This window comes from Citrobacter sp. CK188, assembly GCF_030333525.1.
Taxonomy (GTDB): Bacteria; Pseudomonadota; Gammaproteobacteria; order Enterobacterales; family Enterobacteriaceae; genus Citrobacter_B; species Citrobacter_B koseri.
On the sequence record NZ_JAOWFU010000035.1, the window covers coordinates 257,264 to 314,934 of the forward strand.

Genomic DNA, 57,671 nt, shown 5'->3' on the forward strand with positions numbered 1-57,671 from the left:
TCCTGCATGGTATTCAGCAGCGTACGCATATGGCGGCGGGAGCAGCTCAGCAGGTCCGCCAGCTCGTTGAGCGTGGTGTCTTGCGTTTTGCCGTCGCAGCATTGCCACAGACGGATGAACTGTTGTTGCAGACGACCTGAAGACATAAAAGGGGAACTCCTGCGCAAAACTCAGCAATTTTACTATCCCCATATTAGGTCAATAATGGATTCCGATGAAGCAATATGGAGAGGTCTTCGATGCGTCAGTTTTATTTGAAGTACTTTACCGCGACAGAAGGGTTGTCCTGGTTGGCTTGTCCGAGCGCGCCGCAGCGCTTAAAGATGCTTGAAGAACTGATGCAGTGGGAGGTGACTGCCTGACCTCGGATTTCCGAATTGCAGACATCATGTGTGACTGAGTATTGGTGTTTATCGCCGCGCCAGCAGATAATTCCTGCTGGCTTTTTTCGTTTCGGCTGCGTTTAGCCATAAAAAGGGAAAGTATGCTCTGGTTAATGACGATGGGACGGCGCCTCAACGGTGTTTATGCCGCTTTTATGCTGGTTGCCTTTATGATGGGCGTGGCGGGAGCGTTGCAGGCACCGACGCTGAGCCTGTTTTTGAGTCGTGAGGTTGGTGCGCAGCCGTTCTGGGTCGGCCTTTTTTACACGGTCAACGCGATTGCCGGGATTCTGGTCAGCCTTGCATTAGCAAAACGCTCGGACAGTAAAGGCGATCGCCGTAAGCTGATTATGTTCTGCTGCCTGATGGCGATTGGCAACGCGCTACTGTTCGCCTTCAATCGCCATTATCTCACCCTGATCACCTGCGGCGTGTTATTCGCGTCGCTGGCCAATACCGCTATGCCGCAGCTATTTGCGTTGGCGCGGGAATATGCCGATAACTCCGCGCGTGAAGTGGTGATGTTCAGCTCGGTAATGCGTGCGCAGCTTTCACTGGCATGGGTGATTGGCCCGCCGCTGGCTTTTATGCTGGCGCTGAACTATGGCTTCACGGCGATGTTTTCCATTGCCGCCGGCATATTCGCCATCAGCCTGGCGTTGATTGCTTTTATTCTGCCCTCGGTGGCGCGCGTTGAGCAGCCTGCCGATGTTCCGGTCACGGAAGCGGGCGGCTGGCAGGATAAAAACGTCCGTATGCTGTTTATCGCCTCCACGCTGATGTGGACCTGCAACACCATGTACATCATTGATATGCCGCTATGGATAAGCCTTGAGCTGGGTTTATCGGATAAACTGGCCGGAATATTGATGGGGACTGCGGCAGGTCTGGAGATCCCGGCGATGATTCTGGCTGGCTACTCGGTGAAGCGCTTCGGTAAGCGGCGGATGATGGTTATCGCCGTGGCTGCGGGGGTACTGTTTTATCTCGGCCTGATTTTCTTTCACAGCCAGACGGCGTTGCTTATCCTGCAACTGTTTAACGCGGTGTTTATCGGCATTGTGGCGGGGATTGGCATGTTGTGGTTTCAGGATTTAATGCCTGGCCGCGCTGGTTCAGCCACCACGCTGTTTACCAACAGTATCTCCACGGGAGTGATTCTGGCCGGGGTGATTCAGGGCGCGGTCGCGCAAAGCTACGGGCATTTCGCTGTTTACTGGGTGATAGCGGCGATTTCGCTGGTGGCGCTGGTGATGACCGGGCGGGTGAAGGATGTGTAAAAAATGCCGGATGACGACTTCGCCTTATCCGGCCTACACAGAGTGGCAGGCCGGATAAACGAAGTGCTATCCGGCAGGTATGCTGAGAATCAGCGCATAAACGACGGTTGTTTCTCTTCGTATGCCGCAATTGCGCTTTCGTGTTGCAACGTCAGGCCGATGCTGTCCAGACCGTTCAGCATGCAGTGGCGGCGGAAGTCGTCGATTTTAAAGCTGTAGGACTTATCGCCCGCTTTTACTACCTGCGCTTCCAGATCCACTTCAAATTTAATCCCCGGATTGGCTTTCACCAGGGCGAACAGTTCATCGACCTCTTCATCGCTCAGTTTCACCGGCAGCAGCTGGTTGTTAAAGCTGTTGCCATAGAAGATATCCGCGAAGCTCGGCGCGATGACCACTTTAAAGCCGTAATCAGTCAGCGCCCACGGCGCGTGCTCGCGCGATGAACCGCAGCCGAAGTTTTCCCGCGCCAGCAGAATCGACGCGCCTTTATATTCCGGGAAGTTCAGCACGAACTCCGGGTTCGGCTGCTGACCCTTTTCATCCAGAAAACGCCAGTCATTGAACAGATGCGCGCCAAAACCGGTGCGGGTGACTTTCTGTAAAAACTGTTTCGGTATAATCGCGTCGGTATCGACGTTAGCAGCATCCAGCGGGACGACCAGGCCGGTGTGTTGGGTAAATTTCTCTGCCATGGTGTGCTCCTTATTTGATGCTGCGAATATCGGCGAAATGACCGGTGACGGCGGCAGCGGCAGCCATCGCCGGGCTAACCAGATGCGTGCGTCCGCCGCGCCCCTGACGACCTTCAAAGTTACGGTTGCTGGTGGAGGCGCAGCGCTCGCCCGGATTCAGACGGTCGTTGTTCATCGCCAGGCACATGGAACAGCCTGGTAAGCGCCATTCAAAACCGGCTTCGATAAAGATCTTATCCAGACCTTCCGCCTCTGCCTGCGCTTTTACCGGGCCGGAGCCGGGAACCACCAGAGCCTGAACGCCCGGTGCAACTTTACGCCCTTTGGCGATTTCCGCTGCCGCGCGTAAATCTTCAATACGTGAGTTGGTGCAGGAACCGATAAACACTTTGTCGATCGCCACGTCGGTTAACGGAATGCCCGGTTTCAGCCCCATATAGGCCAGCGCTTTTTCGGCGCTTGCGCGCTCGACAGGATCGGCAAACGAGGCCGGATCGGGGATATTGTCGTTGACGGAGATAACCTGACCCGGGTTGGTTCCCCAGGTAACCTGCGGCGCAATGTCTTCCGCTTGCAGGGTCACGACGGTATCGAACGTTGCGCCGTCGTCGGTTTTCAGGGTTTTCCAGTATGCGACGGCATCGTCAAAATCGCTGCCTTTCGGGGCGTGCAGACGCCCTTTTACGTAGTTGAAGGTGGTGTCATCCGGCGCGACCAGACCGGCTTTGGCGCCCATCTCGATCGCCATGTTGCACAGGGTCATTCGACCTTCCATGCTCAGATTGCGAATTGCTTCGCCGCAGAACTCGACCACATGGCCCGTACCGCCCGCGCTGCCGGTTTTACCGATAATCGCCAGCACGATATCTTTCGCCGTAATGCCCGGCGCAGCCGTGCCTTTCACCTCAATCTTCATGGTTTTTGCGCGGCCCTGTTTCAGGGTCTGCGTCGCCAGAACGTGTTCAACTTCGGAGGTGCCGATGCCAAACGCCAGCGCGCCGAATGCGCCGTGCGTGGCGGTATGGGAATCGCCGCAAACAATGGTCATCCCCGGTAAGGTCACGCCCTGTTCCGGCCCCATTACGTGGACGATCCCCTGATACGGGTGATTCAGGTCATACAGCTCCACGCCGAACGCTTTGCAGTTTTTGATCAACTCCTGCATCTGAATCCGCGCCATCTCGCCAGAGGCGTTGATGTCTTTGGTTTGCGTAGAGACGTTATGATCCATCGTCGCGAAGGTTTTACCCGGCTGGCGAACCGGACGACCGTGGGCGCGCAGACCGTCAAACGCCTGCGGGGAGGTTACTTCATGCACCAGATGCCTGTCGATGTACAGCAGCGGGGTTTCGTTCTGCGCCTCATAGACCACATGCGCATCGAACAATTTTTCATACAACGTTTTAGCCATGATTACACCCCTTCGGCGACATAACGGGCAATGATGTCGCCCATCTCATCGGTACTGACAGCGGCAGCGCCACGGGCTAAATCACCGGTGCGAATACCTTCTTCTAATGCGCGGTTAATGGCGCTTTCAATGGCCGTTGCCGCATCGTCGGCATCCAGGCTGTAACGCAGCAGTAACGCCAGCGACAGGATCTGCGCGATCGGGTTGGCGATGTTTTTCCCGGCGATATCCGGCGCAGAACCGCCCGCCGGTTCATACAGGCCGAAACCCTGTTCGTTCAGGCTGGCGGAAGGCAACATCCCCATTGAGCCGGTGATCATCGCGCATTCGTCAGACAGAATGTCGCCAAACAGGTTGGAGCACAGCAGCACGTCAAACTGAGAGGGATCTTTAATCAACTGCATCGTGGCATTGTCGATGTACATGTGCGCCAGTTCGACATCCGGGTACGCTTTGGCGACCTCATTGACGATCTCGCGCCACAGAATAGACGTTTGCAGGACGTTGGCTTTGTCGATCGACGTAACCTTACGGCGACGTTTACGCGCCGATTCGAAGGCGATGCGCGCAATACGTTCGATTTCAAAACGGTGATACACCTCGGTATCGAAGGCTTTTTCATGTTGCCCGCTGCCTTCGCGGCCTTTCGGCTGACCAAAATAGATCCCGCCGGTTAATTCACGCACGCACAGGATGTCGAAACCGTTGGCCGCGATGTCGGCGCGCAGCGGGCAGAAGGCTTCCAGCCCCTGGTACAGCTTTGCCGGACGCAGGTTGCTGAACAATTTGAAGTGTTTACGCAGCGGCAGCAATGCGCCGCGTTCCGGTTGGCTGTCCGGCGGCAGATTTTCCCATTTCGGGCCGCCGACGGAGCCAAACAGAATGGCATCCGCCTGTTCACAGCCTTCAACGGTCGCCTTCGGCAGCGGTTGACCATGGTTGTCGATAGCGGCGCCGCCGACATCGTAATGGCTGGTGGTAATGCGCATGGCAAAACGACTGCGAACGGCTTCCAGGACTTTCAGGGCTTGCGCCATCACTTCCGGGCCAATACCGTCACCCGGCAAAACAGCAATATGGTAATTCTTCGACATCACACGGTTTCCTTATTGTTCTCTTTATTCTGAGCTTTGCGTTGCAATTCTTTTTCGACTTCGGCGGCGCGCCAGATGTTGTTCAGGACATGCACCATCGCTTTCGCGGAGGATTCGACGATATCGGTCGCCAGACCGACCCCGTGGAAGCGACGGCCGTTATAGTTGGCGACGATATCCACCTGGCCCAGCGCATCTTTGCCGTGGCCTTTCGCCGACAGGCTGTATTTCACCAGTTCGATGTTGTAATCGGTGATGCGGTTGATGGCCTGGTAAATGGCATCGACCGGGCCGTTGCCGTTCGCGGCTTCCGCTTTGATGTCGTCGCCGCAGGCCAGTTTGACGGAGGCCGTGGCGATATCGTTAGAGCCGGACTGCACGCTGAAATAGTCCAGACGGAAATGCTCTGGCTCTTCCTGTTGTTTATTGATGAAGGCCAGCGCCTCCAGGTCGTAATCGAATACCTGACCTTTTTTATCCGCCAGCTTCAGGAAAGCGTCGTACAGGTTGTCCAGATTGTATTCACTCTCTTTATAGCCCATCTCATCCATACGGTGTTTTACGGCCGCACGCCCGGAGCGAGAGGTCAGGTTCAACTGGATCTGGTTCAGGCCGATAGACTCTGGCGTCATGATTTCGTAGTTTTCACGGTTTTTCAGCACGCCGTCCTGGTGAATGCCGGAGGAGTGGGCGAATGCGCCGCTGCCGACAATCGCTTTGTTCGCCGGGATCGGCATGTTGCAGATCTGACTGACCAACTGGCTGGTGCGCCAGATCTCCTGGTGATTGATGCGGGTATGCACATTCAGAATGTCCTGGCGTACCTTGATCGCCATGATGACTTCTTCCAGCGAGCAGTTACCGGCACGTTCGCCGATACCGTTCATGGCACCTTCAACCTGACGCGCGCCCGCGTGGACGGCCGCCAGCGCGTTGCCGACGCCCAGACCTAAATCATCATGGGTATGTACGGAGATGATGGCCTTGTCGATATTCGGTACGCGCTCATACAGCCCGGAAATAATACCGCCGAACTCGAAGGGCATGGTGTAGCCCACGGTATCGGGAATGTTGATTGTTTTCGCGCCCGCATTGATCGCCGCTTCCACGACGCGAGCGAGATCGTCAATCGGGGTACGACCTGCGTCTTCGCATGAGAACTCCACGTCATCAGTGTAATTACGCGCACGCTTAACCATATAGATAGCACGCTCAATCACTTCATCCAGCGTGCTGCGCAGCTTGGTGGCGATATGCATCGGCGAGGTGGCGATAAAGGTATGGATGCGAAAAGCGTCCGCGACCTTCAGTGATTCTGCCGCGACGTCGATGTCTTTTTCCACGCAGCGGGCTAACGCGCAAACGCGGCTGTTTTTGACCTGGCGGGCGATAGTCTGTACCGACTCAAAATCGCCAGGTGAAGAGACGGGAAAACCCACTTCCATCACATCGACGCCCATACGTTCAAGGGCCAGGGCAATTTGCAGCTTTTCTTTCACACTCAGGCTAGCCTGTAACGCCTGTTCACCGTCGCGTAAAGTGGTATCGAAAATAATGACTTGCTGGCTCATGGTTTAGGTCCTTGTCTCTTTAGGGCGCCTTGCTTCGAGCATAAAAAAACCCGCGCAACGGCGCGGGTTTTTAATCTTACTGATGCTGACTTAATGCTGAATGTCGCTCACCAGTCTACCGCGCAACGAAGATGCGTTTAGTAGTAGTAGACCGTTAAAGCGAGCGATACGAATCATTAAATCAACTCCAGATGAATGCGATATGCTTTTAGTGGTACTGGATACGCTGCGCGATGTCAACCCTGTTGCAGATAAACCCTCCCATGCAGAGGGGATCTTGCGTTCTGTACTTTAGCTAATTGTGCTGAACTTTCAGGCGAATGCAAAATAAATCGACAGAAGGTGCGTACATACTTTTCACTGTTTGACATATTTGAGCATGTTTATTTGCAACTACAGCAAGCTGAAAGGGGAGTAAAGGTATTGCAAAGGTCGTACTTATCTTTTTGATTTTATTTATTTTTATATCTTTCGTGAATAAATTAATGAAACCGTTGCACACGTTATTGATAAATTATTGTTAAGAGTAAAAGCACAACTAATATAAACAATTAATTAAAACTTAATTTATTATTCACCAAAAGCATGATTGTGTATTCGCCACGCTTATGTTTATATTGCTTTTGTAATTTAAACATTATGAATCATCGTGCTGTGGCCTCTGCCGTATTGTACTGGCATGGGCTTTCGCCTTTTCCTGAACGATGCCTTTATGTTTTCCTAATTTTTATGTTTTCTCTTTTTCTTATTTTATATGCATGATAAATCATATTTCCTGAGATTATTTCTGCATTTCGTCAAGAAAAAGGGAGTTTAGTGTGACAGTGGAGTTAACTATGCCAGAGATAGAAATAGATAAACCGCATCCGATAGAAATGGTTAAGCCTCAGCTTCGTATGGTTGATCTGAATTTACTGACCGTCTTTGATGCCGTGATGCAAGAGCAGAATATCACGCGGGCGGCCCACTCCCTGGGGATGTCGCAGCCTGCCGTCAGTAATGCGGTGGCGCGTCTGAAAGTCATGTTTAATGACGAGCTGTTTGTCCGGTACGGACGCGGTATCCAGCCAACGGCGCGCGCTTATCAGCTATTTGGTTCTGTTCGCCAGGCGTTACAGTTGGTGCAAAATGAGTTGCCCGGTTCAGGTTTTGAACCCGCCAGCAGCGAGCGTGTATTCCATCTTTGCGTGTGCAGCCCGCTGGATAATATTCTGACGTCGCTTATTTATAATCGCGTTGAAAAGATTGCGCCGAATATTCATGTCGTTTTTAAATCATCGTTAAATCAAAATACGGAACATCAGCTGCGTTATCAGGAAACGGAATTTGTTATTGGGTATGAAGAGTTTCGCCGTCCTGAGTTTACCAGCGTATCGTTATTTAAAGATGAAATGGTGCTGGTCGCCAGCAGAAAACATCCGCGTATCAGCGGTCCGTTGCTGGAGAGCGATGTTTATAATGAACAACATGCGGTCGTTTCACTCGATCGTTATGCCTCGTTTAGCCAGCCGTGGTATGACACGCCAGACAGACAAAGCTGCATCGCTTATCAGGGAATGGCATTGATCAGCGTGCTTAATGTTGTCTCTCAAACGCAACTGGTGGCAGTTGCGCCGCGTTGGTTAGCCGATGAATTTGCCGAGTCATTAGCGTTACAGATATTACCGTTGCCTTTAAAACTGAATAGCCGGACCTGTTATCTTTCCTGGCATGATGCCGCGGGTCGGGATAAGGGTCATCAATGGATGGAAGAGTTATTGGTTTCTGTCTGTCAAAAGTGAATACGGGCAGAATAAATCAGAGTGAAATATCTGGTTTATTCTGCTTTTTCGTCTGCGTGTGAAATTTTATACTGAATTGTGCATCCAGGCGCTTTACGCATATCGCAAAAAATGGCGATATTGCTGTAAGTCCCCATTTTTAAGCGATTATTTATCATCACATCTGCTTATCCTGGTGTAATTCGCCGTTTCTTCTGCGCTTTCATCTCATTTATTCTTATTTATCTTCGAACGACGACATCAGCCTGAATTGCCTGCGTCATGGTGAGCAGTTAATGTGTTAGCAAAAGGTAAATCATCATAATAGTGGAGCAAGCCATGGAGATGTTGTCTGGAGCCGAGATGGTCGTCCGATCGCTCATCGATCAGGGCGTGAAGCAGGTATTCGGTTATCCCGGGGGCGCGGTCCTCGATATTTATGATGCGCTGCACACGGTCGGTGGTATCGATCATGTGCTTGTCCGTCATGAACAAGCGGCTGTGCATATGGCGGATGGTCTGGCGCGGGCAACAGGTGAAGTCGGGGTCGTTCTGGTCACTTCCGGGCCAGGCGCCACGAATGCGATCACCGGTATTGCCACGGCCTATATGGACTCCATTCCTCTGGTCATCCTTTCCGGGCAAGTGGCGACGTCGTTGATTGGCTATGACGCCTTTCAGGAATGCGACATGGTGGGGATCTCACGTCCGGTGGTGAAACACAGCTTCCTCGTTAAACAGACGGAAGACATCCCGCAGGTGCTGAAAAAAGCGTTCTGGCTGGCGGCAAGCGGGCGTCCTGGACCCGTGGTCGTGGACCTCCCGAAAGATATTCTGAATCCGGCGAAAAAGTTGCCCTACGTCTGGCCGGAGTCGGTCAGTATGCGCTCTTATAACCCGACCACGACAGGACATAAAGGGCAGATTAAGCGCGCGCTGCAAACGCTGGCGGCGGCAAAAAAACCGGTGGTCTACGTCGGCGGCGGTGCAGTGAATGCGGGTTGTCATGAACAACTGCGGCAAACCATTGAAGCGCTCAACCTGCCGGTCGTCTCGTCGCTGATGGGGCTGGGCGCATTCCCGGCTACGCATCGTCAGTCGTTAGGGATGCTGGGGATGCACGGCACCTATGAAGCCAACATGACCATGCATCATTCCGATGTGATTTTTGCCGTCGGGGTGCGTTTTGACGATCGCACGACCAATAATCTGGCGAAATACTGCCCGAATGCGACCGTGCTGCATATCGATATCGATCCGACGTCTATCTCTAAAACCGTAACGGCGGATATTCCTATTGTGGGCGATGCGCGCCTGGTTCTGGAGCAAATGCTGGAATTACTGCCGCAGGAAGTCGCGCAGCAGCCGCTGGATGATATTCGCGACTGGTGGCAACACATTGAACGCTGGCGCGCCCGTCAGTGCCTGAAATATGACACCCAAAGCGAGAGCATTAAACCGCAGGCGGTGATCGAGGCTATCTGGCGTCTGACGAAAGGCGATGCGTATGTCACTTCTGATGTCGGCCAGCACCAGATGTTCGCCGCGCTCTACTACCCCTTTGATAAGCCGCGTCGCTGGATTAACTCCGGCGGTCTCGGCACGATGGGCTTTGGCCTGCCAGCGGCTCTGGGCGTGAAGATGGCGCTGCCGGATGAAATGGTAGTGTGCGTCACGGGAGATGGCAGCATTCAGATGAACATCCAAGAGCTGTCGACGGCGCTGCAATATGAACTGCCGGTGCTGGTGCTCAACCTTAACAACCGCTATCTCGGCATGGTCAAACAGTGGCAGGACATGATCTACTCCGGGCGTCATTCGCAATCTTACATGCAGTCGCTGCCCGATTTTGTACGCCTTGCCGAGGCTTATGGGCATATCGGTATCCAGATTAATCATCCAGATGAACTGGAGAGCAAGCTGGGCGAAGCGCTGGAACATGTGCGTAACCATCGTCTGGTGTTTGTCGATGTCACCGTCGATGGCAGTGAGCATGTCTACCCGATGCAGATTCGTGGGGGCGGGATGGATGAAATGTGGTTAAGCAAAACGGAGAGGACCTGATTATGCGCCGGATATTATCAGTATTGCTGGAAAACGAGTCGGGTGCATTGTCGCGTGTGATTGGCCTCTTCGCCCAGCGTGGATACAACATTGAAAGCCTTACCGTCGCGCCGACCGACGATCCGACGTTATCGCGTATGACCATCCAGACAGTTGGCGATGAGAAAGTTCTGGAGCAAATTGAAAAGCAACTGCACAAGCTGGTGGATGTTCTGCGCGTAAGCGAACTTGGGCAGGGCGCGCACGTTGAGCGAGAAATCATGCTGGTGAAGATTCAGGCCAGCGGGTACGGAAGGGAAGAGGTGAAGCGCAACACGGAGATTTTCCGTGGGCAGATTATTGATGTCACGCCTTCTATTTATACCGTCCAGCTGGCAGGCACCAGCGATAAGCTGGACGCGTTTCTGGCGACGCTGCGTGAAGTGGCGAAAATTGTTGAAGTTGCCCGTTCCGGCGTCGTCGGGCTTTCGCGCGGCGACAAGATCATGCGTTAGTCATTGTGTTGTATTTCAATTGTAGGCCTGATAAGCGAAGCGCCATCAGGCCATTATACCCTGCCGGATGGCGCTAATGCTTATCCGGCCTACAGGTGACGTCTCAACCTCCGCCGACGCTACCCGTTGGCTTTTTTTGCGAAATCAGTGGTAACCCGGAATAAAAGCGGTTGCCGCAGTCACTATTCTGCGCTTAGATGTTAAGAAATTTAACCCATGCCGTCACAATGGTTATGGTTTGTACATTTTACGCAAGGGGCAATTGTGAAACTGGATGAAATCGCTCGGCTGGCCGGTGTATCGCGAACGACTGCAAGCTACGTTATTAACGGAAAAGCAAAGCAATACCGTGTGAGCGACAAGACCGTCGAGAAAGTCATGGCGGTGGTGCGTGAGCATAATTACCACCCGAATGCTGTGGCCGCCGGGCTGCGTGCTGGACGCACACGTTCTATCGGACTGGTCATTCCCGATCTGGAGAACACGAGTTATACCCGTATCGCAAACTACCTGGAGCGCCAGGCGCGCCAGCGCGGTTATCAACTGCTGATTGCCTGCTCAGAAGATCAGCCGGATAACGAAATGCGGTGCATCGAACATCTTCTACAACGCCAGGTGGATGCGATCATTGTATCGACCTCGTTACCGCCGGAGCATCCGTTCTACCAGCGCTGGGCCAATGGTTCATTCCCCATCGTGGCGCTGGATCGCGCGCTGGATCGCGAACATTTCACCAGCGTTGTCGGGGCGGATCAGGATGATGCGGAAATGCTGGCGGCAGAGTTACGTAAATTCCCGGCGGAAACGGTGCTTTACCTGGGCGCGTTGCCGGAGCTGTCCGTCAGTTTCCTGCGCGAGCAGGGGTTCCGTACCGCATGGAAAGACGATCCGCGCGAAGTACACTATCTGTACGCCAACAGCTACGAGCGGGAAGCGGCGGCGCAGCTGTTCGAAAAATGGCTGGAAACTCACCCGATGCCGCAGGCGCTGTTTACCACATCGTTTGCGCTCTTGCAGGGCGTGATGGATGTAACGTTACGTCGTGACGGGAAGCTGCCTTCCAACCTGGCGATCGCCACCTTTGGCGATAATGAGCTGCTCGACTTCTTGCAGTGTCCGGTTCTGGCGGTCGCACAGCGTCATCGTGATGTTGCTGAACGCGTCCTGGAGATCGTCCTGGCCAGCCTGGATGAGCCGCGTAAACCGAAGCCAGGTTTAACGCGAATCAAACGTAATTTGTACCGTCGCGGTATTCTTAGCCGCAGTTAGTCCATTTCTGTCGGCCGGATAAGGCGGTTATGCCGCCATCTGGCAAATCGCCCGGCGGCGTTGTCGCTGACCGGGCAAATATTCACCTGCCAACAATACTCACACCATAATTAAGATTATTCCTTAGAATTATCCGACTTATCTTTCAAATATGCTGATTTTAAACCTGTCGATACCGACTTCAGGTTTATTGAGACGTCGTATTGAACCCGTTTTGTATTATTTTGTTACATGCGGGCGACGAATTGCCGAATTAACAAACACTTTTTTTCGATGTGGCCTCTACGTCGCGGCTGGCTTGTCGGTGCGGGGCGTAGAGAGCGATAAACAGGTACTGTTATCTCGCTGCATATTGTCCTAAAATGCCGCTCGCGTCGCAAACTGACACTTTATATTTTTATCAGATGATATTGAGTCGTTTTAAACGGTGATGAGTTTTTGGATCTTTTTTCTTACAAATATTCATGACGTTAATTTGCTTCGCTCGTTGGACGGAATTTAATCAACGCTGATATTAGCCGTATACATTGGGTTTTTTACTCCGGTAAGCGTCCTGACTTGCTTGACAAGCTTTTCCTCCGCTCCGTAAACTCCTTTAAGTGGGAATTTGTGGGGCAAAGTGGTAATAAGGGGTGAGGCTGGCATGTTCCGGGGAGCAACGTTAGTCAATCTCGACAGTAAGGGGCGCTTATCTGTGCCCACCCGTTACCGGGATCAACTGATCGAGAACGCTACCGGTCAAATGGTTTGTACCATTGACATCCATCACCCGTGCCTGCTGCTTTACCCCCTGCCTGAATGGGAAATTATCGAGCAAAAATTATCGCGTCTGTCGAGCATGAACCCGGTTGAGCGCCGCGTGCAGCGTTTACTGTTGGGGCATGCCAGCGAATGTCAGATGGATAGCGCAGGTCGCTTATTGATCGCGCCGATTCTGCGGCAACATGCCGGGCTGACGAAAGAAGTGATGCTGGTTGGACAGTTCAATAAGTTTGAACTGTGGGATGAAACGACCTGGTATCAACAGGTCAAGGAAGATATCGACGCTGAGCAGTCAGTAACCGAAACCTTGTCGGAACGACTGCAGGACTTGTCTCTATAATGATGATGGAAAATTTTAAACACACTACGGTGCTGCTGGACGAGGCCGTAAACGGTCTGAACATTCGCCCTGACGGCATCTACATTGATGGGACATTTGGTCGCGGCGGCCACTCACGTCTGATCCTCTCCCGGCTTGGCGAAGAGGGACGTTTGCTGGCGATCGATCGCGATCCGCAGGCTATTGCCGAAGCCCAGGCCATCAATGATCCTCGCTTCTCCATCATTCATGGACCTTTCTCTGCGCTTGCTGATTATGTAAGTGAGCGCGAACTTATCGGCAAGATCGACGGGATTCTCCTTGATCTTGGCGTCTCTTCACCGCAACTCGATGATGCCGAACGTGGTTTTTCTTTTATGCGCGATGGCCCGCTGGATATGCGTATGGACCCAACGCGCGGTCAGTCTGCCGCAGAATGGCTGCAAACCGCAGAAGAAGTCGATATTGCCTGGGTGCTGAAAACCTTTGGCGAAGAGCGTTTTGCGAAACGTATTGCCCGCGCCATTGTGGAGCGCAACCGCGAACAGCCCATGACCCGCACCAAAGAACTGGCGGAAGTGGTCGCAGCGGCGACGCCGGTGAAGGACAAATTCAAACATCCCGCGACCCGTACCTTCCAGGCGGTGCGCATTTGGGTGAACAGTGAACTGGAGGAGATAGAGCAGGCGCTAAAAAGCTCGCTCAGCGTGCTGGCCCCGGGTGGGCGGCTTTCCATTATCAGTTTCCACTCGCTGGAAGACCGTATTGTGAAGCGCTTTATGCGTGAGCAAAGCCGCGGTCCACAGGTTCCAGCAGGGTTGCCGATGACGGAAGAGCAGCTCAAAAAACTGGGCGGTCGTGAGCTAAGAGCATTAGGCAAGTTGATGCCGGGCGAAGAAGAAGTGGCGGAAAATCCACGCGCCCGTAGTTCAGTTCTGCGTATTGCAGAGAGGACGAACGCATGATCAGCAGAGTGACAGAAGCCCTGAGCAAAGTGAAGGGATCGACGGGAATCACCAATCGCCATGCTTTGCCTGGCGTGATCGGTGACGATCTTTTGCGATTTGGGAAGCTGCCACTCTGCCTGTTCATTTGCATTATTTTAACGGCGGTCACCGTCGTGACAACGGCGCACCATACGCGCCTGTTAACCGCGCAGCGCGAGCAACTGGTGCTGGAGCGTGATGCGCTGGATATCGAATGGCGCAACCTGATTCTTGAAGAAAACGCGCTCGGCGATCATAGCCGGGTAGAACGGATCGCAACGGAAAAATTGCAGATGCAGCATGTCGATCCCTCACAAGAAAATATCGTAGTGCAAAAATAAGGATAAACGCGACGCATGAAAGCAGCGGCAAAGACGCTCAAACCAAAACGCCAGGAAGAACAAGCCAACTTTGTCAGTTGGCGTTTTGCGTTGCTGTGCGGCTGCATTCTGCTGGCGCTGGGGTTCCTGCTGGGGCGCGTGGCCTGGCTGCAAATTATTGCGCCTGACATGTTAGTGCGTCAGGGCGACATGCGCTCTTTGCGTGTACAGGAAGTCTCCACCTCTCGCGGCATGATCACCGACCGCTCTGGTCGCCCACTGGCGGTGAGCGTGCCGGTAAAAGCCATCTGGGCGGACCCGAAAGAGCTGCATGATGCAGGCGGGATCACGCTGGACAACCGCTGGAAGGCGCTGGCGGACGCGCTGAAAATGCCGCTCGACCAACTGGCGGCTCGCGTCAATGCGAACCCGAAAGGCCGCTTTATCTATCTGGCGCGTCAGGTTAACCCGGATCTCGGCGACTACATCAAAAAACTGAAGCTGCCAGGCATTCATCTGCGCGAAGAGTCCCGCCGTTACTATCCTTCCGGGGAAGTGACCGCTCACCTCATTGGCTTCACTAACGTCGATAGCCAGGGGATTGAAGGAGTTGAGAAGAGCTTCGATAAGTGGCTGACCGGCCAGCCAGGCGAACGTATTGTACGTAAAGACCGTTATGGCCGGGTTATTGAAGATATCTCTTCTACCGACAGCCAGGCCGCGCACAATCTGGCGCTGAGCATTGATGAGCGCCTGCAAGCGTTGGTCTATCGCGAACTGAACAACGCCGTGGCCTTCAACAAAGCGGAGTCAGGCAGCGCCGTGCTGGTGGATGTCAATACTGGCGAAGTGCTGGCAATGGCGAACAGCCCGTCCTACAACCCGAATAACCTGACCGGTACGCCGAAAGACGCTATGCGTAACCGCACCATCACGGACGTGTTTGAACCCGGTTCAACCGTCAAACCGATGGTGGTGATGACCGCGTTACAGCGCGGGGTCGTGCGTGAAAACACCGTGCTGAACACGGTGCCATATCGAATTAATGGTCACGAAATCAAAGACGTGGCGCGTTACAGCGAATTGACCCTGACCGGGGTTTTACAGAAGTCGAGTAACGTCGGCGTTTCTAAGCTGGCGTTAGCGATGCCGTCCTCAGCGTTAGTAGATACTTACTCACGTTTTGGGCTAGGAAAGGCGACCAATTTGGGGTTGGTCGGAGAACGCAGTGGCTTATATCCTCAAAAACAACGGTGGTCTGACATAGAGAGGGCCACCTTCTCTTTCGGCTATGGGCTAATGGTAACCCCGTTACAGTTAGCGCGAGTCTACGCAACGATTGGCAGCTACGGCGTTTATCGTCCGCTGTCGATTACCAAAGTTGATCCTCCTGTACCGGGCGAGCGCGTCTTCCCGGAAGCGACCGTTCGTACCGTCGTCCACATGATGGAAAGCGTGGCGCTGCCGGGCGGCGGCGGCGTGAAGGCGGCGATCAAAGGTTATCGCATCGCCATTAAAACCGGTACGGCGAAAAAAGTGGGGCCGGATGGCCGCTACATCAACAAATACATTGCTTATACCGCAGGCGTTGCGCCTGCGAGTCAGCCGCGCTTCGCGCTGGTGGTTGTTATCAACGATCCGCAGGCGGGTAAATACTACGGCGGCGCCGTTTCCGCGCCGGTATTCGGTGCCATTATGGGCGGCGTACTGCGCACCATGAACATCGAACCGGATGCGCTGGCAACGGGCGAAAAAAGTGAATTTGTAATTAACCAAGGCGAGGGAACAGGTGGCAGATCGTAATTTGCGCGACCTTCTCGCTCCGTGGGTGCCTGGCGCACCGGAGCGAGCACTGCGGGAGATGACACTCGACAGCCGTGTGGCTGCATCGGGCGATCTCTTTGTGGCAGTGGTGGGTCATCAGGCGGACGGGCGTCGATATATCCCGCAGGCGATAGCGCAAGGTGTGGCTGCCATTATTGCAGAGGCCAAAGATGAGGCGACCGACGGGGAAATCCGTGAAATGCACGGTGTGCCGGTTATCTATCTGAGCCAGCTCAACGAGCGTTTATCTGCACTGGCGGGCCGCTTCTACCACGAGCCATCTGAACATATGCGTCTGGTCGGCGTGACCGGAACGAACGGAAAAACCACCACCACGCAACTGCTGGCGCAGTGGAGCCAACTGCTTGGCGAAACCAGCGCGGTAATGGGAACGGTGGGTAATGGTCTGTTGGGCAAAGTGATCCCGACGGAGAACACAACCGGTTCCGCCGTTGACGTACAGCATGTGCTGGCCGGTCTGGTTGAGCAGGGCGCAACATTCGGCGCAATGGAAGTCTCTTCCCACGGTCTGGTGCAGCACCGGGTCGCCGCGCTGAAATTTGCCGCCTCTGTTTTCACGAATTTAAGCCGCGATCACCTTGATTATCACGGTGACATGGAACATTACGAAGCGGCGAAATGGATGCTCTATTCAACGCACCATTACGGCGAGGCTATCATCAATGCCGATGATGAAGTCGGACGCCGATGGCTGGTGAGGTTGCCGGATGCCGTTGCGGTCTCGATGGAGGATCATATCAACCCGAACTGCCACGGACGTTGGCTGAAAGCGGTTGAGGTGAAGTACCACGATAGCGGCGCGACGATCCGTTTCGACTCCAGTTGGGGCGAAGGCGAGATTGAAAGCCGTCTGATGGGCGCGTTTAACGTCAGCAACCTGCTGCTGGCGCTGGCAACGTTGCTGGCGCTTGGCTACCCCCTGGCGGATCTGCTGAAAACCGCCCCCCGACTGCAACCGGTTTGCGGGCGGATGGAGGTGTTCAGCGCGCCGGGCAAAACCACGGTGGTGGTCGATTACGCCCACACGCCGGATGCGCTGGAAAAAGCGTTGCAGGCTGCACGGTTGCACTGTACTGGTCAACTGTGGTGCGTCTTTGGCTGTGGCGGCGATCGCGATAAAGGTAAACGTCCGCTGATGGGGGCGATTGCCGAAGAGTTCGCGGACGTGGTGGTAGTGACGGACGATAACCCACGTACCGAAGAGCCGCGCGCGATCATTAATGACATTCTGACGGGTATGCTGGATGCCGGGCACGCGAAAGTGATGGAGGGCCGCGCAGAGGCGGTGACCTGCGCCATTATGCAGGCGAAAGAAAACGACGTGGTTCTGGTCGCGGGTAAAGGGCATGAGGATTACCAGATTGTCGGTACTCAGCGCCTTGATTACTCCGACCGCGTGACGGCTGCGCGTCTGCTGGGGGTGATCGCATGATTAGCGTAACGCTCAGCCAACTGGCCGGTATTCTGCACGGCGAATTACAGGGCGCCGACCTGACGATTGACGCGGTCACGACTGATACGCGTAAGGTGACGCCGGGCTGCCTGTTTGTGGCGCTGAAAGGCGATCGTTTCGACGCCCACGATTTTGCGGATAACGCGAAAGAGGGCGGCGCCGGTGCGCTGCTGGTGAGTCGCCCGCTGGATTGCGATCTGCCGCAGCTGATCGTCAAAGATACGCGGCTGGCCTTCGGCGAACTGGCCGCATGGGTTCGGGCGCAGGTTCCCGCTCGCGTCGTGGCGTTAACCGGCTCCTCCGGCAAAACGTCCGTTAAAGAGATGACCGCCGCCATTCTGAGTCAGTGTGGCAACACCTTATACACCGCGGGCAACCTGAATAACGATATCGGCGTACCGATGACGTTGCTGCGGTTAAACAACGATTATGACTATGCCGTCATTGAGTTAGGCGCCAATCACCAGGGCGAAATTGCCTGGACCGTCGGCCTGACGCGTCCTGAAGCGGCACTGGTTAATAATCTGGCGGCAGCGCACCTGGAAGGATTCGGTTCGCTGGCGGGCGTGGCGAAAGCGAAAGGCGAAATCTATACCGGCTTGCCGGTGAATGGGATCGCCATTATGAACGCCGATAACAACGACTGGCTGAACTGGCAGGGCATTATTGGCGATCGCAAAGTGTGGCGTTTTTCACCGAATGCCGCCAACAGCGATTTTACCGCGACCAATATCCATGTGACCTCGCACGGTACGGAATTCACGCTGCAAACGCCGACGGGCGACATTGACGTCCTGCTGCCGCTGCCTGGTCGCCACAATATTGCAAACGCGCTGGCGGCGGCTGCGCTGTCGATGGCGGTAGGGGCTACCCTTGACGCCATTAAAACCGGTCTGGCGAACCTGAAAGCCGTGCCGGGGCGCCTGTTCCCCATCCAGTTGAATGACAACCAGCTGTTACTTGATGACTCCTATAACGCCAACGTCGGTTCGATGACCGCCGCTGTGCAGGTGCTGTCTGAAATGCCAGGCTACCGGGTGCTGGTGGTCGGCGATATGGCGGAGCTGGGCGCGGAAAGCGAAGCATGCCATGTTCAGGTCGGTGACGCGGCAAAAGCGGCGGGTATCGACAGCGTGCTGAGTACAGGAAAACTGAGTCAGGCGATCGGCAATGCCAGCGGCGTTGGCGAACATTTTGCGGATAAATCGGCTCTGGTCGCGCGTCTTAACACGCTGATTGCGGAGCATCAGATTATTACCATTTTAGTGAAGGGTTCACGTAGTGCCGCCATGGAAGAGGTAGTACGCGCATTACAGGAGAATGGAACATGTTAGTTTGGCTGGCCGAACATTTGGTCAAATATTATTCCGGCTTTAACGTCTTTTCCTATCTGACGTTTCGCGCCATCGTCAGCCTGCTGACCGCGCTGTTCATCTCCTTGTGGATGGGCCCGCGTATGATTGCCCGCTTACAAAAATTGTCTTTTGGCCAGGTCGTGCGTAATGACGGCCCGGAATCGCACTTTAGCAAGCGCGGTACGCCAACAATGGGCGGGATTATGATTCTGACGGCGATTGTGGTCTCCGTCCTGCTGTGGGCTTACCCGTCTAACCCGTACGTCTGGTGCGTGCTGGTGGTGCTGGTGGGCTACGGCATTATTGGTTTTGTCGATGATTACCGCAAAGTGGTGCGTAAAGACACCAAAGGGCTGATCGCTCGCTGGAAATATTTCTGGATGTCGGTGATTGCGCTGGGCGTGGCGTTCGCGCTGTATCTGGCGGGGAAAGACACGCCGGCCACCGAACTGGTGGTGCCGTTCTTTAAAGACGTGATGCCGCAACTGGGTCTGTTCTACGTGCTGCTGGCGTACTTCGTGATCGTCGGAACGGGCAACGCGGTTAACCTGACCGATGGTCTGGACGGCCTGGCGATTATGCCGACCGTATTCGTCGCCGCCGGTTTTGCGCTGGTGGCGTGGGCAACCGGCAACATGAATTTCGCCAACTACTTGCATATTCCGTACTTACGCCATGCCGGTGAACTGGTGATTGTCTGTACGGCGATTGTCGGCGCGGGCTTAGGCTTCCTGTGGTTTAACACCTATCCGGCGCAGGTCTTTATGGGAGACGTCGGGTCGCTGGCGCTGGGCGGCGCGCTGGGCATCATCGCGGTGCTGCTGCGTCAGGAGTTTTTGCTGGTGATTATGGGCGGCGTGTTTGTCGTGGAAACCCTGTCAGTCATTTTGCAGGTCGGTTCCTTTAAATTGCGCGGGCAGCGCATCTTCCGCATGGCGCCGATTCATCATCACTATGAACTGAAAGGCTGGCCGGAACCGCGCGTTATCGTGCGCTTCTGGATTATTTCGCTGATGCTGGTCCTGATTGGCCTGGCAACGCTGAAGGTACGTTAATCATGGCTGATTACCAGGGTAAAAAAGTCGTCATTATTGGTCTGGGATTGACCGGACTTTCCTGCGTGGACTTTTTCCTGGCGCGCGGCGTAACGCCGCGCGTAATGGATACCCGTGCGACGCCGCCGGGTCTGGACAAATTACCGGAAGCGGTAGAGCGTCACGTCGGCAGCCTGAATGATGACTGGCTACTGGCGGCGGATCTGATTGTCGCCAGCCCTGGTATTGCTCTGGCGCACCCTTCACTGAGCGCTGCCGCCGATGCGGGTATTGAGATTGTCGGCGATATCGAACTGTTCTGTCGCGAAGCGCAGGCGCCGATCGTGGCGATCACCGGATCGAACGGTAAAAGCACCGTGACCACGCTGGTAGGCGAGATGGCGAAAGCGGCGGGCGTGAACGTGGGCGTTGGCGGTAACATTGGTCTGCCTGCGTTGATGCTGCTGGACGCCGCTCGCGAGCTGTACGTACTGGAGCTTTCCAGCTTCCAGCTGGAAACGACATCCAGCCTACAGGCCGTTGCCGCAACCATCCTGAACGTTACCGAAGACCATATGGACCGATATCCGTTTGGTCTGCAACAGTATCGCGCGGCAAAACTGCGCGTGTATGAGAATGCGAAAGTTTGCGTGGTGAATGCCGATGACGCGCTGACCATGCCGGTACGCGGCGCGGATGCGCGTTGCGTCAGTTTTGGCGTCAACATGGGGGATTATCACCTCAATCGCCAGCAGGGTGAGACCTGGCTGCGGGTGAAGGGTGAAAAAGTGTTGAACGTGAAAGAGATGAAGCTTTCCGGCCAGCACAACTACACCAATGCGCTGGCGGCGCTGGCGCTGGCCGATGCGGCGGGTTTACCGCGTGCCAGCAGCCTGAAAGCGTTGACGACCTTTACCGGCCTGGCGCATCGCTTCCAACTGGCGCTGGAGCATAACGGTGTGCGCTGGATTAACGATTCCAAAGCCACCAACGTAGGCAGCACGGAAGCGGCGCTGAATGGCCTGCACGTAGACGGTACGCTGCACCTGCTGCTCGGCGGCGATGGTAAATCGGCGGATTTCTCTTCGCTCACCCGTTACCTGGGCGGCGATCGCGTTCGCCTGTACTGCTTTGGTCGTGATGGCGCGCAGCTGGCGGCGCTGCGCCCGGAAATCGCAGAACAAACTGAGACGATGGAAGAGGCGATGCGTCTGCTGGCGCCGCGTTTGCAACCGGGCGATATGGTTCTGTTGTCTCCGGCCTGCGCCAGCCTCGATCAGTTTAAGAATTTTGAGCAACGGGGCGATGTCTTTACCCGTCTGGCGAAGGAGTTAGGTTGATGCGTTTATCTCTCCCTCGCCTGAGAATGCCGCGCCTGCCGGGATTTGGAATCCTGGTATGGGTCTTTACGGCGCTTAAAGGCTGGGTGATGGCGTCGCGCGATAAAGACGACGATAGCCTGATCATGTATGACCGCACGTTGCTCTGGCTGACATTTGGCCTGGCGGCGATCGGTTTCATCATGGTGACGTCGGCGTCAATGCCTGTCGGACAACGTCTGGCGAACGATCCTTTCCTGTTTGCCAAGCGTGACGCGCTGTACATACTCCTGGCGTTTTGCCTGGCGATGATCACGCTGCGTTTACCGATGGAGTTCTGGCAAAAGTACAGCACCACGATGCTGATCGCGTCGATCATCATGTTGTTGATCGTGCTGGTGGTGGGTAGCTCAGTTAACGGGGCATCGCGTTGGATTGCGCTGGGGCCGCTGCGTATTCAGCCTGCGGAATTTACCAAACTGTCGCTGTTCTGCTACCTCGCCAACTATCTGGTGCGCAAAGTTGATGAAGTGCGTAATAACCTGCGCGGCTTCTTAAAACCGATGGGCGTGATTCTGGTGCTGGCGATTTTGCTGCTGGCGCAGCCCGATCTCGGGACGGTGGTGGTGCTGTTCGTTACCACGCTGGCGATGCTGTTCCTCGCCGGGGCGAAGTTATGGCAGTTCATTGCCATCATCGGCATGGGGATATCGGCGGTGATCCTGCTGATCCTCGCCGAACCGTATCGTATTCGCCGTGTGACCTCTTTCTGGAACCCCTGGGAAGATCCGTTTGGCAGCGGCTACCAGCTGACGCAATCCCTGATGGCATTTGGCCGTGGTGAGATGTGGGGGCAGGGGCTGGGGAACTCGGTACAAAAACTGGAGTATCTGCCGGAAGCGCATACTGACTTCATCTTCGCCATTATTGGGGAAGAACTGGGTTATATCGGTGTGGTACTGGCGCTTTTAATGGTATTCTTCGTCGCTTTTCGCGCGATGTCGATTGGCCGTAAGGCGCTGGAGATTGATCACCGTTTTTCAGGGTTCCTGGCCTGCTCGATTGGAATCTGGTTCAGTTTCCAGGCGCTGGTCAACGTCGGCGCGGCGGCAGGCATGCTGCCAACGAAGGGGCTGACGCTGCCGCTGATCAGTTATGGTGGTTCCAGTTTGCTGATCATGTCGACGGCCATCATGTTTTTGTTACGTATTGATTATGAAACGCGTCTGGAAAAAGCGCAGGCGTTTACACGAGGTTCACGATGAGTGGTCAACCGAAGCGGTTAATGGTGATGGCGGGCGGTACTGGCGGACATGTGTTCCCAGGACTGGCCGTCGCGCACCATTTAATGGACCAGGGCTGGCAAGTACGCTGGCTCGGAACCGCCGATCGTATGGAAGCGGATTTAGTGCCGAAGCATGGCATTGAGATTGATTTCATTCGCATTTCCGGTTTGCGCGGAAAAGGCGTGAAAGCGCTGCTGGCGGCACCGCTGCGTATTTTTAACGCCTGGCGCCAGGCGCGGGCGATCATGAAGCAGTTTAAGCCTGATGTGGTGCTCGGCATGGGCGGCTATGTCTCTGGCCCCGGCGGTCTGGCGGCGTGGTCGCTGGGTATTCCGGTTGTGCTGCATGAGCAAAACGGCATTGCAGGGTTGACCAATAAGTGGCTGGCGAAAATCGCCACGACGGTGATGCAGGCTTTTCCCGGCGCGTTTCCGAAAGCGGACGTGGTCGGAAACCCGGTACGTACTGACGTACTGGCGCTCCCCTTGCCGCAAGAACGCCTGGCCGGACGTGAAGGGCCGATTCGCGTGCTGGTGGTGGGCGGCTCTCAGGGGGCCCGGGTATTGAACCAGACGCTGCCGCAAGTTGCGGCAAAACTGGGCGATACGGTCACTATCTGGCATCAAAGCGGTAAAGGCGCGCAGCAGACCGTAGAGCAGGCTTATGCCGGGGCGGGGCAACCGCAGCATAAGGTGACGGAATTTATTGATGACATGGCCGCAGCCTATGCGTGGGCGGATGTTGTCGTTTGCCGCTCTGGCGCGTTAACGGTGAGTGAAATCGCCGCCGCCGGTTTGCCCGCGCTGTTTGTGCCGTTTCAGCATAAAGACCGGCAGCAGTACTGGAATGCCCTGCCGCTGGAGAAAGCGGGGGCCGCCAAAATTTTTGAGCAGCCGCAGTTTACTGTGGATGCCGTCGCCAGCACCCTGGCCGGGTGGTCGCGAGAAACGTTATTAACCATGGCAGAACGTGCCCGCGCTGCATCCATTCCAGATGCCACCGAGCGTGTTGCAAATGAAGTGAGCCGGGCTGCCCGGGCGTAATTGTGGCGGTGCCTTTTGCACCGCATGAATTGAGAAGTGAATGGCGTAAAGAATGAATACACAACAACTGGCAAAACTGCGTTCCATCGTGCCCGAAATGCGTCGCGTTCGGCACATCCACTTTGTCGGCATCGGTGGTGCCGGTATGGGCGGTATTGCCGAAGTTCTGGCCAATGAAGGGTATCAGATCAGTGGTTCTGATTTAGCGCCGAATCCGGTTACGCAGCAACTGGCGAGCCTCGGCGCCACCATTTTCTTCAATCATCGCCCGGAAAACGTGCGCGATGCGAGCGTGGTGGTGGTTTCCAGCGCGATCTCTGCGGATAACCCGGAGATTGTCGCGGCGCATGAAGCGCGTATTCCGGTGATCCGCCGCGCGGAGATGCTGGCGGAGTTAATGCGTTTTCGTCACGGCATCGCCATTGCCGGGACGCACGGAAAAACAACGACCACCGCGATGGTCTCCAGCATTTACGCGGAAGCGGGGCTGGACCCGACCTTCGTCAACGGTGGACTGGTGAAAGCGGCTGGCGTGCATGCGCGTTTAGGCCACAGCCGTTATCTGATTGCGGAAGCGGATGAGAGCGATGCGTCGTTCCTGCATCTGCAACCGATGGTGGCGATTGTCACCAATATTGAAGCCGACCATATGGATACTTACCAGGGCGACTTCGAAAATTTGAAGCAGACCTTTATTAATTTCCTGCACAATTTGCCGTTTTATGGTCGTGCAGTGATGTGTGTTGACGATCCGGTGATCCGCGAGCTGCTGCCGCGCGTGGGCCGTCAGACCACAACGTATGGTTTTAGCGACGACGCTGACGTGCGTGTGGAAGAGTACCAGCAGGTTGGGCCGCAGGGGCATTTTACGCTGCTGCGTCAGGATAAACCTGCAATGCAGGTGACGCTGAATGCGCCGGGCCGCCACAATGCGCTGAACGCGGCGGCTGCCGTGGCGGTGGCGACCGAAGAGGGGGTTGACGACGAGGCGATTCTGCGCGCGCTGGAAAGCTTCCAGGGCACCGGGCGTCGCTTCGATTTCCTCGGTGAATTCCCGCTTGAGCCGGTAAACGGTAAAGCAGGGACGGCGATGCTGGTCGATGATTACGGCCATCATCCAACGGAAGTTGACGCCACCATTAAGGCCGCGCGTGCAGGCTGGCCGGATAAAAATCTGGTGATGGTTTTCCAGCCGCACCGCTTCACGCGTACGCGCGATCTGTATGACGATTTCGCCAACGTGCTGACGCAGGTTGACGCGCTGTTAATGCTGGATGTTTACGCCGCAGGCGAAGCGCCAATTCCGGGAGCGGACAGCCGTTCGCTGTGCCGTACGATTCGCGGTCGCGGTAAAATTGACCCGATTCTGGTCTCCGATCCGGCGCAGGTTGCGCAAATGCTGGCGCCGGTATTAACCGGTAATGATTTGATTTTGGTGCAAGGCGCGGGAAATATCGGCAAAATTGCGCGCACCTTAGCTGAAATTAAACTGAAGCCGCAAACCCAGGAGGAGGAGCAACATGGCTGATAAAATTGCGGTCCTGTTGGGTGGAACCTCCGCCGAACGTGATGTTTCGCTGAATTCCGGCGCGGCGGTGCTGGCCGGGTTACGCGAAGGCGGCGTGGATGCGCATCCGATCGACCCGAAAGAGGTCGATGTCACCCTGCTGAAATCAATGGGTTTTCAGAAGGTGTTTATTGCGTTGCATGGTCGCGGCGGCGAAGATGGCACGCTGCAAGGGATGCTGGATCTGATTGGCCTGCCCTATACCGGCAGCGGGGTGATGGCTTCAGCAATCTCAATGGATAAACTGCGCAGCAAATTGCTGTGGCAGGGCGCCGGATTACCGGTTGCGCCATGGGTGGCATTGACGCGCGCTGAGTTTGAAAAAGGGCTTAGCGACGACGCGCTAACGCGAATTTCTGCGCTGGGTTTGCCGCTGATTGTGAAGCCGAGCCGTGAAGGTTCCAGCGTCGGCATGTCGAAAGTGGTAGAAGAAAATGCTTTGCAGGCAGCATTAGCATTGGCTTTTCAGCATGATGAAGAAGTACTGATTGAGAAATGGCTCAGTGGCCCGGAATTTACGGTTGCGATACTCGGTGAAGAAATTTTACCGTCAATTCGTATCCAACCCGCCGGAACCTTCTATGATTATGAGGCGAAGTATCTCTCTGATGAGACACAATATTTCTGCCCGGCAGGTCTGGAAGAGGAACAAGAGGCTATTTTGCAGACATTGGTCCTGAAAGCGTGGACCGCGTTGGGTTGCAAAGGATGGGGCCGCATCGACGTCATGCTGGACAGCGATGGCCAGTTTTATCTGCTGGAAGCGAATACCTCGCCGGGTATGACCAGCCACAGTCTGGTGCCGATGGCGGCGCGTCAGGCGGGCATGAGCTTCTCGCAGTTGGTGGTACGAATTCTGGAGTTGGCGGACTGATATGTCGCAGGCTGCGCTGAACACGCGAAACAGTGATGAAGAGGTGTCTTCTTCACGGCGCAATAATGGAACGCGTCTTGCAGGAATACTGTTCCTGCTGACGGTGCTCTGCACCGTGTTTGTCAGCGGCTGGGTTGTGTTGGGCTGGATGGAAGACGCGCAGCGTTTGCCGTTGTCGAAACTGGTGTTGACCGGCGAGCGGCATTACACGCGCAATGATGACATCCGCCAGTCGATTCTGGCGTTGGGCGCGCCGGGTACGTTTATGACTCAGGATGTGAACATTATCCAGAGCCAGATAGAGCGTTTACCGTGGATTAAACAGGCCAGCGTCAGAAAGCAATGGCCTGATGAATTGAAGATTCATCTGGTTGAATATGTGCCGATTGCGCGTTGGAATGATCAGCATATGGTTGATGCCGAAGGCAATACCTTCAGCGTACCGGCAGAGCGAACCAGTAAACAGGTATTACCCATGTTGTATGGCCCGGAAGGCAGCGCGAGTGAAGTGTTGCAGGGGTATCGCGATATGGGGCAGGTGCTGGCTAAGGACAGATTCACCCTGAAGGAAGCGGCAATGACCGCGCGTCGTTCCTGGCAGTTGACGCTGAATAACGATATTAAGCTCAACCTCGGCAGGGGCGATACGATGAAACGTTTGGCTCGCTTTGTAGAACTTTATCCGGTTTTACAGCAGCAGGCGCAAACCGATGGCAAACGGATAAGCTACGTTGATTTGCGTTATGACTCGGGGGCGGCAGTAGGGTGGGCACCCTTACCTCCAGAGGAATCTAATCAGCAACAGAATCAGGCACAGGCAGAACAACAATGATCAAGGCGACGGACAGAAAACTGGTAGTAGGACTGGAGATTGGCACCGCGAAGGTTGCCGCTTTAGTAGGGGAAGTTCTGCCCGACGGTATGGTCAATATCATTGGCGTGGGCAGTTGCCCGTCGCGAGGTATGGATAAAGGCGGGGTGAACGACCTCGAGTCAGTGGTGAAGTGCGTACAGCGCGCCATTGACCAGGCGGAGCTGATGGCGGATTGCCAGATCTCCTCGGTGTATCTGGCGCTTTCTGGCAAGCACATTAGCTGTCAGAATGAAATTGGTATGGTGCCGATCTCCGAAGAAGAAGTGACGCAGGAAGATGTGGAAAACGTCGTGCATACCGCGAAGTCGGTGCGCGTGCGTGATGAGCATCGTGTACTGCATGTCATTCCGCAGGAATATGCGATCGATTACCAGGAAGGCATTAAGAATCCGGTTGGCCTTTCCGGCGTGCGTATGCAGGCAAAAGTGCACTTGATCACATGCCACAACGACATGGCGAAAAACATCGTTAAAGCGGTGGAACGTTGTGGCCTGAAAGTTGACCAACTCATATTTGCCGGGTTAGCGGCCAGTTACTCCGTTTTAACGGAAGATGAACGTGAACTGGGCGTCTGCGTGGTTGATATCGGTGGTGGTACAATGGATATCGCCGTTTATACTGGCGGGGCGTTGCGCCATACCAAGGTAATCCCTTACGCAGGGAATGTCGTGACCAGCGATATCGCGTATGCCTTCGGTACGCCGCCGAGCGATGCTGAAGCCATCAAAGTGCGTCACGGCTGCGCGCTGGGCTCTATCGTCGGCAAAGACGAAAGCGTTGAAGTGCCGAGCGTGGGCGGTCGTCCGCCGCGTAGCCTGCAACGTCAGACGCTTGCGGAGGTGATTGAGCCGCGTTACACCGAGCTTCTCAACCTGGTCAACGAAGAGATTTTGCAATTACAGGAACAGCTTCGCCAGCAGGGTGTGAAACATCATCTGGCGGCGGGGATTGTATTAACCGGCGGCGCGGCGCAAATTGAAGGTCTTGCTGCCTGTGCTCAGCGCGTGTTCCATACGCAAGTGCGTATTGGCGCGCCGCTGAATATTACCGGACTGACGGATTATGCCCAGGAGCCGTACTACTCAACGGCGGTGGGGCTGCTTCACTACGGGAAAGAGTCCCACTTAAGTGGCGAAGCGGAAGTGGAAAAACGTGTTACGGCATCAGTTGGCTCGTGGATCAAGCGACTTAATAGCTGGCTGCGAAAAGAGTTTTAATTTTTATGAGACCGGCGACTATTAACGGTCTCAGGCGACAGGCACAAAACGGAGAGAAACTATGTTTGAACCTATGGAACTGACCAACGACGCGGTGATTAAAGTCATCGGCGTCGGTGGCGGCGGCGGTAATGCCGTTGAACACATGGTGCGCGAGCGCATCGAAGGTGTTGAATTCTTCGCGGTGAATACCGACGCTCAGGCGTTGCGTAAGACTGCGGTTGGGCAGACCATTCAGATTGGTAGCGGCATCACCAAAGGTCTGGGCGCGGGTGCAAACCCGGAAGTCGGTCGCAATGCGGCGGACGAAGATCGTGAAGCACTGCGTGCAGCGCTTGACGGCGCAGACATGGTGTTTATCGCAGCAGGCATGGGCGGCGGTACCGGTACCGGTGCAGCGCCAGTGGTTGCGGAAGTGGCAAAAGATTTAGGTATCCTGACCGTTGCCGTGGTGACGAAGCCTTTCAACTTCGAAGGCAAGAAGCGCATGGCATTTGCGGAGCAGGGTATTACTGAGCTGTCCAAACATGTGGACTCGCTGATCACCATCCCGAACGACAAACTGCTGAAAGTGCTGGGACGCGGTATCTCCCTGCTGGATGCGTTTGGCGCGGCGAACGACGTGCTGAAAGGCGCGGTTCAGGGTATCGCTGAGCTGATTACCCGCCCGGGTCTGATGAACGTCGACTTTGCAGACGTGCGCACCGTGATGTCCGAAATGGGCTACGCGATGATGGGCTCCGGCGTGGCAAGCGGTGAAGACCGTGCGGAAGAAGCGGCAGAAATGGCGATCTCTTCTCCGCTGCTGGAAGATATCGATCTGTCTGGCGCGCGCGGCGTGCTGGTTAACATCACTGCGGGCTTCGACCTGCGTCTGGATGAGTTCGAAACCGTTGGTAACACCATCCGTGCTTTTGCGTCGGATAACGCGACCGTGGTTATCGGTACTTCTCTGGACCCGGATATGAACGACGAACTGCGCGTCACCGTTGTGGCAACCGGTATTGGTATGGACAAGCGTCCTGAAATCACCCTGGTGACCAACAAACAGGTACAGCAGCCGGTGATGGATCGTTACCAGCAGCACGGCATGGCGCCGCTGACGCAAGAGCAGAAGCCGGTCGCAAAAGTGGTGAACGACAATACGCCGCAAACGGCAAAAGAACCGGATTATCTGGATATCCCTGCGTTCCTGCGTAAGCAAGCTGATTAAGAATTGGCTGGAATTTGGGATTCACGGCTCTTTGTGCTAAACTGGCCCACCGAATGTATAGTACACTTCGGTTGGATAGGTAATTTGGCGAGATTATACGATGATCAAACAAAGGACACTTAAACGTATCGTTCAGGCGACAGGTGTCGGTTTACATACCGGCAAGAAAGTCACCCTGACCTTACGCCCTGCGCCGGCCAACACCGGGGTCATCTATCGTCGCACCGACTTGAATCCACCGGTAGATTTCCCGGCCGATGCCAAATCTGTGCGTGATACCATGCTCTGTACGTGTCTGGTCAACGAGCATGATGTACGGATTTCAACCGTAGAGCACCTTAACGCTGCTCTGGCGGGTCTGGGTATCGATAACATCGTTATCGAAGTCGATGCGCCGGAAATCCCGATCATGGATGGCAGTGCTGCTCCGTTCGTCTACCTGCTGCTTGATGCGGGTATTGATGAGCTGAACTGCGCCAAAAAATTTGTACGCATCAAAGAGACGGTTCGCGTCGAAGATGGCGACAAGTGGGCTGAATTTAAGCCGTACAATGGTTTTACGTTGGATTTCACCATCGACTTTAACCATCCGGCGATTGATTCCAGCAGCCAGCGCTATGCGATGAACTTCTCTGCGGATGCGTTCATGCGCCAGATCAGCCGTGCGCGTACCTTCGGTTTCATGCGTGATATCGAATATTTGCAGTCCCGTGGCCTGTGCCTGGGCGGCAGCTTCGATTGTGCCATCGTTGTTGACGATTATCGCGTACTGAACGAAGATGGTCTGCGTTTTGAAGACGAATTTGTTCGTCACAAAATGCTCGACGCGATCGGTGATTTGTTCATGTGTGGTCACAACATTATTGGTGCGTTTACCGCGTATAAGTCCGGTCACGCATTGAATAACAAACTGTTGCAGGCTGTCCTGGCGAAACAGGAAGCTTGGGAATATGTGACCTTCCAGGACGACGCAGAACTGCCGTTGGCTTTCAAAGCGCCTTCGACTGTACTGGCATAATAGCTATACACAAAATCATTCAAGTTGCATCAAGACGGCAACTGAGCGAATTCCCAGGAACGTACGACCAGTACGTGACTGGGGTGAGAGAAGGCAGCCAACAAAGAGGCAGCTTGAAGGATGAAGTGTATACCTGTCGCATAAATTCGACTGGTTAATCTGGCACCCTCTCCGGCCAGGTAAGCCAGTCGTTTTTTTATCTCTTCCGTCCGGCGTTTGCCTTCGCCTTTTTCTCTGCCGCTGAACCGAAATACAGTGCGTTCGCTGCTTTCTTAAGCATTTTTATCCTCAGCGCCATGTCATTACTGCTGTAGAGCGTACGCTTTAATGGTAAGATTTGTGCGCAAAAAACGTTTTGAATTCGTAAGCCCACATGCCGGGCATATCAGGGTGGCAATGACGTGAGTGGAATACTGACGCGCTGGCGACAGTTAGGTAGACGGTACTTCTGGCCGCATCTCTTATTGGGGATGGTCGCGGCTAGCTTTGGTCTGCCCGCTCTCAGTAACGCAGCCGAGCCTAATACGCCGGCGAAAGCGACCGCCAGTAATCACGATCAATCCGCTAAGGTTAACTTCAGCCAGCTCGCGCTGCTGGAGGCGAGTAACCGCCGCCCGAATTTTACCGTCGACTACTGGCATCAGCATGCGATTCGCACGGTTATCCGCCATCTCTCTTTTGCCATGGCGCCGCAAACGCTGCCGGTTGCTGAAGAGTCTTCGCCACTTCAGGCGCACCATATTGCGTTACTGAACACGCTCAGCGCGATGCTGACGCAGGAAGGCACACCGCCAACGATTGTACGTCGCGTCGCCCGTGCGCACTTTACGCCTCAGGCCTCATTTAGCGTTCCCGCCTGGATAAGTCAGGCGCAGGGAATCCGCGCTGGCCCTCAACGCCTCAGCTAAAAACAAAAAACCTTCAATTAATTATAGAGACTCCGCATCGCGGGGCGTTTGAGATTTTATTATGCTAATCAAATTGTTAACCAAAGTATTCGGTAGTCGTAACGATCGTACCTTGCGTCGTATGCGTAAAGCGGTCGGCATCATCAATGCCATGGAACCGGAGATGGAAAAACTCTCTGATGACGAACTGAAAGGGAAAACGGCAGAGTTTCGCGCGCGTCTGGAGAAAGGCGAAAGCGTTGAAAGCCTGATCCCGGAAGCGTTCGCTGTGGTTCGTGAAGCGAGTAAGCGCGTATTCGGCATGCGTCACTTTGACGTCCAGTTGCTGGGCGGTATGGTGCTGAACGATCGCTGTATCGCGGAAATGCGTACCGGTGAAGGTAAAACCCTGACCGCAACGCTGCCTGCTTACCTGAACGCATTAAGCGGTAAGGGCGTACACGTCGTCACAGTGAACGACTATCTGGCGCAACGTGATGCTGAAAACAACCGCCCGCTGTTTGAATTCCTCGGGATGAGCGTCGGTATTAACCTGCCGGGCATGCCTGCCCCAGCAAAACGTGAAGCTTACGCCGCCGACATCACTTACGGCACCAACAACGAATACGGCTTTGACTACCTGCGCGATAACATGGCGTTCAGCCCGGAAGAGCGCGTACAGCGTAAGCTGCACTATGCGCTGGTGGATGAGGTCGACTCCATCCTGATCGATGAAGCGCGTACGCCGCTGATCATTTCCGGCCCGGCTGAAGACAGCTCGGAAATGTACAAGAAAGTAAACAAGATCATCCCGCACCTGATTCGCCAGGAGAAAGAAGACTCTGATACCTTCCAGGGCGAAGGCCACTTCTCCGTTGATGAGAAAGCGCGTCAGGTCAACCTGACGGAACGCGGTCTGGTGCTGATCGAAGAACTGCTGGTGAAAGAAGGCATTATGGATGAAGGCGAGTCCCTGTACTCTCCGGGCAACATCATGCTGATGCATCACGTAACCGCCGCGCTGCGCGCGCACGCGCTGTTTACCCGCGACGTGGATTACATCGTTAAAGATGGCGAAGTGATCATCGTTGACGAACACACCGGTCGTACCATGCAGGGTCGCCGCTGGTCCGACGGTCTGCACCAGGCTGTGGAAGCGAAAGAAGGCGTGGAAATCCAGAACGAGAACCAGACGCTGGCATCCATCACCTTCCAGAACTACTTCCGTCTGTATGAGAAACTGGCCGGTATGACCGGTACCGCAGATACCGAAGCGTTCGAATTCAGCTCCATCTATAAGCTGGATACCGTTGTGGTTCCGACCAACCGTCCGATGATCCGTAAGGATATGCCGGATCTGGTCTACATGACCGAAGCGGAAAAAATTCAGGCGATCATTGAAGACATCAAAGAGCGTACCGCGAACGGCCAGCCGGTGCTGGTGGGTACGATCTCGATCGAGAAGTCTGAAGTGGTCTCTAATGAGCTGACCAAAGCGGGCATCAAGCATAACGTTCTGAACGCCAAATTCCACGCCAACGAAGCGGCGATTGTCGCACAGGCGGGCTACCCGGCTGCGGTCACTATCGCCACCAACATGGCCGGTCGTGGTACGGACATCGTGCTGGGCGGTAGCTGGCAGGCTGAAGTGGCGGAGCTGGAAAACCCAACGCCAGAGCAGATCGCGCAGATCAAAGCGGACTGGCAGGTTCGTCATGAGGCGGTGCTGGCGTCTGGCGGTCTGCACATCATCGGTACTGAGCGCCACGAATCTCGCCGTATCGACAACCAGTTGCGTGGTCGTTCCGGTCGTCAGGGCGATGCGGGCTCTTCCCGTTTCTACCTGTCAATGGAAGATGCGCTGATGCGTATTTTTGCCTCTGACCGTGTGTCGGGCATGATGCGTAAACTGGGTATGAAACCAGGTGAAGCCATTGAGCACCCGTGGGTGACTAAAGCGATTGCCAATGCGCAGCGTAAAGTTGAAAGCCGCAACTTCGATATTCGTAAGCAACTGCTGGAATACGATGATGTCGCGAACGATCAGCGTCGCGCTATTTACACCCAGCGTAACGAACTGCTGGATGTCAGCGACGTCAGCGAAACCATCAACAGCATTCGTGAAGACGTCTTTAAAGTGACGATCGATGCGTACATTCCGCCGCAGTCGCTGGAAGAGATGTGGGATATTCCGGGTTTGCAGGAACGTCTGAAAAACGACTTCGATCTGGATATGCCAATTGCCGAGTGGCTGGATAAAGAGCCGGAGCTGCACGAAGAGACGCTGCGTGAGCGTATTCTGGCGCACTCAATCGAAGTGTATCAGCGTAAAGAAGAAGTGGTTGGCGCAGAGATGATGCGTCACTTCGAAAAAGGCGTCATGCTGCAAACTCTTGATTCGCTGTGGAAAGAGCACCTGGCGGCGATGGATTACCTGCGTCAGGGTATCCACCTGCGTGGCTATGCGCAGAAAGATCCGAAGCAGGAATACAAACGCGAGTCCTTCTCCATGTTTGCAGCAATGCTGGAATCGCTGAAGTATGAAGTGGTCAGTACGCTGAGCAAAGTTCAGGTTCGTATGCCTGAAGAAGTAGAAGCGATGGAACAACAGCGCCGCGAAGAAGCCGAGCGTTTAGCGCAGATGCAGCAGCTTAGTCATCAGGATGACGACAGCGCAGCGGCGGCCGCTCTGGCAGCGCAAACGGGCGATCGTAAAGTGGGTCGTAACGATCCTTGCCCTTGCGGTTCCGGTAAAAAATACAAACAGTGCCACGGCCGTCTGAGCTAAGGTCTGAATAAAGACAATGAGGCGCAGGTGACTGCGCCTTTTTTATGGATGTAACCATATGAAAAAACTGCAAATCGCTGTCGGGATTATTCGCAACCCGAACCACGAAATTTTTATTACCCAACGTGCGGCCGATGCTCATATGGCCAACAAACTGGAGTTTCCCGGCGGGAAAATCGAAGCGGGCGAAACGCCGGAGCAGGCGCTGATCCGGGAGTTGCAGGAAGAAGTGGGGATCACCCCGCGTGACGCGACGCTATTTGAAAAGCAGGAATATCAGTTCCCGGACAGGCACATCACACTGTGGTTCTGGTTAGTTGATCACTGGGAAGGGGAGCCGTGGGGAAAAGAGGGGCAACCGGGGCGGTGGATTGCGCAAAATGCTCTGAATGCGGAAGATTTCCCGCCCGCGAATGCGCCAGTAATTGAAAAGCTGATTGCTGGCTAATGGTGTTTGTAGGCCGGATAAGGCAACGCCGCCATCCGGCAAATTATGGCGGGGGCGCTACGTTTTAGTGGAATTACTTCTGCTCTTCACTCCAGTCGTCGCTTTCTGACAAGTCGCCAGAGCTTGGAATACGCTTCTCTTCAGCGGCCCACTCGCCGAGATCGATCAACTGGCAGCGTTTAGAACAAAATGGACGGAACGGACTCACTTCGCCCCAGACAACGGTTTTCCCGCAGGTTGGGCAGCTAACGGTGATAGTTTCTGACATCTTTACTCCTTAACAACATGCCAGTTCGAAATCGAGGCGCTCAGGCACCAGCCCATTTTCGCTATCCAGCGGCATAAAGCGAATCGCAAAGCGGCTCTTATGCCCGGAAATTTGTGGATAGAGCTGTGAATCAAGCGCCAGTTGCAAACGCAGCAGGTCGGCATCATCGCCATTGTCCTGATAAAAACCATTCAGGCTGGTTTGCTTACGGAACGGCGAGGAATTACGAATCAAATCCAGGATCAGCGTTAATGCCTGATTGAGCGGGTTCAGGCTGGCAATCCAGGTTTCAACCTGCGCATCACGCTGTTCCTGCGGCAAATGCAGCCAGATATGCAGGGTCGGCAAATCAAAACTACAACAACCGCCCGGAATACTCAGGCGCTGACGAACCAGAGCAATCAGGCGATCTTCACGTAGCTGCTGCCCGATACGCGGAGCAGAAATCAGAATGCTGCCCGCTGTCTTCAATTGCTGGCGCAGAGCCTCAATTCGACTCTGGTCAACCCCCGGCACTTCAACCCAGGCCTGAAGTTTGCGCTGCTGACGCTCAAGCTCTTTTAGCAACTCGGTCCGCACTTCGCCACGTTCGAACACATCCAGCAAATCCCCGATGTTACGGAAAAAATGCAGGGCGTCCGCATGATCTGCGAGGGGCAAATTGACGGAGAGTTGTTGAATCAGAAACTCAATGCGCAGCCATGTACGCATCTTCTCATTGAGAGGGTGTTCAAAAAGGACCTGGGTGTGCATTACGGTTTTTCCTGTGAGACAAACTGCGACGCAAGCTGTAAATAGCGCGCGTGCAGGCGGGCAACATCCGACGCGATAGCGTCCGGTGCGCCATTATTATCAATAACATCATCTGCCACGGCAAGGCGTGCTTCACGCGTTGCCTGGGCAGCCAGAATTTGTTCAACATGTTCACGCGTCACATCATCGCGCTGCATGGTCCGCAAGAGCTGCGTTTCGGGCGTCACGTCGACCACCAGAACGCGATTGGCTTGTTTATACAGCGCATTTTCGACGAGCAGGGGCACAACCCATAGCACGTAAGGGGACGTTGCCTGCTGAAACTGACGCCGGGTTTCCTGCTGAATTAACGGATGGAGCAGGGCATTCAGCCAGGATTTCTCTTCAGGACTGGCAAAGATACGTTCGCGCAACATCCGACGTTGTAGCGAACCGTCTGGCGCGATAAGTGCAGAACCAAAATGTTCAGCGATCGCCATAAGGGCGGGTTGACCGGGTTCAACCACCTGACGCGCAATAATATCGGCGTCGATAACGTTTATTCCGAGGTCAGCGAATGCATTCGCAACGGTGCTTTTACCACTGCCAATGCCGCCGGTTAAGGCTACTGTATACCTCATAAGTCCAGATCCTGGGATTTAGGTTTGATAATCAAATGGTTAAAAGTTGAGCGCGCGAAGGCGATATTACTGTAGGCATTATCTACTATTCGCCAGGTAAATTTATGGGATTGTAGCGTAAAAAAAGAGAATTTCGCAGTCTTGCGCAAGCCTGATTAGTGCGTATGATAACGTCACTGGAGTTGTGAGTTTCGCTTTTTTGCCATTAACCCCAGGAATCCGCACATGCGTATCGAAGAAGATCTGAAATTAGGTTTCAAAGACGTTCTTATCCGCCCTAAACGCTCTACCCTCAAAAGTCGTTCTGATGTTGAACTGGAACGTCAATTCACCTTTAAACATTCAGGTCAGACCTGGTCCGGCGTGCCGATTATCGCGGCAAATATGGACACCGTCGGGACTTTCGAGATGGCAAGCGCTCTGGCATCGTTCGACATTCTGACTGCCGTACATAAGCACTATTCCGTTGAGGACTGGAACGCCTTCACCAGTACCGCCTCTGAGGATGTTCTCAGGCATGTGATGGTTTCAACAGGCACCTCCGATGCTGATTTCGAAAAAACCAAACAGATTCTGGCGCAGAGCCCGGCACTGAACTTTGTTTGTATTGATGTGGCAAATGGTTACTCCGAACACTTCGTGCAGTTTGTTTCAAAGGCGCGTGAAGCATGGCCGACAAAAACCATTTGTGCCGGTAACGTGGTGACCGGTGAAATGTGTGAAGAGTTGGTTCTCTCCGGCGCGGATATTGTAAAAGTCGGGATTGGTCCTGGATCCGTATGTACCACGCGTGTGAAAACCGGCGTGGGCTATCCGCAGCTTTCTGCGGTGATTGAATGCGCCGATGCCGCGCATGGTCTGGGCGGTATGATTGTCAGCGATGGCGGTTGCACCATGCCTGGCGATGTCGCAAAAGCGTTCGGCGGCGGCGCGGATTTCGTGATGCTGGGCGGTATGCTGGCAGGCCATGAAGAAAGCGGCGGTAAAATTGTTGAAGAGAATGGCGAGAAATTTATGCTGTTCTATGGCATGAGTTCTGAATCCGCTATGACCCGCCACGTTGGCGGCGTTGCGCAATATCGTGCAGCAGAAGGGAAAACCGTTAAGCTGCCGCTGCGTGGCCCGGTGGAATACACCGCGCGTGATATCCTCGGCGGCCTGCGTTCAGCCTGTACCTACGTTGGCGCCTCCCGTCTGAAAGAGCTGACGAAACGCACGACGTTTATTCGGGTACAGGAACAAGAAAACCGCGTTTTCAATAGCCTGTAATCCCCTGCGCTGGCGCAGCACAATGCGCCAGCATTATCCCATACCGCTCATTGCATCCCCCAGATGGAAAACGGGCAAATACATTGCCACGACCAACGTACCAATAATGACCCCTGTGATAACAAGCAAGGCGGGTTCTAGTAGCGCCGCCAGGTTATCCGCCAGCGATAGCGTATTCTCGCCGTGGTGCCGGGCAAGGTTATGCAACATTGCATCCAGCGCGCCGGAAGTTTCACCGGTCATGACCAACTGTATGCACAATGGGCTGAACTCACCAGCATTTTTAAGCGCCTGCCAGACCGGTTTTCCGGCATGAATATCGCGATGAACCTGAGCTAAACGCTGAGACCAGTAAGGGCAATTCAGGATTTCTGCGACACTTTCCAGCCCTTGTGAAAAGGGGATTCCGGCGCGTTGCGTTAATGCCAGGATGGTGAAAATCTGCGTGAGTTTTTGGCCTCTGACCAGGCGTGCAATAACGGGACAGCGCAGCAGCAGACGCTGGCGTTGAATCTGCCAGTACGGTTTTTTTATTATCAAACCGTAGATTACCCCCGTTGCGATACCGGGCAGCGCCATCAGCCAGCCCCATTGGGCACTCCACTGCGCCAGTGTGATGATGCCCTGCGTCAGTGCCGGTAACGGCGTATTGAATGTCCGGTAAATAGCGGCAAACTCTGGCAGGACAAAGTGCAGCATGGTGAAAACAACCATCACGGCCATCGTCAGAATTATGATGGGATAACGCAGCGCTTTTTTGACTTTGTCAGCAAGTTGTTTTTGGGCATTTTGCTGACGTGCCAGCTCAAAGCAGCATTCATCGAGTTTTCCGGTAAGTTCCCCGGTACGGATCATCGCCTGATAGAGTGGAGGAAAGACCTGCGGCCATTGCGCCAGCGCGGAAGAAAGCGGGGCGCCTTGCTCCAGGTTATGGGCCAGCGTTTGCAGCAGCGCCTGCCATTGTCTACTGGGATGCTGCCCGGCAAGCAACGTCAGTCCTTCGGAAAGCGTAAGCCCCGCTTTGAGAAGCGTCGCCAGTTGGTGGATGATCTCCGCGCTTTGCTCTGCGCGCCAGTGTGCCGCTTTAACGCTCAAGCGTTTTGCGCGTATCGGCATGATGTGCTGATGTTCCAGAGCAACGAGCAGTGCGGCACGATCGTCAGCCCATAAGGCCCCTTCTTCCGAATGGCCCGTGGCGTTAATCCCTTGCCAGCGCCAAAGCTGTTTAGCTGACATGAGGTAGCCCCAGAACGCGCAGGAGTTCTTCAAAGGTCGTCAATCCTTGTTCAACCGCATGACAGCCGTTCTCAAAAAGCGTACTCATCCCTTCCTGTCGGGCGCAGGACTCCAGCGCCTCAACGGTTGCATTGTTGATAAGCAACTGTCGCAATGCGGGCGTAACAGGCAAAACCTCGAAGAGCGCGGTACGCCCATAAAACCCGTGGTAGCAACGTTCGCAACCGGGCGCTTGCCAGCGGGGAAGCGTGGTAGGCCATAGCGCGGCGGGAAGCGAGACAGACTCTGCGGCAAGATGACGGCAGTACGGGCATAATTTTCTGGCCAGTCGCTGGGCGACGACCAGCGTCAGGGCGGATGAGATCATCCAACGCGCGACGCCCATCTGTTGTAAACGTATCAGCGTTTCACTGGTGGAGTTGGTGTGCAGCGTGGACAGCACCAGGTGGCCGGTTTGCGCGGCTTTAATCGCAATTTCTGCCGTTTCGCCATCACGGATTTCGCCCACCATTATAATGTCGGGGTCCTGACGCAGCAGCGCGCGTAATACGCTCTGAAAAGTAAGTCCGGCGCGCGGATGAATTTGTGTCTGATTAAGGCCCTCGACAGGAATTTCGACCGGGTCCTCTACGCTACAGAGATTCACATCCTGGGTGTTGCGCGCCTGTAGCGCGCTGTAGAGCGTTACGGTTTTTCCACTGCCGGTAGGGCCTGTCACCAGAACCAGTCCCTGCGGTTGCCGTAGCGCCTGCATGAGCAGGGCGAGTTGCGTATCAGGCATGCCTAACGCGTTGAGATCAAGCGCCTGCTCGACCTGGTGAAGTAACCGCAGTACCACTTTCTCACCGTCCCGGCAGGGGAGGATCGCGACACGAAATGAAACCGCATTGCCCGCAAGCGTCACGGTAAATTGCCCGTCTTGCGGGAGTCGATGTTCGGCAATATCCAGATTGCCCAGTACCTTTAACCTTGCCGTCAGTGCCGCGCCGGTGACGGATGACGCGCCGGGCAAGGCATGAAGTACGCCATCCACGCGCAGCCTGATTCGGTAGTGGTTTTCCGCAGGTTCAATGTGGATGTCGGAAGCGCGTTTTGCCAGCGCGGATTCCAGCGTCTGCTGCAAAAGTTCCGCCGCCGTGCGGCTATCGTCGGCGATGACGGCCGGGAGCATTTTCCGCGGCTTATGCATATGGCCTTCCATTTGCTGACGAGTCCAGCAGACAATGTCGATCCGCTTTGTTGTGGCAAAGTGCAGGGCGTCCAGCAGTTCATGGGACGGTGAATCCACGACAGCGACGTGAACCACCTCGTTATCGGCATCGAGCAATATTCCCTGATGACGCAGGCACAGTGCCGTAAGTTGCGTGATGTTCATCGCGTTCTCCTTAGCTGGCGTCAAAGCGGAAAACATCTTCACAGGCCTGTTGCAGCGCGCTGTCGCTCTGGATGTTGCAACTGCGCGTCCAGCCGGTGATGCCGTTGGCGTTATCCCAGTTGGGCGTCATGGTGATGCTCAGACCGTTGAGGCTCTCCTGCCCGGTGAGCATTACCACGCCTTTTTCTATGCTCATGCCAGAGACATAGCGGGTGGTGGTCGGAGAGGGGATGCCGTTGCTGCTGGCGTCGCAGGTTGCAATGCCGCCGTGTTCTAGCGCGCAGAGTTCGACGGCGGTGCGGTAAGGTACGAATGTCTGCAACATATCCGTCAGTGCGGCTTTGCGCAGGTAGTTCTGGTAGGCCGGAATGCCGATGGCGCTCAGGATGGCGATAATGCCGATCACCACCATCAGTTCGATAAGCGTAAATCCGCGTTGTTTGTCCATTGTCTGCTCCTTGAGTTAACAGGCGCTACTTTGGCAAACGCAGGATATGATCCGCGAGCGGCAAAAATCGAAACGGGAAAGGGGATTCAGAAGATTGTTGGCGGGTTGCATAGCAAGGCAGCAGGTTTGCGAGGCCGCCCGAAAAAATGTGCCGGATGGCGGCGTAAACGCCTTATCCGGCCTACGGATTTACATCATTTGTAGGCCCGATAAGCGGAGCGCCATCGGGCATTATCGGCAGGGATTTGCATCATTTGTAGGCCCGATAAGCAAAGCGCCATCGGGCATGACAATCCGGCGTTAGCGAAAACGCATGGAGAGATCGAGCGCTCTCACATGTTTGGTCAGCGCGCCAACGGAGATAAAATCCACGCCGGTTTCGGCAAATTCGCGCAGGGTTTCATCAGTGACATTGCCGGAAACTTCCAGCCGCGCCTGTCCGTTGGTGCGTTTCACCGCTTCACGCATCTGATCCGTTTCGAAGTTATCCAGCATGATGATGTCTGCGCCCGCTTTCAGCGCGTCGTCCAGCTCATCCAGATTCTCAACTTCAACTTCAACCGGCACATCAGGATGCAGCCAGAAGGCTTTCTCGACCGCCTGGCGCACTGAGCCGGAAGCGATGATGTGGTTCTCTTTAATCAGAAAGGCGTCGGAAAGCCCCAGACGGTGATTCGCGCCGCCGCCGCACAATACGGCGTATTTTAATGCGGTTCGCAGACCCGGCAGGGTTTTGCGGGTGTCCAGCAGTTGCGTTTTTGTCCCCGCCAGCAAATCAACGTATTTACGGACTTCGCTTGCGACGCCGGAAAGCGTCTGAACAAAGTTCAACGCGGTGCGCTCGCCGGTCAGCAGGATGCGAGACGGGCCGTCCAGTTCAAACAGCGGCTGGTTGGTTTTAATGCTGTCGCCGTCCTGTACGCGCCAGGTGATGCTGACATCATCGCCGGCCAGTTGAATAAAGACCTCTTCTACCCAACGTTTTCCGCAGAATACGCCATCTTCACGGGTAATCACCGTGGCGTGAGAACGGGTGTTCTCCGGTAAAAGCTGCGCGGTAATATCGTTATTTGCGTCAACTTCTCCGCCTAAATCTTCACGCAGCGCCTGGGCGACAGCGGTGGGGATATCCAGATTTATGCGTTCCAACAGCGCGTCACGTCGGTAGTCAGGGTTGTAGCGGCGAGGCGGCATGATAAAACTCCAAATTGGTAACGAATCATAAGGTAGAAACATGCTACTCTGAACCGGATAACTGCACCATATAAAAGGAGGTTCTGTATGCTGTTAGACAAGGGCTGGCTGGCGGAGGCGCGACGCGTCCCCTCTCCTCATTTTGACTGCCGCCCGGATGACGAAACCCCTTCTTTGCTGGTGGTGCACAATATCAGCCTGCCGCCGGGCGAGTTTGGCGGTCCGTGGATTGATGCGCTATTCACCGGAACACTCGATCCCGCTGCCCATCCTTTTTTTGCCGAGATTGCCCATTTGCGCGTTTCGGCACATTGTCTGATTCGCCGTGATGGCGAAATTGTGCAGTATGTCCCTTTCGATAAGCGTGCCTGGCATGCGGGCGTGTCGAACTATCAGGGGCGTGAGCGCTGTAATGATTTTTCCATTGGTATCGAGCTGGAGGGAACGGACACGCTGGCTTATACCGATGCGCAGTATCAGCAACTGGCCGCCGTGACGCGCACGCTGATTGCGCTTTACCCGGCGATAGCCGACAACATGACCGGACACTGCAATATTGCGCCTGAGCGTAAAACCGATCCCGGTCCGTCTTTCGACTGGGCGAAGTTTCGCGCGCTGGTCACCGCCTCGTCACACAAGGAGATGACATGACGCTGTTTACGACATTACTGGTGCTGATTGTTGAGCGCCTGTTCAAGCTGGGTGAGCACTGGCACCTCGACCACCGACTGGAGGTGCTGTTCCGCCGGACGACGCATTTTTCGATGGTGCGTACGCTGGGGATGACGATTGTTGCGATGGCGGTGACGTTCCTGCTGCTGCGTGCGCTGGAAGGTTTACTGTTTAACGCTCCCACGCTGGTGGTCTGGATACTGATTGGTGTGTTGTGTATTGGCGCAGGGAAGGTTCGTCTGCATTATCACGCGTACCTGAACGCGGCTTCCCGTAATGATGCCCATGCCCGTGAAGCGATGGCTAACGAACTGACGCTGATCCACGGCGTGCCGCCAGACTGCAACGAACGGGAGTTTTTGCGCGAGCTGCAAAATGCGCTGCTCTGGATAAATTTCCGCTTTTATCTGGCGCCGCTGTTCTGGTTTATTATCGGCGGCCCGTGGGGGCCGGTGACGCTGGTCGGCTATGCGTTTCTGCGCGCCTGGCAGTCTTGGCTGGCGCGTTATCAAACGCCGCATCAACGTTTGCAGTCCGGCATTGACGCGATTCTTCATGTTCTGGACTGGATTCCGGTGCGTCTGGCTGGCGTGGTTTATGCGCTGCTGGGGCATGGCGAGAAAGCGCTGCCTGCCTGGTTTGTTTCGCTGGCGGATCTGCGCACGTCTCAGTACCAGGTGTTGACGCGTCTGGCGCAGTTCTCACTGGCCCGCGAGCCGCACACGGATAAGGTCGAAACGCCGAAAGCCGCTGTCTCAATGGCGAAGAAAACGTCTCTGGTGGTGGTGGTGGCGATCGCACTTCTGACCATTTACGGAGCGCTGGTGTAATGTCGTTTTGCCGGATGGCGCTGCGCTTATCCGGCCTACGTTTGCACGGACTGTAGGCCCGGCAAGCGTAGCGCCGCCGGGCAACGTGCTCAGACGGTATCCGCAGGCGGGATGCCAAAATCTGGCATTCCGTTTTCGTCCCAGCGAATCAGCTTCAGGCGGGTATGACGGTTCGGATCGTACAGCGGATCGCCTTCAATCTCCGTATAATTTCGCGCATGGTAGACCAGTACATCATCGCCTTCCGGCGTTTGGGTAAAGCTGTTGTGCCCTGGCCCATACTGGCAGTTTTCATTGCTGGTGGTAAAGACCGGACGCGGTGATTTGTGCCAGTTTGCCGGGTTTTGCGGATCGGCATGCATATCAATCCACAGCAGACCCATACAGTAGTTTTCGTCGGTGGCGCTGGCGGAATAGCTGATAAACAGCTTATCGCCGTGCGTGATAACCGCAGGCCCTTCATTGACGCGAAAACCCCGACACTCCCAGTCATATTCCGGCTTGCTGAGCATCACCGGCGCGCCTTTGATCGTCCACGGATTTTCCAGCCCGGCAAGATAGATATTGGAATTTCCGGCGATATCCGGCGCTTTCTGCGCCCACAAATACCACTGTTTTCCCTGATGGCTAAAAGTCGTGGCATCCAGCGCGAAGGTATCAAATGGTGTTTTGATCTGACCTTTTTCTTCCCAGACGCCGCTGAGTGGGTCGGCATCTGTACACTCCAGGACAAACATACGGTGCTGGAACATTCCCAGTTTGTCGAGCGCCTGGGTATGCGCGGCGGCGAAATAGATGTACCACTTGCCGTCGATGCGGTGAATCTCTGGCGCCCAGATAAGCTCGCACATCGGGCCGCTTTCAGGTTTACGCCAGACAACGACAGGGGAGGCGGTGCGTAAGTTTTCCAGCGATTTTGCCCGACGGATCTCCAGCCGGTCATACTCCGGCACCGAGGCGATAAAGTAATAATGGTTGCCGTCGCGAAGAATAAACGGATCGGCGCGTTGTTCAATAAACGGGTTGGGCCAGTTTTGCATCAGGCTTTCCTTACTGTTTCAGCGACGTTAAATTGCGGGTCATCGTTGAGCTCGCGGTAGTTGGCGCGGCGTTTTTCCAGGTCCTTCTGAATCTGTTTCATCAGTTCGCGATCCACTTTCAGCAGGCGAACCACGCCGGCGGTGATCAGATAGCCGACGCCGGGGATCACCGTGAAGAGCAGAACAATACCGCCGATTGCCGTGTCGCTCTGCGCTTTGGCGCCAGCGTCGTAGCCATACCAGGATAACAGGAAACCGACCATTGCTCCGGCAATCGCCAGGCCCAGTTTCAGGAAGAACAGGTTGCCGGAAAAGCTGATGCCGGTGATGCGCTTGCCGGTTTTCCATTCGCCGTAGTCATCGACGTCTGCCATCAGCGACCAGTGCAACGGGGAAGGGATCTGATGCAGGATGTTAAGCAGGAAGTAGAGCACCACGATAAGCGTAGTGGCTTTTGGATCGAAGAAGTAAAAGGCGCAGGAGAACAGCGCCAGCGCGATATTGGTCCAGAAGAAGACCTTCAGTTTGCACCAGCGGTCGGTCAGCACTTTCGCCAGCATACTGCCGATCATCATTCCCACCACGCCGAGGCTAATGAAAAGGGTAGCGAAGTGAGTGCTTTGTCCCATTACCCAGGTCACGTAATACATGGTTGCCGCCATGCGGATAAACCCCGGACAGACGTTGCACAATGTCAGCAGCAGGATGCGCACCCATTGATCGTTTTTCCATACGTCTTTGAAATCGTTCTTCATGTCATCATGGGTAGGAACGGCGGGACGAATGCGTTCACGAACGGTGGCAAAGCAGAACAGGAACATGCACATGCCGATAATCGCCAGTACGGTCATCGCCATCTGGTAGCCTTTGGCTTTATTATCGCCGCCAAACCACTCCACCATCGGCAGCAGCGTTAATGACAACAGCAGAGTGGCAATCCCGACCAGCACAAAGCGGTATGACTGGCAGGCCACGCGCTCTTGCGGATCGTTGGTGATGACGCCGCCTAATGAGCAGTAGGGAATATTGATGGCGGTGTAGGTAATCGACAGCAGGAAATAGGTGACAAACGCATAGATAACCTTGCTGTTATATGTCCATTCCGGGGTGGTGAACATCAGGATGCTGAACAGCGCATAAGGGAAGGCAATCCACAGTAGCCAGGGACGAAATCGCCCGTATTTGCTTTGGGTACGATCGGCGATTGCGCCCATAATCGGGTCGGTAACGGCATCAATCACGCGAACGGAGAGGAGTAATACGCCGACCAGAGCGGGAGCCAGCCCAAAAATATCTGTATAAAAATAGTTAACAAACAGCATTATGGCGCCAAAGATGATGTTGCATCCGGCGTCCCCCATGCCATAGCCGATTTTTTCTTTTATCGACAGCTTACCCTTTTCCATTGAAACGTCTCCCATCAGATGATGTAGAGAATTATTCTGCGCAAGCGAAGTAATTGCGTTGCAGGATAACGCCGCTGATATGGATAAAATGGCTATACAGAGGAAAATGTGAGGCAGGTTGCAACCCTCACTCTTGCGAGTGAGGGCTGTGGGGATTAATGCGCTTTAACGGTTTTTGCGGTTTTCTGTTTACACAGATAGCCAACGCCCAGAATGACAATCCACACTGGAATCAGGTAGACCGAGATGGCCATGCCTGGCGTCATCAGCATAATGACCAGCACCGCCGCCATAAACAGCAGGCAGACCCAGTTACCCAGCGGGTAGAACAGCGCCGGGAAGCGAGTTTTCACTCCCTGCTGCTGTTTGGCGCGACGGAACTTTATGTGCGCGAGGCTGATCATTGCCCAGTTGATCACCAGAGCAGAGACCACCAGCGCCATCAGCAAGCCGAATGCCGAGTCCGGCGCCATATAGTTAATCAGCACGCAGAGCGCGGTAACCAGTGCGGAAACCAGAATGGTGTTCACCGGCACGCCGCGTTTATCCACGCTTAAAAACACTTTCGGCGCGTTGCCCTGCTGAGCCAGGCCGAACAGCATACGGCTGTTGCAGTATACGCAGCTGTTATAGACGGACAGCGCCGCAGTCAGTACCACGATATTCAGCGCGTTGGCTACGAGGGTATCGCCCAGTTCGTGGAAGATCAGGACAAACGGGCTGGTATCCGCCGTTACGCGCGTCCACGGCAGCAGAGAAAGCAGCACCGCCAGCGAACCAATATAGAAAATCAAAATACGGTAGATAACCTGGTTCGTCGCTTTCGGAATGCTTTGCTCCGGGTTGTCCGCTTCCGCCGCCGTGATCCCGACCAGCTCCAGTCCGCCGAAGGAGAACATGATAATCGCCATCATCATGACCAGCCCGGTGAAGCCATGCGGCAGGAAGCCGCCCTGTTCCCACAGGTTACGCACGGTTGCCTGCGGGCCGCCGTTGCCGCTAAACAGCAGCCAGCCGCCGAAGAGGATCATCGCCACCACTGCGATAACTTTAATGATGGCAAACCAGAACTCCATCTCACCAAACACTTTCACGTTGGTCAGGTTGATGGCGTTGATGAGCACAAAGAAGGCCGCAGCGGAGACCCAGGTGGGGATTTCAGGCCACCAGAACTGAATGTATTTCCCGACCGCCGTCAGTTCCGCCATCGCAACCAGCACATACAGCACCCAATAGTTCCAGCCGGAAGCGAAGCCTGCAAATCCGCCCCAGTATTTATAGGCGAAGTGGCTGAACGAACCGGCAACCGGCTCTTCAACCACCATTTCACCTAACTGACGCATGATCAGAAAAGCGATAAAGCCCGCGATGGCATAACCCAGAATAATCCCTGGCCCTGCTGACTGGATAACGGATGCGCTGCCCAGAAACAGCCCGGTACCGATTGCGCCCCCCAGGGCGATTAGCTGGATATGGCGGTTTTTAAGACCGCGCTTTAGCTGCTCGCCATGCTGTTGACCTTCCATCATGAAACCTCGTGTGTGGTTATTTTTGAACTACGCAGTGACGCGTGTGTAAGTTTGCAATTCCATTTGTTGTATTAATATGTTTACGCTGATGAAATCTTAATTGTTACCGAAAGTCTTTCGTCGGCTAAAGAATAATGGTATGCGGGCGTTAATGCACCTGCTTTATGAAGGGACGATGACGAGTTGAATAAAAAGAAACCATTTGTAAATACCACCTCTCCCACCTCAAATTTTAGCTGATAAATATTTATTCATTATTTGTGAATATAAAAGCATTAAATAAGCGGTTGAATCGGTTCAGATAAAATTTTTCTTCGTTTCAATTACGTTAAATCTACTCCCAGGGGAGTAAATTTAACATTTGTGCATAGTTACATCTTTGAAACGTTATTTCTGTAATCTTGTTAAAATGTGCGTGGTTTACTGATTTCAATCAAAACCTGTATGGACAGAAGGTGAATACTTTGTTACTTTAGCGTCACGAACGTGAAATTGGTAAGACCAATTGACTCCGGGCAAATGGCTTAAGACAGGAAATCATGGCCTACAGCAAAATCCGCCAACCAAAACTATCCGATGTGATTGAGCAGCAGCTGGAGTTTTTAATTCTTGAGGGGACTTTGCGCCCCGGCGAAAAACTCCCACCGGAACGTGAACTGGCTAAACAGTTCGACGTCTCCCGCCCCTCTTTACGCGAGGCGATCCAACGTCTCGAAGCGAAGGGTTTGCTGCTTCGTCGCCAGGGCGGCGGAACTTTTGTGCAGAGCAGTCTGTGGCAGAGCTTTAGCGACCCACTGGTAGAACTGCTCTCCGATCATCCTGAATCCCAATTTGACCTGCTTGAGACGCGCCATGCGCTGGAAGGCATTGCCGCTTATTACGCGGCATTGCGTAGCACGGATGAAGACAAAACCCGCATTCGTGAACTCCATCATGCCATCGAGCTTGCACAACAGTCCGGCGATCTGGATGCCGAATCCGACGCGGTTCTCCAGTATCAAATCGCTGTCACCGAAGCGGCGCACAATGTGGTGCTGCTCCATCTGCTAAGGTGTATGGAGCCGATGCTGGCGCAAAACGTTCGTCAGAACTTTGAATTGCTGTATGCGCGCCGGGAGATGCTTCCGCTGGTGAGCAGTCATCGTACCCGTATTTTTGAAGCGATCATCGCCGGTAATCCGATCGATGCGCGTGAAGCGTCGCATCGTCACCTGGCGTTTATCGAAGAGATTCTCCTGGACAGAAGCCGTGAGGAAAGCCGTCGTGAACGCGCCTTACGCCGTCTGGAGCAACGAAAGAATTAGTGATTTTTCTGGCAGAACGTTAACCAGAAGATGTTGTAAATCAAGCGCAAATTATAGCGCGCGGCAACTAAACGCAGAACCTGTCTTATTGCGCTTTCTGGCGAAAGCTCAATGGGACAGGTTCCAGACAAATCAACGTATTAGATAGATAAGGAATACCCCCATGTCAGAACGTTTCCCAAATGACGTGGATCCGATCGAAACTCGCGACTGGCTACAGGCGATCGAATCGGTCATCCGTGAAGAAGGTGTTGAGCGTGCTCAGTATCTGATTGACCAGCTTCTTTCTGAAGCCCGCAAAGGCGGCGTGAAAGTAGCGGCAGGTGCAGGGGCTAGCAACTATGTAAACACTATTGCCGTTGAAGATGAACCGGAATACCCGGGCAATCTGGAACTGGAGCGTCGTATCCGTTCAGCTATCCGCTGGAACGCCATCATGACCGTACTGCGTGCGTCTAAAAAAGACCTCGAACTGGGTGGCCACATGGCTTCCTTCCAGTCTTCCGCAACTGTTTATGATGTTTGCTTCAACCACTTCTTCCGCGCACGCAATGAGCAGGATGGCGGCGACCTGGTATACTTCCAGGGCCACATCTCCCCGGGCGTGTATGCACGCGCATTCCTGGAAGGCCGTCTGACTGAAGAGCAGATGGACAACTTCCGTCAGGAAGTTCATGGCAAAGGCCTCTCTTCCTACCCGCACCCGAAACTGATGCCGGAATTCTGGCAGTTCCCGACCGTATCTATGGGTCTGGGCCCAATCGGTGCGATCTACCAGGCTAAATTCCTGAAATATCTGGAACACCGTGGTCTGAAAGACACGTCCAAACAGACCGTTTACGCTTTCCTGGGCGACGGCGAGATGGACGAGCCGGAATCCAAAGGGGCTATCACCATCGCCACCCGTGAGAAACTGGACAACCTGGTCTTCATCATCAACTGTAACCTGCAACGTCTGGACGGCCCGGTAACCGGTAACGGCAAAATCGTTAACGAACTGGAAGGCATCTTTGACGGCGCTGGCTGGAACGTGATCAAAGTGATGTGGGGCGGTCGTTGGGATGAGCTGCTGCGTAAAGACACCAGCGGTAAACTGATCCAACTGATGAACGAAACCGTTGACGGCGACTACCAGACCTTCAAATCCAAAGATGGCGCTTACGTACGTGAGCACTTCTTCGGTAAATATCCAGAAACCGCAGCCCTGGTTGCTGACTGGACTGATGAGCAGATCTGGGCACTGAACCGTGGTGGTCACGATCCGAAGAAAGTCTACGCTGCACTGAAAAAAGCGCAGGAAACCAAAGGCAAAGCAACAGTAATCCTGGCCCATACCATCAAAGGTTATGGCATGGGTGATACTGCCGAAGGTAAAAACATCGCGCACCAGGTTAAGAAAATGAACATGGACGGCGTTCGTTACGTCCGCGATCGTTTCAACGTGCCGGTATCCGATGCTGACATCGAAAAACTGCCGTACATTACCTTCCCGGAAGGTTCTGAAGAGCACACTTATCTGCACGCACAGCGTCAGAAACTGCACGGCTACCTGCCGAGCCGCCAGCCGAACTTCACTGAGAAGCTGGAACTGCCGACCCTGGAAGACTTCGGCGCGCTGCTGGAAGAGCAGAACAAAGAGATCTCCACCACTATCGCTTTCGTTCGTGCCCTGAACGTGATGCTGAAAAACAAGTCGATCAAAGATCGTCTGGTTCCGATCATCGCCGACGAAGCGCGTACTTTCGGTATGGAAGGCCTGTTCCGTCAGATCGGTATTTACAGCCCGAACGGCCAGCAGTACACCCCGCAGGACCGTGAGCAGGTTGCTTACTACAAAGAAGACGAGAAAGGTCAGATTTTGCAGGAAGGCATCAACGAGCTGGGCGCAGGTTCTTCCTGGCTGGCCGCTGCGACCTCTTACAGCACCAACAACCTGCCGATGATCCCGTTCTACATCTACTACTCCATGTTCGGGTTCCAGCGTATCGGCGACCTGTGCTGGGCAGCAGGTGACCAACAGGCGCGCGGCTTCCTGATCGGTGGTACTTCCGGTCGTACGACGCTGAACGGCGAAGGTTTGCAGCACGAAGATGGTCACAGCCACATTCAGTCTCTGACTATCCCGAACTGTATCTCTTACGATCCGTCTTACGCGTACGAAGTTGCGGTCATCATGCACGATGGTCTGGAGCGTATGTACGGTGAGAAACAAGAGAACGTTTACTACTACATCACCACGCTGAACGAAAACTACCACATGCCAGCCATGCCGGAAGGTGCTGAGGAAGGTATCCGTAAAGGTATCTACAAACTCGAAACCCTCGAAGGTAAGAAAGGTAAAGTTCAGCTGCTGGGCTCCGGTTCTATCCTGCGTCACGTTCGCGAAGCAGCAGAGATCCTGGCGAAAGATTACGGCGTAGGTTCTGACGTTTACAGCGTCACCTCCTTCACTGAACTGGCGCGTGATGGCCAGGATTGTGAGCGCTGGAACATGCTGCACCCGCTGGAAACTCCACGCGTTCCGTACATTGCCCAGGTAATGAACGACGCGCCGGCAGTGGCATCGACTGACTATATGAAACTGTTCGCCGAGCAGGTTCGTACTTATGTACCGGCTGATGATTACCGCGTACTGGGTACTGACGGTTTCGGCCGCTCTGACAGCCGTGAGAACCTGCGTCACCACTTCGAAGTGGATGCATCTTATGTGGTTGTTGCGGCTCTGGGCGAGCTGGCTAAACGTGGCGAAATCGATAAGAAAGTGGTAGCGGAAGCCATCACCAAATTCAACATCGATGCAGATAAAGTTAACCCGCGTCTGGCGTAAGAGGTAAAAGAATAATGGCTATCGAAATCAACGTACCGGACATCGGGGCTGATGAAGTTGAAATCACCGAGATCCTGGTCAAAGTGGGCGACAAAGTTGAAGCTGAACAGTCGCTGATCACCGTAGAAGGCGACAAGGCCTCTATGGAAGTTCCATCGCCGCAGGCGGGCGTCGTTAAAGAGATTAAAGTCTCTGTTGGCGACAAAACCGCGACGGGCGCACTTATCATGATTTTCGATTCCGCCGACGGTGCAGCTGACGCTGCGCCTGCTCCGGCAGAAGAGAAGAAAGAAGCCGCTCCGGCAGCCGCTCCTGCTGCTGCGGCAGCGAAAGACGTACACGTACCGGATATCGGCGGCGACGAAGTTGAAGTCACCGAGATCCTGGTCAAAGTGGGCGACACCGTTGCGGCTGAGCAGTCGCTGATCACCGTAGAAGGCGACAAAGCCTCTATGGAAGTGCCGGCGCCGTTCGCGGGTACGGTTAAAGAGATCAAAGTCAACGCTGGCGATAAAGTGTCTACCGGCTCTCTGATCATGGTCTTCGAAGTGGCGGGCGCTGCGCCTGCTGCTGCGCCCGCTCAGGCGGCAGCACCAGCAGCGGCGGCTCCGGCAGCAGCGGCTGGCGCGAAAGACGTTAACGTACCGGACATCGGCGGCGACGAAGTTGAAGTCACCGAAGTGATGGTTAAAGTCGGCGATAAAGTGGAAGCTGAACAGTCGCTGATCACCGTAGAAGGCGACAAAGCCTCTATGGAAGTGCCGGCGCCGTTCGCGGGCGTGGTTAAAGAGCTGAAAGTTAACGTTGGCGACAAAGTGTCTACCGGCTCTCTGATTATGGTCTTCGAAGTGGAAGGCGCTGCCCCTGCCGCGGCTCCGGCTGCTGCTGCTCCGGCACCTGCCGCTGCACCTGCTCAGGCCGCTAAACCGGCTGCTGCGCCTGCGGCAAAAGCGGAAGGCAAATCTGAGTTTGCTGAAAATGACGCTTACGTTCACGCGACCCCGCTGATTCGCCGCCTGGCGCGCGAGTTCGGCGTTAACCTGGCGAAAGTGAAGGGTACTGGCCGTAAAGGTCGTATCCTGCGCGAAGACGTTCAGGCTTACGTGAAAGACGCTATCAAGCGCGCTGAATCCGCGCCAGCGGGCGCAACCGGCGGTTCTCTGCCAGGTCTTCTGCCGTGGCCGAAAGTGGACTTCAGCAAGTTTGGTGAAGTGGAAGAAGTTGAACTGGGCCGCATCCAGAAAATCTCTGGTGCTAACCTGAGCCGTAACTGGGTGATGATCCCGCACGTTACGCACTTCGACAAAACGGATATCACCGATCTGGAAGCGTTCCGTAAGCAGCAGAATGCGGAAGCTGAAAAACGTAAGCTGGACGTGAAATTCACGCCAGTGGTCTTCATCATGAAAGCCGTTGCCTCTGCTCTGGAACAGATGCCGCGCTTCAACAGCTCTCTGTCTGAAGACGGTCAGCGCCTGACGTTGAAGAAGTACATCAACATTGGTGTCGCGGTCGACACGCCGAACGGTCTGGTTGTTCCGGTGTTCAAAGATGTGAACAAGAAGAGCATTACTGAGCTGTCCCGTGAACTGACGACCATCTCTAAGAAAGCGCGTGATGGTAAGCTGACCGCTGGCGAAATGCAGGGCGGTTGCTTTACTATCTCCAGCATCGGCGGCCTGGGCACCACCCACTTCGCGCCGATTGTGAACGCGCCGGAAGTGGCTATCCTCGGCGTTTCTAAGTCCGCAATGGAACCGGTGTGGAATGGTAAAGAGTTTACTCCGCGTCTGATGATGCCGATTTCTCTCTCCTTCGACCACCGCGTGATTGACGGTGCTGATGGTGCTCGCTTTATCACCATCATCAACAACACGCTGTCTGACATTCGCCGTCTGGTGATGTAAGCAAGCAAAAAAGTCGGCCTGACGGCCGGCTTTTTTCTGGTAATCTCATGAAGTGAGTGAGGTTATCGTGCGAAAGACAAATCGGTTGCCGTTTGTTGTTTCAAAATTGTTAACAATTTTGTAAAATACGGGCGGATAGAACGACCCGGTGGATGATGGGCGACAAGACCAGGGATCGCCGGGAATAAATTAAGAGGTCATGATGAGTACTGAAATCAAAACTCAGGTCGTGGTACTTGGGGCAGGCCCGGCAGGTTACTCTGCTGCCTTCCGTTGCGCTGATTTAGGTCTGGAAACCGTAATCGTAGAACGTTACAACACCCTCGGCGGTGTTTGTCTGAACGTCGGCTGTATCCCTTCTAAAGCTCTTCTGCACGTAGCAAAAGTTATCGAAGAAGCCAAAGCACTGGCTGAACACGGTATCGTTTTTGGCGAGCCGAAAACCGATATCGACAAAATTCGTACCTGGAAAGAGAAAGTTATCACTCAGCTGACCGGCGGTCTGGCTGGTATGGCGAAAGGCCGTAAAGTGAAAGTGGTAAACGGTCTGGGTAAATTCACCGGGGCCAACACCCTGGAAGTGGAAGGCGAGAACGGCAAAACCGTGATCAACTTCGACAACGCGATTATTGCAGCAGGTTCCCGTCCGATCCAACTGCCGTTTATTCCGCACGAAGATCCGCGCGTCTGGGACTCCACCGACGCACTGGAACTGAAATCCGTACCGAAACGTCTGCTGGTTATGGGCGGCGGTATCATCGGTCTGGAAATGGGTACGGTGTACCATGCGCTGGGTTCAGAGATCGACGTGGTTGAAATGTTCGACCAGGTTATCCCGGCGGCTGACAAAGACATCGTTAAAGTCTTCACCAAACGCATCGGCAAGAAATTCAACCTGATGCTGGAAACCAAAGTGACTGCCGTTGAAGCGAAAGAAGACGGTATTTACGTTTCCATGGAAGGCAAAAAAGCACCAGCAGAAGCACAGCGTTACGATGCGGTGCTGGTGGCTATCGGCCGTGTGCCGAACGGTAAAAACCTCGATGCTGGCAAGGCTGGCGTAGAAGTTGACGACCGTGGCTTCATCCGCGTAGACAAACAGCTGCGCACTAACGTACCGCACATCTTTGCTATCGGCGATATCGTCGGTCAGCCGATGCTGGCGCACAAAGGTGTTCACGAAGGTCACGTTGCCGCTGAAGTTATCGCCGGTAAGAAACACTACTTCGATCCGAAAGTTATTCCGTCCATCGCCTACACTGAGCCAGAAGTTGCATGGGTAGGTCTGACGGAGAAAGAAGCGAAAGAGAAAGGCATCAGCTACGAAACCGCCACCTTCCCGTGGGCAGCGTCTGGCCGTGCTATCGCTTCTGACTGCGCAGACGGTATGACCAAGCTGATTTTCGACAAAGAGTCTCACCGTGTTATCGGTGGCGCGATTGTCGGCACCAACGGCGGCGAGCTGCTGGGCGAAATCGGTCTGGCGATCGAGATGGGCTGTGATGCTGAAGACATCGCGCTGACTATCCACGCTCACCCGACTCTGCACGAGTCCGTTGGCCTGGCAGCCGAAGTGTTCGAAGGCAGCATCACTGACCTGCCGAACCCGAAAGCGAAGAAGAAATAATCTTCTGAGTGGATAAAGAAAAAGCGGCTTAGCGGCCGCTTTTTTATTGGGGTAAATCCTGACCCGGGTTTTACCGGATGGCGGCATCAACGCTTTATCCGGCCTGTAATCTTTGATAACCGCTTTTACTCAACGGTCTGCCAGTGGGCATCGGCATTGAATTTATTGATTGTCGCGACGTTCTTCTCCGTCTCTTTTCCCAGGTTCGCCTGATACACCTTATCGTCCTGATTCACCATAAAGCTCATGACGCCCGTCTTCCCCCAAATTACCGGCCAGGCCAGCAGGGCGAAACCGTTCTCTGTGCTATCGGGAATAATGCGGAAATGGTAGCCGTGATAACCCTCACCGGGTGCCGAAGGACTGAATGCCGGGCCTAACGGGCTGGGCATCTCGCCGGGTTGTGCCGGCCAGTACAGTCCATCCTGCTGACCTTTGCTACTGATGAGTTTTGTCGCGAACCTCTGTTTGCGTTGCCAGTAATCGTATTGGGCATCCACATAGGCGCGCATCGCTTCTATCGCCGACAGTTCATTGCGGCCGATGGCGCGGGTGAGGATCTCGTCCTGAGCGGCCGCCATATCAAAATGCCAGCCATCAGCATCTTTCATCATCGGTACAGGCAGTTGCCACTCGTCGCGCCCGACGTTCAGGTGCGCGGTATCGCCTTGCTGCACGATACGGTGGTTGATTTTCCAGTCGCGGTTAAAGCGAGCAACGGCTTCGGGATCGGCGCCTTCCTGCGGCAGAAACTGTCGCCAGTTATCGCCCAATAGCGCCGTCAACTGCGCCTCGTTTTGCGTGGCGACTGCGGTCGCGAACGCCGTTGCCGCGTCATCAGGCGAAGGGAAACGTTGTTGCGCGTAGCTCAATAACGGCAACGACAGCAGCAGGGTGCTTAACAGGATTTTTTTCATCATCGACTCCGGTTAACGACGGCGAAATTCATGGCGCTCGGAAAGGTGTTCACGCGCAGCGGCACGCTGTTCAGTATTGAGATTGCCGACGTGACGACTCTGCTGGCCGCGCTGCTGCTGAGATTGCCAGGAGGGCGAACGGCTGTCGTTACCGCTGAACACATTGGCATGGTTCTGCCGGAAGGTCTGACGCTGCTGCGGCGTGGCGGATGCGACGCGCTGGTGAACGGTCTCCCGTTGCTGCTGTGACAGTGAATGTGACTGAACCGACTCCCTGTGAACGCTGTCTTGCCGGGTGTCGTAGCCGCGATAGTTATTCCGCTGGGCAATCTGGTTTAGCTGCTGCGAGGCCGCTTTGCGCTGAGCATCGCGGGACGTCGCGCCAGGTGGTTGGGTTCGCGTGGCGGGAGACGCGTGGCTATGCTGCTGGAATTGCGCCATCGCCGCCTGACGCTGGCCGTCGCGGGAGGCTGGCGTCTGTTGAGTAGCGCTTAACCCGCCGCTGACATCGGTTTGATGAAAACGTTGGGACACCGCGTTGTTCTGATAGGGCACGCCGTTGCGATACGCCGGGTTGTGCTGCCAGGCCATTGTCTGCCCTTTGAGATTTTGCCCGGTAATGTGATTGAAGTTATTCACATTGATATTGATGTTATCCCCGTTGTGCTGGTAGCCATTGCCGCCGTGATGGTCGTTATCATCGTGGTGGTGATGGTCATCGTCGTGGTGATGATGATCGTCGTCCCAGTCGATGCTGCTGAACAACGCGTAGGTGGTGGCGACGCCGAGGCTATAACCAAAGCCTTTCACGAAACTGTCGGCGAATTGCTGTCCGGGAGGCGGCGGCAGATACACGGGCGGGTAAGCGGTGTTCGGCCAGGCGCCGTAAACGGTCGCGGGATTATAGTTGGGAACATAGACGACCTGTGGATCGGCGGGCTCAATTTTGATCACCGTCGGCGTCGTGCTCTGTACGTTAGCGGCGGCGGTCGCCTGCGTAGCTGCGGCGCTCTGCTTCGGCGTGCTGCTGACCGTTTGCTGCGGCGTGGATTTCAGCGAGCCGGTTTGCTGCGCCAGTAAACGCAACCGTTGCACCGCGTCCATGACGTCCTGCGGCTGGGCCAGAAAAGCGTCGCCAAGGTTTTGCACCCACGTTGGGTTTTCGCCCATCAGCGCCATCAACTGGGGAAACGCCACCAGTGATTTCACGCTCGGGTCCCAGGGCTGACCGGAGACGGCCTGTATTGCCGCATCGCCTTGCAGGGTTGGGTTGTCATGCGACCACTGTACTGCCTGAACCACGTTCGCCGGATAGGTGGCGGCCATCAGCACCTGAGAAAGCAGCGAGTCAGGGTAGAGCGCTATCGGGGCGACCCATTGATCGATTTGCGCTGCGGTAAACGCGGCTTTTGCTTCAGGTTCCGCGGCGGCGGTCGGCTGCGGCTGCACAGCAACGGGAGCGGGTTGAAGCGGGGCTTCGGGCGTGCGGCTTTTTACATACAACACACCCGAAGCGGCAAATAACCCTGCGCTGCATACCAGCGCAATTACATGGGGCTTAAAGGGCAACGTCATTTTATCTCTCCCGATTCCTGAAGAATCGTCATGGTCATTATGCCTGCCGCCAGCGGGTGCGGTGTTGCGTGAGTATAGGGCGGCGAGAGTTTAATTTTTGACTAATATTGGGATCGCTACCGTCATGTGATGATTAGCGTTCGAAATAATGTGAGCAAACGTTGCAGGGGAAAATGTCTCTTTCCTGAAAAGGCGAAGGGCAATAGACCATGCGTAACGATTCAGCCACTTTTTTATGTTGCTTT

The 57,671-nt window shown here is 54.7% G+C and carries 50 protein-coding genes (1 of these 50 cut by a window edge); 32 read left to right on the plus strand and 18 right to left on the minus strand.

The annotated features are described in order from the left end of the window. A protein-coding gene (gene sgrR / locus OGV67_RS16975; RefSeq protein WP_071257553.1) for an HTH-type transcriptional regulator SgrR crosses the window boundary here: on the minus strand, window positions 1-146 show its start. Its footprint begins 1,510 nt before the window's first position; only the first 146 of its 1,656 coding nucleotides appear in the window; its start codon is at window positions 144-146; its stop codon lies beyond the left edge, outside the window. Between the two features lie 93 nt (window positions 147-239). Here sgrR and sgrT point away from each other — a divergent pair, with 93 nt between their 5' ends. Together sgrT and OGV67_RS16985 are read left to right on the plus strand one after the other, a co-directional pair. Continuing rightward, window positions 240-362, plus strand: coding sequence for a glucose uptake inhibitor SgrT (gene sgrT / locus OGV67_RS16980; protein ID WP_024130713.1), 123 nt, complete (start codon window positions 240-242; stop codon window positions 360-362). Window positions 363-484: 122 nt separating this feature from the next. After that, the gene (locus OGV67_RS16985) at window positions 485-1,663 is read left to right on the plus strand and encodes a sugar efflux transporter (RefSeq protein ID WP_115615135.1); all 1,179 of its coding nucleotides are present in this window, start codon (window positions 485-487) and stop codon (window positions 1,661-1,663) included. Window positions 1,664-1,752: 89 nt separating this feature from the next. On the opposite strand, the gene leuD is transcribed toward OGV67_RS16985, so the two are convergent. The 5 genes from leuD to leuL form a co-directional block, all read right to left on the minus strand. Next, window positions 1,753-2,358 carry a 3-isopropylmalate dehydratase small subunit gene (leuD, locus tag OGV67_RS16990; RefSeq protein WP_049008518.1) on the minus strand — a complete coding sequence of 202 codons (606 nt, stop codon included), beginning with the start codon at window positions 2,356-2,358 and terminating at the stop codon, window positions 1,753-1,755. A gap of 10 nt (window positions 2,359-2,368) precedes the next feature. Continuing rightward, window positions 2,369-3,769 (minus strand): 3-isopropylmalate dehydratase large subunit, encoded by a 1,401-nt coding sequence (gene leuC / locus OGV67_RS16995; RefSeq protein WP_012134093.1) that lies wholly within the window; start codon window positions 3,767-3,769, stop codon window positions 2,369-2,371. 2 nt (window positions 3,770-3,771) lie between these two features. Further along, complete coding sequence (gene leuB / locus OGV67_RS17000; RefSeq protein ID WP_012134092.1) at window positions 3,772-4,863, minus strand: 3-isopropylmalate dehydrogenase; 1,092 nt, start codon at window positions 4,861-4,863, stop codon at window positions 3,772-3,774. Next, on the minus strand, window positions 4,863-6,434 hold the full coding sequence (gene leuA / locus OGV67_RS17005) for a 2-isopropylmalate synthase (RefSeq protein WP_012134091.1): 1,572 nt from the start codon (window positions 6,432-6,434) through the stop codon (window positions 4,863-4,865). Before leuA ends, leuB begins: the two co-directional genes overlap by 1 nt. Window positions 6,435-6,524: 90 nt before the next feature. Next, window positions 6,525-6,611: a leu operon leader peptide gene (gene leuL, locus OGV67_RS17010; protein ID WP_047458945.1), complete on the minus strand. Its 87-nt coding sequence runs from the start codon at window positions 6,609-6,611 to the stop codon at window positions 6,525-6,527. Window positions 6,612-7,270: 659 nt separating this feature from the next. Between leuL and leuO the strand changes: the two genes are divergently transcribed. The 23 genes from leuO to mutT all read left to right on the plus strand — a co-directional run bounded on the left by leuO (window position 7,271) and on the right by mutT (window position 34,629). Next, a complete protein-coding gene (gene leuO / locus OGV67_RS17015) occupies window positions 7,271-8,215 on the plus strand; it encodes a transcriptional regulator LeuO (RefSeq protein ID WP_012134089.1) in 945 nt (314 codons plus the stop codon). A 318-nt stretch (window positions 8,216-8,533) separates the two neighbouring features. Beyond that, window positions 8,534-10,258, plus strand: coding sequence for an acetolactate synthase 3 large subunit (gene ilvI, locus OGV67_RS17020; protein WP_112001188.1), 1,725 nt, complete (start codon window positions 8,534-8,536; stop codon window positions 10,256-10,258). Window positions 10,259-10,260: 2 nt separating this feature from the next. Then, window positions 10,261-10,752 carry an acetolactate synthase small subunit gene (ilvN, locus tag OGV67_RS17025; protein ID WP_003829566.1) on the plus strand — a complete coding sequence of 164 codons (492 nt, stop codon included), beginning with the start codon at window positions 10,261-10,263 and terminating at the stop codon, window positions 10,750-10,752. Window positions 10,753-11,016: 264 nt separating this feature from the next. After that, window positions 11,017-12,021: a catabolite repressor/activator gene (cra, locus tag OGV67_RS17030; protein WP_024130712.1), complete on the plus strand. Its 1,005-nt coding sequence runs from the start codon at window positions 11,017-11,019 to the stop codon at window positions 12,019-12,021. A gap of 643 nt (window positions 12,022-12,664) precedes the next feature. Beyond that, window positions 12,665-13,123 carry a division/cell wall cluster transcriptional repressor MraZ gene (mraZ, locus tag OGV67_RS17035; protein WP_012134081.1) on the plus strand — a complete coding sequence of 153 codons (459 nt, stop codon included), beginning with the start codon at window positions 12,665-12,667 and terminating at the stop codon, window positions 13,121-13,123. A gap of 2 nt (window positions 13,124-13,125) precedes the next feature. Then, entirely contained in the window at window positions 13,126-14,067 is a 942-nt protein-coding gene (gene rsmH, locus OGV67_RS17040) for a 16S rRNA (cytosine(1402)-N(4))-methyltransferase RsmH (protein ID WP_147294144.1), read from the plus strand. After that, window positions 14,064-14,429 carry a cell division protein FtsL gene (gene ftsL, locus OGV67_RS17045; protein ID WP_012134079.1) on the plus strand — a complete coding sequence of 122 codons (366 nt, stop codon included), beginning with the start codon at window positions 14,064-14,066 and terminating at the stop codon, window positions 14,427-14,429. The genes rsmH and ftsL overlap by 4 nt, the downstream gene beginning before the upstream one ends. 15 nt (window positions 14,430-14,444) lie before the next feature. Further along, window positions 14,445-16,211: a peptidoglycan glycosyltransferase FtsI gene (gene ftsI, locus OGV67_RS17050; protein WP_012134078.1), complete on the plus strand. Its 1,767-nt coding sequence runs from the start codon at window positions 14,445-14,447 to the stop codon at window positions 16,209-16,211. Then, complete coding sequence (gene murE / locus OGV67_RS17055; protein ID WP_115615133.1) at window positions 16,198-17,685, plus strand: UDP-N-acetylmuramoyl-L-alanyl-D-glutamate--2,6-diaminopimelate ligase; 1,488 nt, start codon at window positions 16,198-16,200, stop codon at window positions 17,683-17,685. Before ftsI ends, murE begins: the two co-directional genes overlap by 14 nt. After that, entirely contained in the window at window positions 17,682-19,040 is a 1,359-nt protein-coding gene (murF, locus tag OGV67_RS17060) for a UDP-N-acetylmuramoyl-tripeptide--D-alanyl-D-alanine ligase (RefSeq protein WP_115615132.1), read from the plus strand. The genes murE and murF overlap by 4 nt, the downstream gene beginning before the upstream one ends. Further along, complete coding sequence (mraY, locus tag OGV67_RS17065; protein ID WP_012134075.1) at window positions 19,034-20,116, plus strand: phospho-N-acetylmuramoyl-pentapeptide-transferase; 1,083 nt, start codon at window positions 19,034-19,036, stop codon at window positions 20,114-20,116. The genes murF and mraY overlap by 7 nt, the downstream gene beginning before the upstream one ends. Window positions 20,117-20,118: 2 nt before the next feature. Beyond that, window positions 20,119-21,435, plus strand: a complete 1,317-nt coding sequence (gene murD / locus OGV67_RS17070; RefSeq protein ID WP_012134074.1) for a UDP-N-acetylmuramoyl-L-alanine--D-glutamate ligase — start codon at window positions 20,119-20,121, stop codon at window positions 21,433-21,435. Continuing rightward, a complete protein-coding gene (ftsW, locus tag OGV67_RS17075) occupies window positions 21,435-22,679 on the plus strand; it encodes a cell division protein FtsW (protein WP_024130710.1) in 1,245 nt (414 codons plus the stop codon). The genes murD and ftsW overlap by 1 nt, the downstream gene beginning before the upstream one ends. Beyond that, a complete protein-coding gene (murG, locus tag OGV67_RS17080; protein ID WP_071257561.1) occupies window positions 22,676-23,743 on the plus strand; it encodes an undecaprenyldiphospho-muramoylpentapeptide beta-N-acetylglucosaminyltransferase in 1,068 nt (355 codons plus the stop codon). Before ftsW ends, murG begins: the two co-directional genes overlap by 4 nt. A gap of 52 nt (window positions 23,744-23,795) precedes the next feature. Next, window positions 23,796-25,271, plus strand: a complete 1,476-nt coding sequence (gene murC, locus OGV67_RS17085; RefSeq protein WP_115615131.1) for a UDP-N-acetylmuramate--L-alanine ligase — start codon at window positions 23,796-23,798, stop codon at window positions 25,269-25,271. Next, the gene (locus OGV67_RS17090) at window positions 25,264-26,184 is read left to right on the plus strand and encodes a D-alanine--D-alanine ligase (RefSeq protein ID WP_012134070.1); all 921 of its coding nucleotides are present in this window, start codon (window positions 25,264-25,266) and stop codon (window positions 26,182-26,184) included. The genes murC and OGV67_RS17090 overlap by 8 nt, the downstream gene beginning before the upstream one ends. Window position 26,185: 1 nt before the next feature. Next, complete coding sequence (ftsQ, locus tag OGV67_RS17095) at window positions 26,186-27,016, plus strand: cell division protein FtsQ (RefSeq protein WP_012134069.1); 831 nt, start codon at window positions 26,186-26,188, stop codon at window positions 27,014-27,016. Next, window positions 27,013-28,275 (plus strand): cell division protein FtsA, encoded by a 1,263-nt coding sequence (ftsA, locus tag OGV67_RS17100; protein WP_003018755.1) that lies wholly within the window; start codon window positions 27,013-27,015, stop codon window positions 28,273-28,275. The genes ftsQ and ftsA overlap by 4 nt, the downstream gene beginning before the upstream one ends. Window positions 28,276-28,336: 61 nt before the next feature. Then, entirely contained in the window at window positions 28,337-29,488 is a 1,152-nt protein-coding gene (ftsZ, locus tag OGV67_RS17105; protein WP_004857884.1) for a cell division protein FtsZ, read from the plus strand. A 100-nt stretch (window positions 29,489-29,588) separates the two neighbouring features. Further along, complete coding sequence (gene lpxC / locus OGV67_RS17110; protein WP_012134068.1) at window positions 29,589-30,506, plus strand: UDP-3-O-acyl-N-acetylglucosamine deacetylase; 918 nt, start codon at window positions 29,589-29,591, stop codon at window positions 30,504-30,506. A 401-nt stretch (window positions 30,507-30,907) separates the two neighbouring features. Further along, the gene (gene secM / locus OGV67_RS17115) at window positions 30,908-31,414 is read left to right on the plus strand and encodes a secA translation cis-regulator SecM (RefSeq protein ID WP_058668568.1); all 507 of its coding nucleotides are present in this window, start codon (window positions 30,908-30,910) and stop codon (window positions 31,412-31,414) included. A gap of 61 nt (window positions 31,415-31,475) precedes the next feature. Continuing rightward, complete coding sequence (gene secA / locus OGV67_RS17120; RefSeq protein ID WP_047458916.1) at window positions 31,476-34,181, plus strand: preprotein translocase subunit SecA; 2,706 nt, start codon at window positions 31,476-31,478, stop codon at window positions 34,179-34,181. A gap of 58 nt (window positions 34,182-34,239) precedes the next feature. Continuing rightward, a complete protein-coding gene (mutT, locus tag OGV67_RS17125) occupies window positions 34,240-34,629 on the plus strand; it encodes an 8-oxo-dGTP diphosphatase MutT (RefSeq protein WP_058668569.1) in 390 nt (129 codons plus the stop codon). Between the two features lie 73 nt (window positions 34,630-34,702). Here the strand turns inward: mutT and yacG are convergent, their stop codons facing one another. From yacG to coaE, 3 genes are read right to left on the minus strand one after another with little or no spacing between them, the layout of a single operon-like run. After that, window positions 34,703-34,897, minus strand: coding sequence for a DNA gyrase inhibitor YacG (yacG, locus tag OGV67_RS17130; RefSeq protein ID WP_047458910.1), 195 nt, complete (start codon window positions 34,895-34,897; stop codon window positions 34,703-34,705). A gap of 9 nt (window positions 34,898-34,906) precedes the next feature. After that, window positions 34,907-35,650, minus strand: coding sequence for a cell division protein ZapD (gene zapD, locus OGV67_RS17135; protein WP_012134063.1), 744 nt, complete (start codon window positions 35,648-35,650; stop codon window positions 34,907-34,909). Next, on the minus strand, window positions 35,650-36,270 hold the full coding sequence (gene coaE / locus OGV67_RS17140; protein WP_058668570.1) for a dephospho-CoA kinase: 621 nt from the start codon (window positions 36,268-36,270) through the stop codon (window positions 35,650-35,652). The genes zapD and coaE overlap by 1 nt, the downstream gene beginning before the upstream one ends. Before the next feature lie 225 nt (window positions 36,271-36,495). Between coaE and OGV67_RS17145 the strand changes: the two genes are divergently transcribed. Continuing rightward, window positions 36,496-37,539: a GMP reductase gene (locus tag OGV67_RS17145; protein ID WP_012134060.1), complete on the plus strand. Its 1,044-nt coding sequence runs from the start codon at window positions 36,496-36,498 to the stop codon at window positions 37,537-37,539. Between the two features lie 33 nt (window positions 37,540-37,572). On the opposite strand, the gene hofC is transcribed toward OGV67_RS17145, so the two are convergent. From hofC to nadC, 4 genes are all read right to left on the minus strand, one after another. Further along, window positions 37,573-38,775 carry a protein transport protein HofC gene (gene hofC, locus OGV67_RS17150; protein WP_286465793.1) on the minus strand — a complete coding sequence of 401 codons (1,203 nt, stop codon included), beginning with the start codon at window positions 38,773-38,775 and terminating at the stop codon, window positions 37,573-37,575. Beyond that, window positions 38,765-40,150 (minus strand): type II secretion system protein GspE, encoded by a 1,386-nt coding sequence (gene gspE / locus OGV67_RS17155; RefSeq protein WP_115615129.1) that lies wholly within the window; start codon window positions 40,148-40,150, stop codon window positions 38,765-38,767. Before gspE ends, hofC begins: the two co-directional genes overlap by 11 nt. Window positions 40,151-40,160: 10 nt before the next feature. After that, window positions 40,161-40,598, minus strand: coding sequence for a prepilin peptidase-dependent pilin (gene ppdD / locus OGV67_RS17160; protein WP_047458901.1), 438 nt, complete (start codon window positions 40,596-40,598; stop codon window positions 40,161-40,163). Between the two features lie 300 nt (window positions 40,599-40,898). Continuing rightward, window positions 40,899-41,792, minus strand: coding sequence for a carboxylating nicotinate-nucleotide diphosphorylase (nadC, locus tag OGV67_RS17165; protein WP_104869076.1), 894 nt, complete (start codon window positions 41,790-41,792; stop codon window positions 40,899-40,901). 87 nt (window positions 41,793-41,879) lie between these two features. On the opposite strand from nadC, the gene ampD reads away from it, so the two are divergent. Then, on the plus strand, window positions 41,880-42,443 hold the full coding sequence (ampD, locus tag OGV67_RS17170; RefSeq protein WP_012134055.1) for a 1,6-anhydro-N-acetylmuramyl-L-alanine amidase AmpD: 564 nt from the start codon (window positions 41,880-41,882) through the stop codon (window positions 42,441-42,443). Then, window positions 42,440-43,294 (plus strand): beta-lactamase regulator AmpE, encoded by an 855-nt coding sequence (gene ampE, locus OGV67_RS17175; RefSeq protein ID WP_115615128.1) that lies wholly within the window; start codon window positions 42,440-42,442, stop codon window positions 43,292-43,294. Before ampD ends, ampE begins: the two co-directional genes overlap by 4 nt. 89 nt (window positions 43,295-43,383) lie before the next feature. Here the strand turns inward: ampE and OGV67_RS17180 are convergent, their stop codons facing one another. The 3 genes from OGV67_RS17180 to aroP all read right to left on the minus strand — a co-directional run bounded on the left by OGV67_RS17180 (window position 43,384) and on the right by aroP (window position 47,269). Beyond that, complete coding sequence (locus OGV67_RS17180) at window positions 43,384-44,334, minus strand: glycoside hydrolase family 43 protein (protein WP_115615127.1); 951 nt, start codon at window positions 44,332-44,334, stop codon at window positions 43,384-43,386. After that, entirely contained in the window at window positions 44,334-45,740 is a 1,407-nt protein-coding gene (locus tag OGV67_RS17185; protein ID WP_047458898.1) for a glycoside-pentoside-hexuronide (GPH):cation symporter, read from the minus strand. The genes OGV67_RS17180 and OGV67_RS17185 overlap by 1 nt, the downstream gene beginning before the upstream one ends. Window positions 45,741-45,895: 155 nt before the next feature. Next, window positions 45,896-47,269, minus strand: coding sequence for an aromatic amino acid transporter AroP (gene aroP / locus OGV67_RS17190; protein ID WP_012134051.1), 1,374 nt, complete (start codon window positions 47,267-47,269; stop codon window positions 45,896-45,898). Window positions 47,270-47,808: 539 nt separating this feature from the next. On the opposite strand from aroP, the gene pdhR reads away from it, so the two are divergent. The 4 genes from pdhR to lpdA all read left to right on the plus strand — a co-directional run bounded on the left by pdhR (window position 47,809) and on the right by lpdA (window position 54,934). After that, complete coding sequence (gene pdhR, locus OGV67_RS17195; protein WP_012134049.1) at window positions 47,809-48,573, plus strand: pyruvate dehydrogenase complex transcriptional repressor PdhR; 765 nt, start codon at window positions 47,809-47,811, stop codon at window positions 48,571-48,573. Window positions 48,574-48,736: 163 nt separating this feature from the next. Then, window positions 48,737-51,400, plus strand: coding sequence for a pyruvate dehydrogenase (acetyl-transferring), homodimeric type (aceE, locus tag OGV67_RS17200; RefSeq protein WP_012134048.1), 2,664 nt, complete (start codon window positions 48,737-48,739; stop codon window positions 51,398-51,400). Window positions 51,401-51,414: 14 nt separating this feature from the next. Next, on the plus strand, window positions 51,415-53,307 hold the full coding sequence (aceF, locus tag OGV67_RS17205) for a pyruvate dehydrogenase complex dihydrolipoyllysine-residue acetyltransferase (RefSeq protein WP_115615126.1): 1,893 nt from the start codon (window positions 51,415-51,417) through the stop codon (window positions 53,305-53,307). A gap of 202 nt (window positions 53,308-53,509) precedes the next feature. Continuing rightward, the gene (lpdA, locus tag OGV67_RS17210; protein ID WP_047463778.1) at window positions 53,510-54,934 is read left to right on the plus strand and encodes a dihydrolipoyl dehydrogenase; all 1,425 of its coding nucleotides are present in this window, start codon (window positions 53,510-53,512) and stop codon (window positions 54,932-54,934) included. Between the two features lie 125 nt (window positions 54,935-55,059). On the opposite strand, the gene OGV67_RS17215 is transcribed toward lpdA, so the two are convergent. Then, window positions 55,060-55,851 (minus strand): DUF2950 family protein, encoded by a 792-nt coding sequence (locus OGV67_RS17215; RefSeq protein ID WP_286465796.1) that lies wholly within the window; start codon window positions 55,849-55,851, stop codon window positions 55,060-55,062. Between the two features lie 12 nt (window positions 55,852-55,863). Beyond that, window positions 55,864-57,426: a DUF3300 domain-containing protein gene (locus tag OGV67_RS17220; RefSeq protein ID WP_115615124.1), complete on the minus strand. Its 1,563-nt coding sequence runs from the start codon at window positions 57,424-57,426 to the stop codon at window positions 55,864-55,866. Window positions 57,427-57,671: the final 245 nt, after the last annotated feature.

Bases quoted from the DNA above. Each gene is read 5' to 3' on its own strand.
- sgrT (WP_024130713.1), top strand. From the start codon at position 240: ATGCGTCAGTTTTATTTGAAGTACTTTACCGCGACAGAAGGGTTGTCC.
- OGV67_RS16985 (WP_115615135.1), top strand. From the start codon at position 485: ATGCTCTGGTTAATGACGATGGGACGGCGCCTCAACGGTGTTTATGCC.
- leuD (WP_049008518.1), bottom strand. From the start codon at position 2,358: ATGGCAGAGAAATTTACCCAACACACCGGCCTGGTCGTCCCGCTGGAT.
- leuC (WP_012134093.1), bottom strand. From the start codon at position 3,769: ATGGCTAAAACGTTGTATGAAAAATTGTTCGATGCGCATGTGGTCTAT.
- leuB (WP_012134092.1), bottom strand. From the start codon at position 4,863: ATGTCGAAGAATTACCATATTGCTGTTTTGCCGGGTGACGGTATTGGC.
- leuA (WP_012134091.1), bottom strand. From the start codon at position 6,434: ATGAGCCAGCAAGTCATTATTTTCGATACCACTTTACGCGACGGTGAA.
- leuL (WP_047458945.1), bottom strand. From the start codon at position 6,611: ATGATTCGTATCGCTCGCTTTAACGGTCTACTACTACTAAACGCATCT.
- leuO (WP_012134089.1), top strand. From the start codon at position 7,271: ATGCCAGAGATAGAAATAGATAAACCGCATCCGATAGAAATGGTTAAG.
- ilvI (WP_112001188.1), top strand. From the start codon at position 8,534: ATGGAGATGTTGTCTGGAGCCGAGATGGTCGTCCGATCGCTCATCGAT.
- ilvN (WP_003829566.1), top strand. From the start codon at position 10,261: ATGCGCCGGATATTATCAGTATTGCTGGAAAACGAGTCGGGTGCATTG.
- mraZ (WP_012134081.1), top strand. From the start codon at position 12,665: ATGTTCCGGGGAGCAACGTTAGTCAATCTCGACAGTAAGGGGCGCTTA.
- rsmH (WP_147294144.1), top strand. From the start codon at position 13,126: ATGATGGAAAATTTTAAACACACTACGGTGCTGCTGGACGAGGCCGTA.
- ftsL (WP_012134079.1), top strand. From the start codon at position 14,064: ATGATCAGCAGAGTGACAGAAGCCCTGAGCAAAGTGAAGGGATCGACG.
- ftsI (WP_012134078.1), top strand. From the start codon at position 14,445: ATGAAAGCAGCGGCAAAGACGCTCAAACCAAAACGCCAGGAAGAACAA.
- murF (WP_115615132.1), top strand. From the start codon at position 17,682: ATGATTAGCGTAACGCTCAGCCAACTGGCCGGTATTCTGCACGGCGAA.
- mraY (WP_012134075.1), top strand. From the start codon at position 19,034: ATGTTAGTTTGGCTGGCCGAACATTTGGTCAAATATTATTCCGGCTTT.
- murD (WP_012134074.1), top strand. From the start codon at position 20,119: ATGGCTGATTACCAGGGTAAAAAAGTCGTCATTATTGGTCTGGGATTG.
- ftsW (WP_024130710.1), top strand. From the start codon at position 21,435: ATGCGTTTATCTCTCCCTCGCCTGAGAATGCCGCGCCTGCCGGGATTT.
- murG (WP_071257561.1), top strand. From the start codon at position 22,676: ATGAGTGGTCAACCGAAGCGGTTAATGGTGATGGCGGGCGGTACTGGC.
- murC (WP_115615131.1), top strand. From the start codon at position 23,796: ATGAATACACAACAACTGGCAAAACTGCGTTCCATCGTGCCCGAAATG.
- OGV67_RS17090 (WP_012134070.1), top strand. From the start codon at position 25,264: ATGGCTGATAAAATTGCGGTCCTGTTGGGTGGAACCTCCGCCGAACGT.
- ftsQ (WP_012134069.1), top strand. From the start codon at position 26,186: ATGTCGCAGGCTGCGCTGAACACGCGAAACAGTGATGAAGAGGTGTCT.
- ftsA (WP_003018755.1), top strand. From the start codon at position 27,013: ATGATCAAGGCGACGGACAGAAAACTGGTAGTAGGACTGGAGATTGGC.
- ftsZ (WP_004857884.1), top strand. From the start codon at position 28,337: ATGTTTGAACCTATGGAACTGACCAACGACGCGGTGATTAAAGTCATC.
- lpxC (WP_012134068.1), top strand. From the start codon at position 29,589: ATGATCAAACAAAGGACACTTAAACGTATCGTTCAGGCGACAGGTGTC.
- secA (WP_047458916.1), top strand. From the start codon at position 31,476: ATGCTAATCAAATTGTTAACCAAAGTATTCGGTAGTCGTAACGATCGT.
- mutT (WP_058668569.1), top strand. From the start codon at position 34,240: ATGAAAAAACTGCAAATCGCTGTCGGGATTATTCGCAACCCGAACCAC.
- yacG (WP_047458910.1), bottom strand. From the start codon at position 34,897: ATGTCAGAAACTATCACCGTTAGCTGCCCAACCTGCGGGAAAACCGTT.
- zapD (WP_012134063.1), bottom strand. From the start codon at position 35,650: ATGCACACCCAGGTCCTTTTTGAACACCCTCTCAATGAGAAGATGCGT.
- coaE (WP_058668570.1), bottom strand. From the start codon at position 36,270: ATGAGGTATACAGTAGCCTTAACCGGCGGCATTGGCAGTGGTAAAAGC.
- OGV67_RS17145 (WP_012134060.1), top strand. From the start codon at position 36,496: ATGCGTATCGAAGAAGATCTGAAATTAGGTTTCAAAGACGTTCTTATC.
- hofC (WP_286465793.1), bottom strand. From the start codon at position 38,775: ATGTCAGCTAAACAGCTTTGGCGCTGGCAAGGGATTAACGCCACGGGC.
- gspE (WP_115615129.1), bottom strand. From the start codon at position 40,150: ATGAACATCACGCAACTTACGGCACTGTGCCTGCGTCATCAGGGAATA.
- ppdD (WP_047458901.1), bottom strand. From the start codon at position 40,598: ATGGACAAACAACGCGGATTTACGCTTATCGAACTGATGGTGGTGATC.
- nadC (WP_104869076.1), bottom strand. From the start codon at position 41,792: ATGCCGCCTCGCCGCTACAACCCTGACTACCGACGTGACGCGCTGTTG.
- ampD (WP_012134055.1), top strand. From the start codon at position 41,880: ATGCTGTTAGACAAGGGCTGGCTGGCGGAGGCGCGACGCGTCCCCTCT.
- ampE (WP_115615128.1), top strand. From the start codon at position 42,440: ATGACGCTGTTTACGACATTACTGGTGCTGATTGTTGAGCGCCTGTTC.
- OGV67_RS17180 (WP_115615127.1), bottom strand. From the start codon at position 44,334: ATGCAAAACTGGCCCAACCCGTTTATTGAACAACGCGCCGATCCGTTT.
- OGV67_RS17185 (WP_047458898.1), bottom strand. From the start codon at position 45,740: ATGGAAAAGGGTAAGCTGTCGATAAAAGAAAAAATCGGCTATGGCATG.
- aroP (WP_012134051.1), bottom strand. From the start codon at position 47,269: ATGATGGAAGGTCAACAGCATGGCGAGCAGCTAAAGCGCGGTCTTAAA.
- pdhR (WP_012134049.1), top strand. From the start codon at position 47,809: ATGGCCTACAGCAAAATCCGCCAACCAAAACTATCCGATGTGATTGAG.
- aceE (WP_012134048.1), top strand. From the start codon at position 48,737: ATGTCAGAACGTTTCCCAAATGACGTGGATCCGATCGAAACTCGCGAC.
- aceF (WP_115615126.1), top strand. From the start codon at position 51,415: ATGGCTATCGAAATCAACGTACCGGACATCGGGGCTGATGAAGTTGAA.
- lpdA (WP_047463778.1), top strand. From the start codon at position 53,510: ATGAGTACTGAAATCAAAACTCAGGTCGTGGTACTTGGGGCAGGCCCG.
- OGV67_RS17215 (WP_286465796.1), bottom strand. From the start codon at position 55,851: ATGAAAAAAATCCTGTTAAGCACCCTGCTGCTGTCGTTGCCGTTATTG.
- OGV67_RS17220 (WP_115615124.1), bottom strand. From the start codon at position 57,426: ATGACGTTGCCCTTTAAGCCCCATGTAATTGCGCTGGTATGCAGCGCA.